Source organism: Kluyvera genomosp. 1 (genome assembly GCF_001266615.1).
GTDB classification, from domain to species: domain Bacteria; phylum Pseudomonadota; class Gammaproteobacteria; order Enterobacterales; family Enterobacteriaceae; genus Kluyvera; species Kluyvera cryocrescens_A.
Map to the genome: position 1 here is coordinate 1 of NZ_LGHZ01000029.1, position 57,124 is coordinate 57,124.

57 protein-coding genes and 1 tRNA gene (1 of these 58 cut by a window edge) are annotated in these 57,124 nt (G+C 51.0%); 24 read left to right on the plus strand and 34 right to left on the minus strand.

From position 1 onward, the window contains the following. From KP80_RS23445 to KP80_RS15925, 5 genes are all read right to left on the minus strand, one after another. The coding region (locus KP80_RS23445; RefSeq protein ID WP_156315677.1) for a retention module-containing protein at positions 1-944 on the minus strand (944 nt) is incomplete at its 3' end. 333 nt (positions 945-1,277) lie between these two features. Next, the gene (locus KP80_RS15910; protein WP_052284627.1) at positions 1,278-1,619 is read right to left on the minus strand and encodes a hypothetical protein; all 342 of its coding nucleotides are present in this window, start codon (positions 1,617-1,619) and stop codon (positions 1,278-1,280) included. A gap of 17 nt (positions 1,620-1,636) precedes the next feature. Then, positions 1,637-3,577, minus strand: a complete 1,941-nt coding sequence (lapD, locus tag KP80_RS15915) for a cyclic di-GMP receptor LapD (RefSeq protein ID WP_052284628.1) — start codon at positions 3,575-3,577, stop codon at positions 1,637-1,639. A 9-nt stretch (positions 3,578-3,586) separates the two neighbouring features. Next, a complete protein-coding gene (gene lapG / locus KP80_RS15920; RefSeq protein WP_082221755.1) occupies positions 3,587-4,273 on the minus strand; it encodes a cysteine protease LapG in 687 nt (228 codons plus the stop codon). Between the two features lie 25 nt (positions 4,274-4,298). Beyond that, positions 4,299-5,963 (minus strand): Mur ligase, encoded by a 1,665-nt coding sequence (locus tag KP80_RS15925; protein WP_052284629.1) that lies wholly within the window; start codon positions 5,961-5,963, stop codon positions 4,299-4,301. 74 nt (positions 5,964-6,037) lie between these two features. Between KP80_RS15925 and KP80_RS15930 the strand changes: the two genes are divergently transcribed. Both KP80_RS15930 and KP80_RS15935 read left to right on the plus strand, forming a co-directional pair. Next, positions 6,038-6,970 carry an alpha/beta hydrolase family protein gene (locus KP80_RS15930; RefSeq protein WP_231625935.1) on the plus strand — a complete coding sequence of 311 codons (933 nt, stop codon included), beginning with the start codon at positions 6,038-6,040 and terminating at the stop codon, positions 6,968-6,970. Positions 6,971-7,051: 81 nt separating this feature from the next. Continuing rightward, complete coding sequence (locus KP80_RS15935; protein WP_052284630.1) at positions 7,052-7,489, plus strand: hypothetical protein; 438 nt, start codon at positions 7,052-7,054, stop codon at positions 7,487-7,489. 5 nt (positions 7,490-7,494) lie between these two features. On the opposite strand, the gene KP80_RS15940 is transcribed toward KP80_RS15935, so the two are convergent. Next, entirely contained in the window at positions 7,495-8,424 is a 930-nt protein-coding gene (locus tag KP80_RS15940; RefSeq protein WP_052284631.1) for a LysR substrate-binding domain-containing protein, read from the minus strand. Between the two features lie 90 nt (positions 8,425-8,514). Beyond that, positions 8,515-9,009 carry a DUF1097 domain-containing protein gene (locus KP80_RS15945; protein WP_052284632.1) on the minus strand — a complete coding sequence of 165 codons (495 nt, stop codon included), beginning with the start codon at positions 9,007-9,009 and terminating at the stop codon, positions 8,515-8,517. 242 nt (positions 9,010-9,251) lie between these two features. Here KP80_RS15945 and KP80_RS15950 point away from each other — a divergent pair, with 242 nt between their 5' ends. From KP80_RS15950 to KP80_RS15975, 6 genes are all read left to right on the plus strand, one after another. Continuing rightward, complete coding sequence (locus KP80_RS15950; protein ID WP_052284633.1) at positions 9,252-9,857, plus strand: ankyrin repeat domain-containing protein; 606 nt, start codon at positions 9,252-9,254, stop codon at positions 9,855-9,857. Between the two features lie 27 nt (positions 9,858-9,884). Further along, positions 9,885-10,772, plus strand: coding sequence for a DUF2877 domain-containing protein (locus tag KP80_RS15955; RefSeq protein WP_052284634.1), 888 nt, complete (start codon positions 9,885-9,887; stop codon positions 10,770-10,772). Further along, on the plus strand, positions 10,750-12,297 hold the full coding sequence (gene fdrA / locus KP80_RS15960) for an acyl-CoA synthetase FdrA (RefSeq protein ID WP_052284635.1): 1,548 nt from the start codon (positions 10,750-10,752) through the stop codon (positions 12,295-12,297). The genes KP80_RS15955 and fdrA overlap by 23 nt, the downstream gene beginning before the upstream one ends. Then, positions 12,297-13,715, plus strand: a complete 1,419-nt coding sequence (locus KP80_RS15965; protein ID WP_052284636.1) for a DUF1116 domain-containing protein — start codon at positions 12,297-12,299, stop codon at positions 13,713-13,715. Before fdrA ends, KP80_RS15965 begins: the two co-directional genes overlap by 1 nt. Before the next feature lie 125 nt (positions 13,716-13,840). Then, positions 13,841-14,788, plus strand: a complete 948-nt coding sequence (locus KP80_RS15970; protein ID WP_052284637.1) for a carbamate kinase family protein — start codon at positions 13,841-13,843, stop codon at positions 14,786-14,788. Between the two features lie 15 nt (positions 14,789-14,803). Beyond that, complete coding sequence (locus KP80_RS15975; protein ID WP_052284638.1) at positions 14,804-16,186, plus strand: amidohydrolase family protein; 1,383 nt, start codon at positions 14,804-14,806, stop codon at positions 16,184-16,186. Positions 16,187-16,251: 65 nt separating this feature from the next. Here the strand turns inward: KP80_RS15975 and KP80_RS15980 are convergent, their stop codons facing one another. Genes KP80_RS15980 through KP80_RS15995 form a run of 4 tightly spaced genes read right to left on the minus strand, consistent with a single transcriptional unit; the run spans position 16,252 to position 20,355 of the window. Continuing rightward, on the minus strand, positions 16,252-17,568 hold the full coding sequence (locus KP80_RS15980; protein WP_052284639.1) for a PTS sugar transporter subunit IIC: 1,317 nt from the start codon (positions 17,566-17,568) through the stop codon (positions 16,252-16,254). A 6-nt stretch (positions 17,569-17,574) separates the two neighbouring features. Beyond that, entirely contained in the window at positions 17,575-18,264 is a 690-nt protein-coding gene (locus KP80_RS15985; protein WP_052284640.1) for a 6-phosphogluconolactonase, read from the minus strand. 16 nt (positions 18,265-18,280) lie between these two features. Then, positions 18,281-19,603: a 6-phospho-beta-glucosidase gene (locus tag KP80_RS15990; protein WP_052284641.1), complete on the minus strand. Its 1,323-nt coding sequence runs from the start codon at positions 19,601-19,603 to the stop codon at positions 18,281-18,283. After that, the gene (locus KP80_RS15995; protein WP_052284642.1) at positions 19,600-20,355 is read right to left on the minus strand and encodes a MurR/RpiR family transcriptional regulator; all 756 of its coding nucleotides are present in this window, start codon (positions 20,353-20,355) and stop codon (positions 19,600-19,602) included. The genes KP80_RS15990 and KP80_RS15995 overlap by 4 nt, the downstream gene beginning before the upstream one ends. Before the next feature lie 286 nt (positions 20,356-20,641). Between KP80_RS15995 and KP80_RS16000 the strand changes: the two genes are divergently transcribed. From KP80_RS16000 to KP80_RS16015, 4 genes are read left to right on the plus strand one after another with little or no spacing between them, the layout of a single operon-like run. Continuing rightward, positions 20,642-21,193 carry a peroxiredoxin gene (locus KP80_RS16000; RefSeq protein WP_052284643.1) on the plus strand — a complete coding sequence of 184 codons (552 nt, stop codon included), beginning with the start codon at positions 20,642-20,644 and terminating at the stop codon, positions 21,191-21,193. A 20-nt stretch (positions 21,194-21,213) separates the two neighbouring features. Then, positions 21,214-22,446, plus strand: a complete 1,233-nt coding sequence (locus KP80_RS16005; protein WP_052284644.1) for a protein-disulfide reductase DsbD family protein — start codon at positions 21,214-21,216, stop codon at positions 22,444-22,446. Between the two features lie 20 nt (positions 22,447-22,466). Continuing rightward, positions 22,467-23,021: a sigma-70 family RNA polymerase sigma factor gene (locus KP80_RS16010; protein ID WP_052284645.1), complete on the plus strand. Its 555-nt coding sequence runs from the start codon at positions 22,467-22,469 to the stop codon at positions 23,019-23,021. Further along, positions 23,008-23,637 (plus strand): NrsF family protein, encoded by a 630-nt coding sequence (locus tag KP80_RS16015; RefSeq protein WP_052284646.1) that lies wholly within the window; start codon positions 23,008-23,010, stop codon positions 23,635-23,637. The genes KP80_RS16010 and KP80_RS16015 overlap by 14 nt, the downstream gene beginning before the upstream one ends. Positions 23,638-23,685: 48 nt before the next feature. Here the strand turns inward: KP80_RS16015 and KP80_RS16020 are convergent, their stop codons facing one another. Next, positions 23,686-24,189, minus strand: a complete 504-nt coding sequence (locus KP80_RS16020) for a DUF523 domain-containing protein (RefSeq protein WP_052284647.1) — start codon at positions 24,187-24,189, stop codon at positions 23,686-23,688. Between the two features lie 239 nt (positions 24,190-24,428). On the opposite strand from KP80_RS16020, the gene KP80_RS16025 reads away from it, so the two are divergent. Continuing rightward, positions 24,429-24,653, plus strand: a complete 225-nt coding sequence (locus tag KP80_RS16025) for a hypothetical protein (protein WP_052284648.1) — start codon at positions 24,429-24,431, stop codon at positions 24,651-24,653. A 180-nt stretch (positions 24,654-24,833) separates the two neighbouring features. Here KP80_RS16025 and KP80_RS16030 read toward each other — a convergent pair whose 3' ends face one another. Together KP80_RS16030 and KP80_RS16035 are read right to left on the minus strand one after the other, a co-directional pair. Next, positions 24,834-25,073, minus strand: coding sequence for a hypothetical protein (locus tag KP80_RS16030; RefSeq protein ID WP_052284649.1), 240 nt, complete (start codon positions 25,071-25,073; stop codon positions 24,834-24,836). A gap of 513 nt (positions 25,074-25,586) precedes the next feature. Continuing rightward, positions 25,587-25,662: transfer RNA gene (locus KP80_RS16035), tRNA-Phe, on the minus strand. A 169-nt stretch (positions 25,663-25,831) separates the two neighbouring features. Between KP80_RS16035 and KP80_RS16040 the strand changes: the two genes are divergently transcribed. Both KP80_RS16040 and KP80_RS16045 read left to right on the plus strand, forming a co-directional pair. After that, complete coding sequence (locus KP80_RS16040) at positions 25,832-26,680, plus strand: AraC family transcriptional regulator (RefSeq protein ID WP_052284650.1); 849 nt, start codon at positions 25,832-25,834, stop codon at positions 26,678-26,680. Between the two features lie 36 nt (positions 26,681-26,716). Further along, positions 26,717-27,307 carry a LysE family translocator gene (locus KP80_RS16045; RefSeq protein WP_052284651.1) on the plus strand — a complete coding sequence of 197 codons (591 nt, stop codon included), beginning with the start codon at positions 26,717-26,719 and terminating at the stop codon, positions 27,305-27,307. On the opposite strand, the gene KP80_RS16050 is transcribed toward KP80_RS16045, so the two are convergent. From KP80_RS16050 to aspA, 5 genes are all read right to left on the minus strand, one after another. After that, positions 27,304-27,879: a transcriptional regulator gene (locus KP80_RS16050; protein WP_052284652.1), complete on the minus strand. Its 576-nt coding sequence runs from the start codon at positions 27,877-27,879 to the stop codon at positions 27,304-27,306. The genes KP80_RS16045 and KP80_RS16050 overlap by 4 nt on opposite strands. A gap of 45 nt (positions 27,880-27,924) precedes the next feature. Further along, a complete protein-coding gene (locus tag KP80_RS16055) occupies positions 27,925-29,706 on the minus strand; it encodes a protein-disulfide reductase DsbD (RefSeq protein ID WP_052284653.1) in 1,782 nt (593 codons plus the stop codon). Then, positions 29,682-30,005 (minus strand): divalent cation tolerance protein CutA, encoded by a 324-nt coding sequence (cutA, locus tag KP80_RS16060; protein WP_052284654.1) that lies wholly within the window; start codon positions 30,003-30,005, stop codon positions 29,682-29,684. The genes KP80_RS16055 and cutA overlap by 25 nt, the downstream gene beginning before the upstream one ends. A 110-nt stretch (positions 30,006-30,115) precedes the next feature. Next, on the minus strand, positions 30,116-31,417 hold the full coding sequence (locus KP80_RS16065) for an anaerobic C4-dicarboxylate transporter (RefSeq protein WP_052284655.1): 1,302 nt from the start codon (positions 31,415-31,417) through the stop codon (positions 30,116-30,118). Between the two features lie 110 nt (positions 31,418-31,527). Continuing rightward, on the minus strand, positions 31,528-32,964 hold the full coding sequence (gene aspA, locus KP80_RS16070; RefSeq protein WP_052284656.1) for an aspartate ammonia-lyase: 1,437 nt from the start codon (positions 32,962-32,964) through the stop codon (positions 31,528-31,530). A gap of 336 nt (positions 32,965-33,300) precedes the next feature. Here aspA and KP80_RS16075 point away from each other — a divergent pair, with 336 nt between their 5' ends. Then, positions 33,301-33,777, plus strand: coding sequence for an FxsA family protein (locus KP80_RS16075; RefSeq protein ID WP_052284657.1), 477 nt, complete (start codon positions 33,301-33,303; stop codon positions 33,775-33,777). Between the two features lie 50 nt (positions 33,778-33,827). On the opposite strand, the gene yjeH is transcribed toward KP80_RS16075, so the two are convergent. Beyond that, entirely contained in the window at positions 33,828-35,072 is a 1,245-nt protein-coding gene (yjeH, locus tag KP80_RS16080) for an L-methionine/branched-chain amino acid transporter (RefSeq protein ID WP_052284658.1), read from the minus strand. 252 nt (positions 35,073-35,324) lie between these two features. Between yjeH and KP80_RS16085 the strand changes: the two genes are divergently transcribed. From KP80_RS16085 to KP80_RS16095, 3 genes are all read left to right on the plus strand, one after another. After that, positions 35,325-35,618 (plus strand): co-chaperone GroES, encoded by a 294-nt coding sequence (locus tag KP80_RS16085; protein WP_003855929.1) that lies wholly within the window; start codon positions 35,325-35,327, stop codon positions 35,616-35,618. A gap of 41 nt (positions 35,619-35,659) precedes the next feature. After that, positions 35,660-37,306 carry a chaperonin GroEL gene (groL, locus tag KP80_RS16090; RefSeq protein WP_052284659.1) on the plus strand — a complete coding sequence of 549 codons (1,647 nt, stop codon included), beginning with the start codon at positions 35,660-35,662 and terminating at the stop codon, positions 37,304-37,306. Positions 37,307-37,439: 133 nt separating this feature from the next. Next, the gene (locus KP80_RS16095; protein WP_052284660.1) at positions 37,440-37,793 is read left to right on the plus strand and encodes a DUF4156 domain-containing protein; all 354 of its coding nucleotides are present in this window, start codon (positions 37,440-37,442) and stop codon (positions 37,791-37,793) included. 44 nt (positions 37,794-37,837) lie between these two features. Here KP80_RS16095 and yjeJ (KP80_RS16100) read toward each other — a convergent pair whose 3' ends face one another. From yjeJ (KP80_RS16100) to KP80_RS16135, 8 genes are all read right to left on the minus strand, one after another. Then, on the minus strand, positions 37,838-38,701 hold the full coding sequence (gene yjeJ / locus KP80_RS16100; protein WP_052284661.1) for a YjeJ family protein: 864 nt from the start codon (positions 38,699-38,701) through the stop codon (positions 37,838-37,840). A 31-nt stretch (positions 38,702-38,732) separates the two neighbouring features. Then, complete coding sequence (locus tag KP80_RS16105) at positions 38,733-40,847, minus strand: peptidase domain-containing ABC transporter (protein WP_052284662.1); 2,115 nt, start codon at positions 40,845-40,847, stop codon at positions 38,733-38,735. Then, entirely contained in the window at positions 40,840-42,126 is a 1,287-nt protein-coding gene (locus KP80_RS16110; RefSeq protein WP_052284663.1) for an HlyD family secretion protein, read from the minus strand. The genes KP80_RS16105 and KP80_RS16110 overlap by 8 nt, the downstream gene beginning before the upstream one ends. Positions 42,127-42,249: 123 nt before the next feature. After that, the gene (locus KP80_RS16115; protein ID WP_052284664.1) at positions 42,250-42,618 is read right to left on the minus strand and encodes a hypothetical protein; all 369 of its coding nucleotides are present in this window, start codon (positions 42,616-42,618) and stop codon (positions 42,250-42,252) included. A gap of 320 nt (positions 42,619-42,938) precedes the next feature. Then, entirely contained in the window at positions 42,939-43,961 is a 1,023-nt protein-coding gene (locus tag KP80_RS16120; RefSeq protein ID WP_052284665.1) for a fimbrial protein, read from the minus strand. Positions 43,962-43,984: 23 nt separating this feature from the next. Beyond that, the gene (locus tag KP80_RS16125) at positions 43,985-46,537 is read right to left on the minus strand and encodes a fimbria/pilus outer membrane usher protein (RefSeq protein ID WP_052284666.1); all 2,553 of its coding nucleotides are present in this window, start codon (positions 46,535-46,537) and stop codon (positions 43,985-43,987) included. A gap of 30 nt (positions 46,538-46,567) precedes the next feature. Continuing rightward, a complete protein-coding gene (locus tag KP80_RS16130) occupies positions 46,568-47,254 on the minus strand; it encodes a molecular chaperone (protein WP_052284667.1) in 687 nt (228 codons plus the stop codon). A gap of 55 nt (positions 47,255-47,309) precedes the next feature. Further along, positions 47,310-47,879, minus strand: a complete 570-nt coding sequence (locus KP80_RS16135; RefSeq protein WP_052284668.1) for a fimbrial protein — start codon at positions 47,877-47,879, stop codon at positions 47,310-47,312. Between the two features lie 512 nt (positions 47,880-48,391). On the opposite strand from KP80_RS16135, the gene KP80_RS16140 reads away from it, so the two are divergent. After that, positions 48,392-48,958 carry a winged helix-turn-helix domain-containing protein gene (locus KP80_RS16140; protein WP_052284669.1) on the plus strand — a complete coding sequence of 189 codons (567 nt, stop codon included), beginning with the start codon at positions 48,392-48,394 and terminating at the stop codon, positions 48,956-48,958. Between the two features lie 514 nt (positions 48,959-49,472). Here KP80_RS16140 and yjeJ (KP80_RS16145) read toward each other — a convergent pair. Together yjeJ (KP80_RS16145) and epmB are read right to left on the minus strand one after the other, a co-directional pair. Then, entirely contained in the window at positions 49,473-50,330 is an 858-nt protein-coding gene (yjeJ, locus tag KP80_RS16145; RefSeq protein ID WP_052284670.1) for a YjeJ family protein, read from the minus strand. Between the two features lie 149 nt (positions 50,331-50,479). Then, positions 50,480-51,508, minus strand: a complete 1,029-nt coding sequence (gene epmB / locus KP80_RS16150) for an EF-P beta-lysylation protein EpmB (RefSeq protein ID WP_052284671.1) — start codon at positions 51,506-51,508, stop codon at positions 50,480-50,482. 40 nt (positions 51,509-51,548) lie between these two features. On the opposite strand from epmB, the gene efp reads away from it, so the two are divergent. The 3 genes from efp (at position 51,549) to sugE (ending at position 52,893) form a co-directional block, all read left to right on the plus strand. Next, entirely contained in the window at positions 51,549-52,115 is a 567-nt protein-coding gene (gene efp / locus KP80_RS16155) for an elongation factor P (RefSeq protein ID WP_052284672.1), read from the plus strand. A 179-nt stretch (positions 52,116-52,294) separates the two neighbouring features. Beyond that, entirely contained in the window at positions 52,295-52,441 is a 147-nt protein-coding gene (gene ecnB, locus KP80_RS16160) for a lipoprotein toxin entericidin B (RefSeq protein WP_052284673.1), read from the plus strand. A 134-nt stretch (positions 52,442-52,575) separates the two neighbouring features. Continuing rightward, positions 52,576-52,893 carry a quaternary ammonium compound efflux SMR transporter SugE gene (gene sugE, locus KP80_RS16165; protein WP_052284674.1) on the plus strand — a complete coding sequence of 106 codons (318 nt, stop codon included), beginning with the start codon at positions 52,576-52,578 and terminating at the stop codon, positions 52,891-52,893. A 90-nt stretch (positions 52,894-52,983) separates the two neighbouring features. Here sugE and frdD read toward each other — a convergent pair whose 3' ends face one another. From frdD to frdA, 4 genes are read right to left on the minus strand one after another with little or no spacing between them, the layout of a single operon-like run. Then, positions 52,984-53,343: a fumarate reductase subunit FrdD gene (gene frdD, locus KP80_RS16170; RefSeq protein WP_052284675.1), complete on the minus strand. Its 360-nt coding sequence runs from the start codon at positions 53,341-53,343 to the stop codon at positions 52,984-52,986. A gap of 10 nt (positions 53,344-53,353) precedes the next feature. Further along, entirely contained in the window at positions 53,354-53,749 is a 396-nt protein-coding gene (frdC, locus tag KP80_RS16175; protein ID WP_052284676.1) for a fumarate reductase subunit FrdC, read from the minus strand. 10 nt (positions 53,750-53,759) lie between these two features. Next, entirely contained in the window at positions 53,760-54,494 is a 735-nt protein-coding gene (locus KP80_RS16180; protein ID WP_052284677.1) for a succinate dehydrogenase/fumarate reductase iron-sulfur subunit, read from the minus strand. Then, the gene (frdA, locus tag KP80_RS16185; RefSeq protein ID WP_052284678.1) at positions 54,487-56,277 is read right to left on the minus strand and encodes a fumarate reductase (quinol) flavoprotein subunit; all 1,791 of its coding nucleotides are present in this window, start codon (positions 56,275-56,277) and stop codon (positions 54,487-54,489) included. The genes KP80_RS16180 and frdA overlap by 8 nt, the downstream gene beginning before the upstream one ends. A 313-nt stretch (positions 56,278-56,590) precedes the next feature. Here frdA and epmA point away from each other — a divergent pair, with 313 nt between their 5' ends. Further along, positions 56,591-57,124, plus strand: partial view of an elongation factor P--(R)-beta-lysine ligase gene (epmA, locus tag KP80_RS16190; protein WP_052284679.1) — the 5' portion only. 444 nt of this gene lie beyond the right edge of the window; 534 of the gene's 978 nt are visible here — the first part of the coding sequence; it begins with the start codon at positions 56,591-56,593; its stop codon lies off the right edge, out of view.

Consider the following 57,124-nt stretch of genomic DNA (forward strand, 5'->3'; position numbering starts at 1 on the left):
GCATCGGCATCGGCATCAGCGTCGGCATCTGCGTCCGAATCGGCGTCGGCATCCGCATCTGCATCAGCGTCGGCATCGGCATCGGCGTCTGCATCCGCGTCGGCATCGGCATCCGCATCCGAGTCGGCATCGGCATCGGCATCTGCATCCGCGTCTGCATCGGCATCCGCATCGGAATCGGCGTCCGCATCGGCATCCGAGTCGGAATCTGCATCCGAGTCCGCATCGGCATCGGCATCGGCATCAGCATCCGCGTCTGCATCCGAGTCCGCATCGGCATCGGCATCAGCATCCGCGTCTGCATCAGCGTCGGAATCGGCATCCGCATCGGCGTCTGCATCTGCATCCGCATCAGCGTCGGCATCCGCGTCGGAATCGGCATCTGCATCGGCGTCAGAATCGGCATCAGCGTCCGCATCCGCGTCAGCATCCGAGTCGTCTCGAGCGATCTCGTTTTCGGATCTATCGAGAATGGTGAGTTCTTCTTCTATCGGCGTGTTGGGAAATTCGAGGCCTTCAGTGGGATATCCGGCTGTGGGATCAACGATTTCACCGGTCAGGTCGAGGATTACGTGGGTATGTGCACCGCCAGCGCCTGGCTCTCCGCTTCCCGTTGGGGTTTGCGGGCCTGCGGCAGTGGCTTCAAGAATTTGTGTCGGGTCCTGTCCCTCGGCAATGGCCTGCTGAATTGCGGCAATATCCGTTTGATCGGCTGCATTTGGGGTTGCTGCGATACTATGGGCACCATCCCAGTGGCTGTCGCGACCGAGATCCAGCGTTTTTCCATCTGGAAGAGTAAGAGTGACGGCGCCGTTTGCGCCAGTTTCGATTTGTTCTCCGGCCAGGATTTTATCGCCTTCCACCAATAAGCGTCTGCTGCCATCTGGTGAAATCGCGAATACCTGTCCGATAATCGCTTTAATAGTTCCGGCTACACCGTTCATCTGAGTTCTCCCCCTTCATTTTTCGCTGGCTTTTCCATTGCCGCTGGAACACTTATTAAGTGTTGGCTTATTACAAAGACTTTCTACGTATATCAGATAGATAGGTTAGTTTTTCTTATATTGGATTTTCATGATCCCTCATGAAAAGGCAATATCTTTGAGATTTAACCTAGGTTATTTCAGATATAAAAAATATTCTTTGATTTTAATGTCGTTTTAATCGCGATGTCTTGTAAAAAGTTAGTAGGGGGGGACAAAAAAATATTAACAATTAGTTTGCTAATCATATTCAGGTGCCAGGTAATGCACCTGAATATGACGCTTAATAGTCAGCTAGATAAGTCTTTCATCGTCATCGCCGATGAGGCCTTCCAGGCCGCTTAGAGTCTGACGAGCCTGGGCACGACTAAGTAATTTATTCTGTGCAGCAGGAGGGAGGTCGGTAATGCTGATGATCCCTTTACTCATCAATACCTCAATAAGGTCTTCCAATACGCGGACCATATTAAGATCGCTTTGCTGCAATTGTTGAATGGTCGCTGTGCGAATACTATTTACTTTTAGCCACTCGCTGATTTCAGGAGTTGATTCTTCGGTTTGTTCGGTCATTCCGTCGAATTCTACGATTTCGATCCGAACAATTCGTCCTTCTGCATCACGTTCGATATAGTGCATGGCTACTCTCCTGAGATTTATTGTAGTGTGCTGGCGTCGCTAAAATAACGCCCCATAGCGCCATACAGGCCGATTTTCTCCAGTACGGCCAGCTCACCTTCCGTTTCCACTCGTTCGGCAATGAGTGGCAAATTGATCTGTCGTGTTGCCCAATAGATGGCTTCGATGAAGAGCTTTTTGTCTTCTTCTTCGTTGATATGGTGAATGTAACCACCATCAACTTTAATCCAGGCCAGGCCCCATTGCGGCAGGTTACCGATGAGGTGGAAGCGTCCGCCAAAGTGTTGAATACCGAGACCGCAACCAAGCTCCTGCAGCTTTTTCACCAGCACGCTGACGCGTTCTGGATCGGGAAGTTCGTTCTCGTCCAGTTCCAGCGTTAATCGCGAAGTGAGATGACGCGCGGTTTTTAGCGGCTGAAGCAGCGCATTCAGGCTGTCATCATCGGCCACGCTCTCGCCACTGATGCTGAGGGCAAAGGCGTGGGTCGTACTTTCCATCGCGCGGAGCGTCTGTTTGAGCATTACCACGTCCATCCTGCGGCCAAGCGCCAGACGACGTACCCACGGAATAAAGCGGCCCGCAGGAATAATTTCGCCGTCTTCCGTTTTAATACGTGCCAGTATTTTGCGATGTAAAACAATATGCTTTGTATTGCACTCATAAACCGGCTGGGAATAAAGCTCAAACGCTTCTTTATCCAGAATGGCGTTCAGTCGCTGGTGCCATTGATGGTGATCTTCATCCGGCTGCTGTTGCTGGGCGACTTCAGGATCGGCAAAGGTGCGCATGTCCGCTTCGGCCGCGACCAGAATCTGATCCGCCTGGCGCAGCAGATTTTGCGGAGAGTCGCCAAAGTGGAAGGCAACCTCGGCAAAATGAGCAACCGGGTTAACGTCACTCAGGCCTGTTTCGTAAAGCGCCTTCAGCTGGGTGTTGAGTGAGTTGGCAAAGCTTTCCATCTCATTAGGCAAAACGGAAGAGGTGATGATAGCAAACTCGCCGCCGCGCACGCGGGCGACAAAGCCTTCGGCCGGGAAGAAGCGCTGCTGCAGATCGCCCAGAATATCCGCAATAGCGGTTAAGAGCTGATCCGTGTTCGCGCCGCCAAGACGCTGATTGAGGCCCATCAAATCCTGCACGCGGAGTAAAATCAGGTTGCCGTCCGCATGGTCTTCGTCGCTCAGGCGGGTCTGAAATTTTATATCGAATGCCCGGCGGTTATTGAGGCCGGTCAGGCTGTCATTGTAGGCTTCCTGGCGCAGTGTTTCAGTGCGCTGCGCCTGCTCGCTAAACAGTGCTTTAAGCTGAGTCACCATCATGTTGGTGGCTTCAACAACTCGACGTAGCTCCGGGGTTTTCGGCAGTGCGGGCAGGCTCAGGAATTCGCGACGGCTGATGGCCATGGCCTGTTCGACAATGTAGTTCAGCGGGCGCAGGCGATGACGTAGCATGACCATCGCGCCAAGGATGCACAGAGCGCTACAGCCGGTGAGCCACAGGAAGCTAGCCACCAGGCTGCTCCATAGGCGTGCTAGCGCGAACATCGGGTGGCTGATGACTTCAACGCGGGCCGCTTGCGTCCAGCCTCGCATGACCACGGCTTCCCCCTGGCCCGGATTCAAATGCACCATGCGTACAAACCAGCCAGGAACGTTGGCGCTTGGCGGAATATTTTGTCGCTCAATAATGGGTTTGCCGGTTTTAATATCCAGAACCTGAATTCGATAGAAATAGCCGCTATCGAATATTGAGTTCACCATCAGTTCTGTCATGACCGGATCGTCAATATGCGCGGTCAGCGAGAGACCGAGCGCCGTAGCTGCATCCTGAGCGTGTGCGCTCAATTGGTTATGGTACTGCTCGCGCGAGCTTTCCAGCGTCGCGAAAAAGTTGCCGCAGAAGATCGTCAGCGTAAACAGACAGATGCCAATCAGTAGCTGTTTATAAAGGGACATGACCGCTTCCTATTCATTAATTACAAATCCTTCTGCACGCATCCTGGTGAGAAGATCCTGCCAACGAGAGAGCCTTTTACTGTCGCCAACGCGTTTGCTGCCGCTGGCTTGTGGGATCCACAAGCCTTCACCGTTGAAAGAGTAAACGGGGAGCAGATCGCTGCGGGCGGTGGCGGGTAATATGGCGGGTTTGAGGTTATCGAGAACCAGCGGAATTGCGTCCGGAGTCGAATACCAGGTAACAACCATATGTGCCTGATTTAATTGTAATGCTTTAACGTAGGTAATTCGCAACTGGCTTGCAGGAACACCTAATTCACGTAGGGTGAAATATTTCGCTAGCGCGTAATCCTCGCAATCCCCGGCGCCTTTACGCAGCGCTTCCACCGGCGTGGCCCAGTAGTCTTCTTGCCCCCATACCGTCATATCATCCACAAAGCGGATGCGTGAATTGAAGAACTGGTTTACGCGGTTGAGGGTGGCCTGAATATTGCCGTCTGTCGGTTTTTTAAGCAACAACTCCCAGTCATTAATATTACGCTGTGCGGTTGGCGTTGCCGGTCCATAAAGGCGCTGGGTCCGCTCATTGATAGTATTAAAATCCCAGCCCGCGCCTAAATCTGGCGGGATAAATAGTAGCGCCAGAAACAAGGGTAGCCATCGTTTCCGGGCAAAAAAGCCAGGACGCTGATTCATTTACGCCACGCTCTCTGGCAAGGGATTATGCCGTGTAGCCATGCAGTCGACGCCATTGTTTGCGATATGCCACATAACCGGAGAGGTAGTGCTCCACATCATCAATACGCACGCGGAAGCTGTGATGACGAATAAAGAAGCTGCCCATGATACAGGGTGGATTTTTGAAAAACATCGCCAGTTCCGGCCAGAAAAAGCCGTTGGCGAGATAACGTGCGCGGGTCTCCAGCGCCAGATTGAATTGCGCCATATCGAATCCGTCCAGCAGATGCCGATGTTCAGAGTCGGCAAGGCGTTCCAGCATACGGGATGCTGCCATCATCAGCTCCAGCAGCGTAGGGTAGGTGGTTACCCTATGGGTCACAAAGTCGAGATGATCGCGGACGTTGTCCAACCCGAACTGGTAATAGCGCGCCAGCGGGCGGTACAAAGTCAGTTCGTTTACACAGTAGCTTAGCCAGTGGTCATGAGCCTGCCAGTGCTTCTGCGCGATAAAGTGATCCATAGCGCGCTCAACGATTGCCAGCCAGCGCGGATCTTTCGTTAATCCATATAGGCGCATCAAGGCAAAAGCCGCTTCCCCGTCATAATAGATAATGCGGTGTTCTGCCTTCAGCGACAGGTCGGCGGCATAAAGCACATGATTAAAGCCGCCGGTATCCGGTTTTTGCATAAAGCCAATGCCGTTGGCGAGGCGCTGCATTTGCGGCAGATACCGTTCATCGCCGGTCAGTTCACTATATTTGCTCATCGCCAGGATGCAGACCGCATTACCGCCAAGCTTAATTTCGCCACCGGTGTCGAGCAGAAAATCTGCCTCGCTGCCATCTGGCAGCCGTCGGGTGGCGATAAGTTCGGTAGAGAGATTGTGCAACGCACGTTCAATGGCCGCGAGCTGGGTCGGTTCTTGCGTCACTTCCCAACCTTCTAACAGCGCATAGGTCGAGCTAGCATGTCGCAACGTGTTATAGGTTGGAATGGGGCGATCGAAGCAGGGGAACCAGCCATAGTGGTAGCGGCCCGAATTTTTCACCTGCCGTGCCAGGTAGTCGGTTGCGGAGAAGATCATCGGATCGAGCGCTTCTTCCTGCCAGTGAGTTAACTGACGATAACCGGAGTTTCGGCCTTGAGATTCAATGGGATATACCTGTTTACCGTCGCTAAAGACGCTACGGGTGTTGAAGCGCCAGATAAGCTGCTGCGGTTCATCCGGCCAGCGTAACGCATGACCAAAACGCCAGCGGCCATAGTGGGCTAGATTGGCGGCATTGGGCGTAGCAACCCCTTCCGTGCCATGATACATCAGCGCGTTAGCATTGATTTCCTGCTCAAGGATCGGCTGTCGGAAGTCAGGCGTAAAACTTAAGCCAAAACGGAAATAGTTACGTTTAGTTTTGCCGAGCTTTTCCAGCAGAGCATCCCAGCGCAGGGTCTGAATTTTGTCGACCAGATCGACGCGCAGCCAAACGGGCTGGCGGCTCTGCTGGCTTGCCCAATGCTGTAAATCATCCTGCGCGCGCTGCCACGCTTCATCCAGCGTATCGCCGCAGGCATAGGCGGTATAAGCTCGGTCCTGAGCATTGCTGGCGCTCAGAAAAAGGATATAGCCCGGAAAGGGAGAGGGCTGTGTGGTTATATCAAGCTTTTCGACCTGAGGCCGAATATGCGCAAGTAAATGGTCAACTGACATTTATTCTCCTTGTTGCGCGAGTCAATCCCTGGACATAATTCTTTGGGCCAGAATAACATTATGTTTGGCGATTTGTGTATTCTGTCGAAAATGTTTATCCGATATTTAACCGGAGAAGAAAAGTGCGCGGAAGGATAGCCTGGATTGTATTATTTCTAAGTATCTCCTTATCCGCTTTGGCTTCGCCGCCTCTTCTCTGGAACCAGCCGGCAGATCAGGGGAATTGCCCTATCCATCAAGATGCCGTGTGGGTCAGCTACGAGGGTGGTGACGCCTGTATTCGCTATTTTGCTGCTGGAAATTTGCAGTCGGCAGCGAATGTCCTGGTGGTACTGTATGGCGATCGCAATGCCTTCATGCGTCGAGACCCGGCCGATATTCCAAATAATACGGAAGAAGCCCAGGATATGCGGGCACAGCGTCTGTCAAAACAAACAGGGCTACCGGTGATTATTCTTGCGCGGCCTGGTACCTATGGATCCAGCGGCAATCACGCCAACCGCCGCCAGCGCAGTGAGTTTATGGCCATCGATGCGGCGTTAACACAGCTGCGCGTGCAATACGGCATTAAGAAATTTGTGCTGTCGGGCCAGAGTGGTGGTGCGACGGCAGCGGCAGCGGTGATGACCTTCGGCCGGCGGGATGTGAGCTGTGCGATTCTGACTTCTGGAGCTTACGGGCTGCTGGAACGTGCCGAACGATTACGTGTTGCACGTGGTGAACGTAGCCAGCCGGATAGAGATATTACCGGCTTGGTAACTCCCTATGATCCCCCCGACTATATTGCCAATATGACGACGGATCCTAAACGCCATATATTAGTTATCGGTAATTTGCAGGACCGCATTACGCCATTTGATTTACAGGTAAAATTTGCCACAGCTTTACGTGAACACGGACACTGGGTGTCATTAATAGAATGGCCCGCCGCCTCACCACAATTTCATCATCTTAAATCAAATGCGTTATTAAAGAATTTACTGCACTGTGGATTGCCTGCTACCTAACCCGCTTTCTTAGCCTACGAGTCGTTTAAGTCAGCCTCCATTTCGGTCGCCTTTATCCGGTAGCGAAATGGAGTGTTGATCATGAAACGATTAGTTTTTCTTTTTTTCCTGCCTTTGTTCCTGACCGGTTGTGCGGCTATTGTCGGAAGTGAAGAAGAGGCGGTTTATATCAATAGTACGCCCACTAATATCGCCTTTGTGATTGCCGATAGTGCGGGAAATATTGTGGTTAAAGGACAGACGCCGCAGTCGGTTATCTTAAAGAAAGCGGACGGTAGCTACTTCGGTCAGCGGAGCTATACGCTGACGGTCAGCCATGAAGGGTACTATTCCACCCTCATGCCGCTCGAATATCGTCTTAGCCACTGGTACACCCTGGGTAATATCCCTTTGTTAGGTATTCCGGGTTGGCTGATGGTTGACCCCTATTTCGGTGGGATGTACACCTTTAAAACGCCGCGGATCAACGTGGTGTTGCGCCCATGCCAACCGGGGCCGTTTCGTTACATGTGCACGTAATCTGGCTATTCCCGATGCAGTAAATCCTGATAAATCCCGGTTAAAACACCCCGTGGACCAAACTCCCGCTTTATCCACTGCGTCACCTGTCCGGTGGCCGAGTGCTGAGTCGCCAGCAGCATACGGGAGTCCTGGCGCGGGTTGTGGATCTGCCGGGTGACCAACAGGGTATCGGCCATCGCTTCGCGCACCATATAATCGGGTAAAAAGCCGATCCCTTCGCCAAGGATTTGGCACTGACATTTGGTATTAAAATCCGGCACCAGAATCGACTCCTGGCCGTGCAGCAGCCAGCCGACCTTTTTGTTGATGGTGTGCGCGGTATCCTCAACCATGATGTTGGGATACAGCCGCAGCTGGCTTTCGGAAATCGGCTCCGGCATAAACGCCAACGGATGGGTGGGCGCGATGGCGAAGGCCCAGCGGATGGCGCCAATTTCGGTATAGTCGATACCGCCGCCGTCAAGTAGCGTATCCGGCGCACCGATAGCGATATTCGCTTGGTTATTAATGATCGAATCCCACACGCCGTTATAAACCTCGGTGGTGACCGTTATCTGGCAGGTGGGAAACTGTTTTTTTAGCACCTGCAGCAGTCTGGCGGTGTGTTTAGGCGTATAGAGCAATTGGTTGATACAGATGCGCACGCGGGTCTCGATCCCCTGGGCGATAGTATCGATACTGCGCTTGATGGCATGAAAATCATTCAGCAGATCGCTGGCTTTGCGAAAAAAATAGCGGCCGGATTCGGTCAGTTCAATACTTCGCGTGCTGCGAGTAAACAGCACGACGTCCAGCCCGGTCTCCATGCGCTTGATGGTATAGCTGATGGCGGAGGTGGTTAAACCCAGCTCCTCCGCCGCTTTGCTAAAGCTGCTAAACCGTGCGGCGGTGGTAAACGCCAGCAGGTTTTCTTCGGTAAAAATGGAATTCATCTGCCTACTCCTGCCGCCGGGATCCACAGATGAATGTATTGGCAGAACGTATGATTGGGCAATGATTTTTGAATAACTTTTAAAACCGCATCACGCTGTGTCTTTTGAGGTCGCTTCGCTCAGCTTTCGCCCGGTGTATTCCGAGAGGTAGCCCACGCAGTTTCCCGCGAGGAAACCCAGCAGCGTCACCCACCAGTTCAGGCCTGTGGCGAAAAATAGCGTCATGCCGAGAAAACCGCCGGGGATAAACGATGTGAGCCAGAATCGGCCCTGCCAGACGATAACCGCAGAGAAGGGCACCGTCATCACCACGCCGGCCCAAAATGTCGACAGGCTGCTCACCGTTGCCAGCCATCCCGAAGCCGCTGCGGCCAGAAATGCCCAAATGGCCCCGGAGTAATTCACCGCAAGGCTCTTCACAAAGCCTGTGTTGCCACCGCCCGCCGCGTAGAAACTACAAAAAGCAACAAAGCCTATCGTGCCGAGCAATTCCCAGCCAGCCGTCAGCCCAACCTGCGAAGACACCATCTGCCAAAGACCTGCACAAATCCCAACAGTAATGCCCGTTGCGGTGAGTCCGTTCATGGTGATTTCCTCTTGTGTAGTGGTTTCGTGTTGAAACTATATAGAAAGAAAACCTGATTGAGTTAAGGGGCATAGCGTGAAAGAAATAAACGGTGCACTGCCGCACAGTCTGTGCAGATTATTAAAATATTTTCAATAATCAGCCGGGTTATGGCGAATAAAATTTAAGCGGGTTCTTTTCTCCGATTTTCGTTGCTATTCTCAATTCATCAAAACAGCCACAAAAAATCAGGGGAATTATTATGACTCACAATGATCTGATTGCTGATTACCTATTGGCTGCACAACAAGGTGAACTAACAAAATTAAAATCCTGCCTGCGCCAGGTAGTCGATATTAATGTCTGTAACCGTCAGGGGCAAACCGCAATTACGCTCGCCAGCCTGCATAAGAAATATGATTGCGTTGCGGCATTGATTGATGCAGGTGCGGATATTAATAAACAAGATCAAACCTGCTTAAACCCTTTTCTCATTAGCTGCCTGAATAATGATTTAACGCTGTTACGATTAATTTTACCCGCGCGACCGGATTTAAATCGCTTAACGCGATTTGGTGGCGTAGGGCTCACTCCAGCCTGTGAAAAAGGCCATCTTGAAATCGTCAAAGAGTTAATAATTCGTACTCACATTAACGTCAATCACACCAACTTTGTTGGCTGGACGCCGCTGCTCGAAGCCATTGTGCTAAACGATGGCGGTGAAACCCAGCAGACGATTGTCGCCTTATTGCTGGAACACGGCGCCAGCCCGCACATGACCGACAAATACGGTAAAACACCTCTGGAACTGGCGCGGGAGAAGGGATTCGACGAAATTGCCCAGCTGCTGATTGCAGCCGGAGCCTGATAGGGGAGATGCGCTATCAACACCCCAATGCGGCGGTGTGAGCGAGCGCTAACTGCAGATGAGCGCTTTCTTTCTGAGCGCGGCATCGGGCGAGTTGAACAGGTTTTTTCCCGGGCGGTAAACCTGTATCTCCCCGCACAGCAGCAATTGATGACGCTGTTGTGCGAAGACTACGACAATGCGCCTAATAGTAGTCGGTTAGCACTCACTCACTTTGACGGTCTGTTCCGGGCAGGTGAGCCGGTTCAGTTTTACCCTACAGGCGTTAGCGTTGGCGAGGACAAATGGCTGGACACCGTATCCTGTCAGCGCTGGCAACCGGTCATACCGCAGATAGATGACCAACAGTTTCAGAACATCCCCTGGCAACAGTGGAGCGCGCTGATTTACCAGCAGCTACAGGAAAATGAGACGTTGTTTCTCTGGCATGACGATAACCCGTTTTATCAGGCTATTGCTTTCGCCTTACAGCAACGGCGTAAAACCTTATTTAACGCAGTATTGCAGGGCCAGGAAATTACGTCGGCCGTCGCCAATATGGTGGGGCTGGGTATTGGTCTGACGCCGTCGGCGGATGATTATTTAGTGGGCTTGAGTTCGATTTTATTTATTAACGGCCATCCGGCGCAGAAATATCGCGATGACTTTAATTCTGCATTGGCAGTGGCACGGGGAAATACCACTCAGCTCAGTGCTATTACGATGGAAGCTGCATTTTCGCAACGCTATCGTGAAAGTCTTTATGGGTTTATTAACGGCATGATTAATGACCCCGCTCATTTTTCTATCCAGGCTATCGCCAATATTAAAAATATTGGCTCAAGTTCCGGCTGCGACATGCTGTACGGCATGGCGGACGCCTGCGCCCTGAGCCAAACGTATGGAGGAAATTATGTCAGTCAAAATAGTTATTAAAAAGAACACGTATTTTGATTCGGTATCGCTTATGTCGATTTCCACCCGCGCCAACAAGCTCGACGGTGTCGATCAGGCATTTGTGGCGATGGCGACCGAGATGAACAAAGGGGTGCTGAAAAATTTGGGCCTGCTGACGCCGGAGCTTGATGAGGCGAAAAACGGCGATCTGATGATTGTTATCAACGGTAAAGCTGGCGCGGACAACGACCAGACGCTGGCGGCGATTGAAGAGCTATTCACGAAGAAGGCCGAGAGCGGCTCGCACGAAGCGCGCTACGCTACGCTTGCCAGCGCCAAAAAACACGTACCGGAGAGCAATCTGGCCGTCATTTCGGTCAACGGTCTGTTTGCCGCCCGTGAAGCGCGTCAGGCGCTGCAAAACGATCTTAACGTGATGCTGTTTTCCGATAACGTCACCATCGAAGATGAACGGGAGCTTAAGCAGCTGGCGCATGAAAAAGGGCTGTTGATGATGGGCCCAGACTGCGGCACTGCCATTATTAACGGCGCGGCACTGTGCTTTGGTAACGCGGTGCGTCGCGGCAATATCGGTATCGTCGGTGCCTCGGGTACCGGCAGCCAGGAACTGAGCGTACGCATCCACGATTTTGGCGGTGGCATTTCGCAGCTGATTGGTACCGGTGGTCGCGATTTGAGTGAGAAAATCGGTGGGCTGATGATGCTGGATGCAATCGGCATGCTGGAAAACGATCCGCAAACCGAAATTATCGTCCTGGTTTCTAAACCGCCAGCGCCAGCCGTGGCGCAGAAAGTACTGGAACGCGCTCGTGCCTGCCGTAAACCGGTGGTGGTCTGTTTCCTCGGTCGCGCTGAGCCGCCGGCTGATGAACAAGGTCTGCAATTTGCCCGTGGCACCAAAGACGCCGCGCTGAAAGCGGTGCTGCTGAGCGGCGTAAATAAAGCGTCGTTAGATCTGCATCCGTTAAATGGCGCATTGGTTCGCGATATGCGCGCTCTGTTAACCCCGCAACAAAAGTACATTCGCGGTCTGTTCTGCGGCGGTACGCTGTGCGATGAAACCCTGTTTGCGGTGATGGAGAAACACGGCGACGTTTACAGCAACATCCAGCCGGATCCTGCCTTCCGTCTGACGGATATCAACCACAGCATTAAACACACTTTCCTTGATTTCGGTGATGACGATTTCACCAACGGCAAGCCGCATCCGATGATCGATCCAACCAACCGTATTAGCCGATTGCTCCAGGAAGCGTGCGACCCAGAAGTGGGCGTGGTGGTGATGGACTTCGTGCTGGGATTCGGATCGCATGAAGATCCGGTAGGTTCGACCATCGAGGCGATCAAAGAGGCGAAAGCGATCGCCAAAGCCGACGGACGCGAGTTGGTGATCCTCGGCTATGTACTGGGCACCGATCTGGACACGCCGCCGCTGGAACAACAGCGTCAGATGCTGAGCGATGCAGGGGTGATCCTCGCCAGTAGCAGCACCAATACCGGATTGCTAGCCCGTGAAATTATCTGCAAAGGGGAGGAAGCCTGATGAGCCAGTCACTGTTTACCCAGCCGTTGAACGTGATTAACGTGGGTATCGAGATGTTTAGCGATGACCTAAAAAAGCAGCATGTCGCTGTCACCCAGCTCGACTGGACGCCGCCGGGCCAGGGCAACATGCAGATTGTGAACGCGCTAGACAGTATCGCGGACTCCCCGCTGGCGGACAAAATTGCCGCCGCTAACCAGCAGGCGCTGGAACGGATTATTCAGTCGCATCCGGTGCTGATCGGCTTTGACCAGGCGATCAACGTGGTGCCGGGTATGACGCCGAAAACCATTCTTCATGCCGGCCCGCCGGTGAAGTGGGAGAACATGTGCGGCGCGATGAAGGGCGCAGTGACCGGGGCGCTGGTGTTTGAAGGGTTGGCAAAAGATATCGACGAAGCCGCTGTCCTCGCGGCTTCCGGGGAGATCACCTTCTCACCGTGCCACGAACATGACTGCGTGGGATCGATGGCGGGCGTGACCTCGGCGTCGATGTTTATGCATATCGTGGAGAACAAAACCTACGGCAACATCGCTTATACCAACATGAGCGAGCAGATGGCCAAGATTCTGCGCATGGGGGCCAACGACCAAAGCGTTATTGACCGTCTGAACTGGATGCGCGATGTGCAGGGCCCGATGCTGCGCGAGGCGATGAAGATTATCGGTGAGATTGATCTGCGCTTAATGCTGGCTCAGGCGCTGCACATGGGCGATGAGTGCCACAACCGCAACAATGCGGGCACCACGCTGCTCATTCAGGCACTGACGCCGGGGATTATTCAGGCGGGTTATTCCGTTGAGCAGCAGCGTGAAGTGTTCGAATTTGTCGCCAGCAGCGATTACTTCTCCGGCCCAACGTGGATGGCGATGTGTAAAGCGGCGATGGACGCGGCGCACGGCATTGAGTACAGCACCGTGGTGACCACCATGGCGCGCAACGGCGTTGAGTTCGGTCTGCGGGTCAGCGGCCTGCCGGGGCAGTGGTTTACCGGCCCGGCACAGCAGGTTATCGGCCCGATGTTCGCAGGGTATAAACCGGAAGACTCGGGGCTGGATATCGGCGACAGCGCGATCACTGAAACCTACGGTATCGGCGGTTTTGCGATGGCGACGGCACCGGCCATCGTGGCGCTGGTGGGCGGCACGGTAGAAGAAGCTATCGACTTCTCGCGCCAGATGCGGGAAATCACGCTGGGCGAAAACCCGAACGTCACCATCCCTTTGCTGGGCTTTATGGGCGTGCCGACGGCTATCGATATCACCCGTGTAGGCAGCAGCGGCATTCTGCCGGTGATCAACACCGCCATTGCGCACAAAGATGCGGGGATCGGCATGATTGGTGCCGGGATTGTTCATCCGCCGTTTGCCTGCTTTGAGAAGGCCATTCTGAGCTGGTGCGAGCGCTACAGCGCGTAACAGCGCTGGGGTGAGGGTTGCCGCTCAGCGCACTAACCCTCACCCCAACCCTCTCCCTTAAAAAGGGAGAGGGTGCTAACCCAACAACAATAATCACATCACCTTCTGCACTGGAAACCTACACGATGAAAGAACTTGTGGTCGTTGCCATTGGTGGCAACAGCATTATCAAAGACAACGCCAGTCAGTCGATTGAACATCAGGCAGAGGCGGTGAAAGCGGTCGCCGACACGGTGCTGGAGATGCTGGCGTCGGATTACAACATTGTGCTGACGCACGGTAACGGCCCGCAGGTGGGGCTGGATCTGCGTCGCGCGGAGATCGCCCACGAGCGCGAAGGGCTGCCGTTAACGCCGCTCGCCAACTGCGTCGCCGATACGCAGGGCGGGATTGGCTATTTGATTCAGCAGGCGCTGAACAATCGACTGGCCAAACGCGGTGAGCAAAAAGCGGTGACGGTGGTGACGCAGGTGGAAGTGGATAAAAACGATCCGGGCTTTGCCAATCCGACCAAACCGATCGGCGCATTCTTCAGTGCCGAGCAGTGCGACGAGCTGCAAAAAGCGAACCCGACCTGGCGATTTGTCGACGATTCCGGGCGCGGCTACCGTCGCATTGTTGCTTCACCGGAACCCAAGCGCATCGTGGAATCCGAAGCCATTCAAGCGCTGGCGCAGAAAGGCTTTTTGGTCATTGGCGCAGGCGGCGGCGGTATTCCGGTTGTGCTGGGGGAAGAGGGGGATTATCACAGCGTGGACGCAGTGATCGATAAGGATCTCTCGACCGCGCTGCTGGCACGCGAGATCCACGCCGATATTCTGGTGATCACCACCGGCGTGGAAAAAGTGTGTATCCACTTTGGTAAACCTGAGCAGCAGTCGCTGGGGCAAGTGGATATCGCCACCATGACGCGCTACATGCATGAAGGCCACTTCCCGGCGGGCAGCATGCTACCAAAGATTGTCGCCAGCCTACAGTTCTTACAACACGGCGGGAAACGGGTGATTATCACCACGCCGGAATGTCTGCCCGCCGCACTGCGTGGTGAAACGGGCACCCATATCATCCATTAAAATTAAGGAACGACGATGCAAGAGAACAAAAGTCGCCGTGAGTTTCTCAGCAATAGCGGCAAAATAGTCACCGCTGCTGCGCTGTTTGGCGCGACTGCCCCCGTGGCGTATGCTGCCACTTCCGGCGCTGCCGTCTGCGAAACCAAAGGAACCATGAATATTACCGACAGCCACTATTATCTCGACAACGTGCTGCTCGAAACGGGCTTTGATTACGAAGGGGCGGTTGCTGTACATACCCGTACCGCGCTGCATACCGTGGAGATAAGCGAGGGCAAGATCGTCGCGCTACGCGACAACAAAAACCATCCGGACGCGACGCTGCCGCACTATGATGCCGGTGGTAAATTGATGCTTCCCGCGATGCGCGATATGCATATTCACCTGGATAAAACGTTCTACGGCGGTCCATGGCGTTCGCTCAATCGCCCGGCGGGTACCACCATTCAGGACATGATTAAGCTCGAGCAAAAACTGCTGCCCGAACTGCAGCCCTACACCCAGGAGCGCGCCGGGAAGCTGATTGATCTGCTGCAATCAAAAGGCACCACGATTGCCCGTAGCCACTGCAATATCGAACCGGTGTCGGGGCTGAAAAATCTCGAAAATCTCCAGGCGGTGCTGGCACGACGCAAAGCCGATTTCGACTGTGAAATTGTCGCGTTCCCGCAGCACGGCCTGCTGTTATCGAAATCAGAACCGCTGATGCGTGAAGCGATGCAGGCCGGGGCGCACTACGTTGGTGGGCTGGATCCGACGAACGTTGACGGTGCGATGGAAAAATCCCTCGATACTATGTTCCAGATAGCTATCGATTACCAAAAAGGGGTCGATATTCATCTGCATGAAACCAGCCCAGCGGGTATCGCGGCGGTGAAATATATGGTGGAAACCGTTGAGAAAACGCCGCAGCTCAAGGGAAAAGTGACCATCAGCCACGCTTTTGCGCTGGCTATGATGAATGAACAGCAGGTGGATGAGATTGCGACACGGATGGCGGCACAGCAGATTTCTATCGCCTCAACGGTGCCAATCGGTACGCTGCATATGCCGCTGAAACAGCTGCGGGATAAAGGTGTGACGGTCATGACCGGCACCGACAGTGCTATCGACCATTGGGCTCCGTATGGCCTTGGCGATATGTTGGAGAAAGCGAACCTTTATGCCCAGCTGTATATTCGCCCGAACGAGCAAAACCTGTCGCGCTCGTTGTTCCTCGCCACTGGTGACGTCATGCCGCTCAACGAGAAAGGTGAGCAGGTCTGGCCAAAGGTGCAGGATGACGCGAGCTTTGTGCTGGTGGATGCTTCGTGCTCGGCGGAGGCCGTCGCGAGGATCTCTCCGCGCACCGCCACGTTCCATAAGGGGCGGCTGGTCTGGGGGAGTGTGGCAAGTTAACGAGCCGCTTCTTTCAACATAATCCCGGCGTCAGCCGGGATTATGTGGGTATTACCGTCCCGCCTTTATGGCTGAGTTTGCAGCTCGTCGCTCGCGCTGGCCATCAGGTGCTCTTCATGAAGATATTGCTTGTCTAACACCTTCACGAAAGGCAAATAAATGGCCGTCGCGATAACCAAATTGACCGCTTGTAAGAGAACCCCAGAAATCCCGGTGGTCAGGAATCCGGAAACAAAAATTGGCGTGGTCCAGGGGATAGATACGCCGGAAGTCGGGGGCACCCAACCGAGCGCGATAACCACGTAGGTCACTGTACAAAGCACAATAGGTGTGAGCAGGAAAGGAATAAGCATCAGCGGGTTAAGCACAATCGGTAAACCAAAAATAATCGGTTCGTTGATATTAAATAACGCCGCAGGTGCCGCCAGTTTTGACAGTTGTTTCAGGCGGGTGCTTTTGGCAACCATAAAGATGCTGATGAGCAGTGCCCCGGTAAAGCCCGTGCCGCCAGCAATCAAATACACGTCCCTGAATTGCTGAGTAATGATATTGGTTGCCGCCAGGCCTTCCTGCGTTTGCGCCAGATTTTGTGCGCTGAGCGTTTGCCAAATTGGCCCCATCACGGAGGTAACAATTGAGTCGCCATGAATGCCAAAGAACCAGAACAGGCTAATCATCAGCTCGGCAATGAGCTGGGAGAAGATGGAGTTGCCTAGATAGAGCAGCGGCTCCTGTAGCATGACGCTGATAAATTTCCCCGGCGTGCCGAAATGCGTGTTCTCAAATAGAACTTTGACGATTATCCAGAACAGCAGAACCACTAAAATCGGCACCAGCGATTTAAAGGATTTGGCAATCTCCATTGGCACGCTGTCTGGCATCTTGATGGTAAACGTTCGGTTTTCCAGAAACTCGACCATCTTGATGGTGATAACAGTGACAATAATTCCTAAGAACATCGATTCAGAGCTAAAGTCGAGCAGTGCATAAGCCCCTGCCACAATATTTCCTGATTCTGTCGTGATGCTTCCCGGCAGCATTAAGAAGAATATAGAGACCGGTAAAATAGCGGTACTTTGACTGAGGTTGAGCTTTTCAACTAACTCCTTTGAGAACGTGATGATGACTAACAACGTCATCAGGCCATAGCTGGCGTTAATTCCGTAATTGAGCTTATCCAGCGTCCCTTTTCCCAGCAGTGAGGTCATAAATTCGTTATACCCGCTGATAGGGAAATTGGTTAAAAGCAGAAAAAATGAGCCAACAATTAAAAAAGGAATCAGGGCAATAAACGCGTTCTTGAGTGCGGTCAGGTAGATGTTTGACGAGATTTTCTCGGCCAACGGCAACATCTTTTGTTCGAGTAGAGAGGTTATGCTCATTTCCGCTTACCCTTTAAGGTTTTTGGTAATGTAGTAATTTACTTGCGGGAATTGCTTTATATAGATTGCCGGAATTGTGGTGTGATGAGCATCGCCATTGACGATCTCCTGGTAAATGCCTCTTTTAGCTTCGTGGTTAATGATGACTATCACTTTTTTGGCTTTGATGATTTTCTTCAGACCCACGGTAATTCCTTCAGTGAGCGTCACCTTACCCGAGAAATATTTATGACTGGCAACGTTGATAGTGACGTCATCCAGTTGGGTTTGTAGATAATCTTCATCGAAAGAAACGCCCGGCTCGTTTAAGCCAATATGCCCATTCATCCCCACGCCCAGAATCACATAATCGAATTCTTCGCCGTTTAGCGCACTCTCGTAATGAGTAATGTTTTGTTCCGTGGAAGCATAAGGATCAAAATGGATTAATTTCACCGGTTGAGTGCACTTGCGCACAAAGTCGTGGTTAATCATGCTCAGGCAGCTGCCGTCGGACTCACTGGGGACATTGACCCACTCATCCAGCGCAAAGAAGGTGAGATGCTGGGCAACATGGGTTGCCGCCAGCGCATCATAGACCCACTGCGGCGTGCTCCCTGAAGGGATCAATACGCGGGAATGTGGCTCAAGTAACGAGAGCTCGTTGACCACCTGCTCGGCCAGCGCGACATTGTTATTAAACGTTGTATATTTCATCTGTATCTTCCCGTCATTAAAGGGCTGCAATAGTTTTTGCGAATAAAGGCAGATACTTTTTATTGGCCAACAGCATTTCTTTCACCAATTCAACGCCAGCGTTATCGCTTGAACACAGTGGGTTGAAGATGAAACCGGCGATAAGTGCCTGATAATCGCCGGTTGCAGCGGCTTTCACGATTTGCGCTTCATAGTCTTTCATCATCGACACAATCCCTTTCGCAGGTGATGGGATTTCGCCGGTGCAAATTGGCATTGGGCCATTACGCGTCATCACGCAGTTCACTTCCACTACCGCGTCTGCCGGTAAATTGGTAATCGCGCCACCGTTGCGAACGTTGACGGTTTGAATGCTCTTATCATCGAGATAAATTGCACGAATAACGTTCAGCGCCGCGGTGGAATAGAGTGCGCCGCCACGGGCTTCCAGCTCTTTAGGCTTATCCTGAAGGGAGATATCGCTATATTTCTTGAACAGCTCCGCTTCGATATTTTTAACGATTTCACCGCGGGAAAGCTCTGCGGCATCCTGTTCGGCCAGCATTTCAGTGGTCTTGAGGTAGTACTTTAAATAAGAAGAGGGAATCAAGTTGGTGGCGGCCAGCAGCTCTTTATTAAACTGCTCGTTGCTGACGTTTTTAAAACTCAGGGCATCAACATCTGCAGCGTTGATTAAATCGATGGTTTCACGCGTGCGATCGACGCCGTGATGCAAGATTTTAGTAATAAAGTTCATGTGGTTGGAGCCCTTGAACTCTACGTATAAATCCTCGACCTTAGCGTTCAATAAACCGGCGACTTGATGAGTCATATTGATAGGGCCATTACACAGGCCAATGACACGGTTGTTATTGCTGTACTTGAGCACCGCTTCCGTCACCATGGAAGCCGGATTGGTGAAGTTAATAAGCCAGGCGTTGGGGCAAATCTCTTTCATTTCATTGGCGATTTCAATGATCACCGGAATGGTACGTAAGGCCTTGAACATCCCGCCTGCACCGTTGGTTTCCTGGCCGATAAAACCGTAGGATTTCGGCAGTTTTTCATCGATGATTCTGGCGTCAATACCGCCAACGCGCAGCTGCGTGACCACGAAGTCTGCATCCTGTAGCGCAGCCCCACGGTTAAGTGTTTGCGTCACTTCAATCGCTAAACCCGCTTTTGCCAGCATCCGTTGGGTGAGTTGAAAGATGATATCCATCTTCGTTTTGCCCATCTCTACGTCGACAAACGCAATATGGGAAACGGGTAACTGATGGTGATTTTTAATCACCCCTTCAATCAGTTCTGGCGTGTAGCTGCTTCCTGCACCAATCACAACGAGTTTAACGTTTTTCATGAGTCTTCTACCTTTGAATTAAATTTTAGCGATACTTTTCTGACATTGGATAAATGGAAAAGCATGATGTCGATGATGGCTATTTGTATTGGATAACTAATATTTTCGAATGCGGTGTTTTTAATAATGGCATTTTTATAAATCAACGCGGCATCGGCTTTAAGTGCCAGCGTCGAGTTGGCTCGACTGGTGATGGCGGCTACTTTGATACCGTTTTTTCTGGCATTAAAAATAATCTCTTCCAGCATTTCTGACTCACCGCTATTGGAGACGATAAGCATACAGTCATTGGCCGTCAGAAATCGGCTGCGGACATTACAGTTGGTATAATCGGTTTCATTGAGAATATTGAAACCCAGCACCATCAGGTTATAGCTGACATAGTTCGCCACGCTATCTGAGGTGCCGTATCCCCAGGTGATAATCGTGCTGCAACCGGATAAAAAATCACAAAAGGCTTTCACTTTGCTTTCTGATACCTTGGTTAAGGCATCCTGCATTTCCTGGAGATATTCATTAACAAACGAATTGTGATGCTGTAAGTTTTTCGACATTGAAAATACATCACGAACGTCAACTTTAAACTCCTGAAAATTACTAAAACCTAATTTTTTTACCAGCTTAGAAATAGACGGTGCGGTGGTATAAACACGTTCAGCCAACTCATGGATTTTCATTTTATAAACGTCAGCAGGATTCTCCTGGCAAAATTTATAAATCCGTAGCTCATTGCTGGTTAAATCTTTACGCATGGAGTGCACCTTTTAATATGCGGCGTCGGCGCCGCATTGGCTCTCGAAAAGGATCTTAACAAGGTCATACTGGAAATAGGTTTTATGATTTAGAAATTAATTTCCGTGATCTGGGTTATGAATTTCCAGTAGGGGACTTTCCCTGCCGGAGATTTGTGCCAAGGGGGAACGTTCAGGAGCGGTGATCACGCGAGCCCGAAAAATTTTTATCCTCGACCGAAACCTTCAGGCGTTAGCGTGCGAACTATTATGTAGACAGCATTTTTATCCCCTGATGGAGTCGACCATGAAACGTTTGCAAACCTTGTCAGCCGCCGCCGTACTCAGTTTTTCTCTCTTCGCCATGAATGCGAATGCCGCTCTTGAGCCCGGCGCAAAAGCGCCTGACTTCAGCCTGCAAGGCGCACTTGGCGGTAAGCCGCTGACTTTCTCCCTGCAGCAGGCTTTGCAGAAAGGGCCGGTGGTGCTCTATTTCTTCCCGGCAGCCTTTACCAAAGGCTGTACCCTGGAGGCGCACGCCTTTGCTGAAGCCACTGATGATTTCAAAAAACTCGGTGCAACCGTGGTGGGTGTGACCGCCGGGAACGTCGACCAGGTGGATGAGTTTTCGAAACTGGAGTGCCGGGATAAATTTGCCGTCGCGGCAGACCCAGGCGCGAAAGTGGCGGCAGAGTACCAAACGACGATGCAGATGAATGGCAAAACGCTGTCGGATCGCACCTCATTTGTTATCGCCCCGGATGGCAAAATCCTAATGAGTTATACGGACCGTAACCCTGATGAACACATTCAGAAAGCGATGGATGCGGTGAAGCTGTACGCGAAATCGCACTCGTAATTTAGCTCGTGGGGTTCGCTATGTTAACTGCCATTCTGGCCGCCTTTGTGGGCGGCATTATACTCAACCTGATGCCCTGCGTGTTCCCGGTTATTTCGCTTAAGGCGCTGGGTATTCTGCGCCATGAGGGTGATGTAAAAAGCGCGCGCACTGAAGGATTAGGCTTCTTGCTGGGTGTGATTTTTACCATGCTGGTGCTGGCTGGTATTTTGCTGGCGCTGCGCGCCGGGGGGACCGCCGTTGGCTGGGGATTTCAGCTTCAATCTCCGATGGTGATTGCCGTTCTGGCGTTGATCGTGCTTGGCGCGGCGCTAAACCTGCTGGGGGTGTTTGAAGTGGGATTATCGCTGCAGCGGGCCGGGGAGATCTCGGTGGGACGCGGAGCATTTGTGCGTTCAGCCCTCACCGGTGCGCTGGCGATTGTCGTGGCGACCCCCTGTTCGGCACCGTTTATGGCGGGTGCGGTAGGGTATGCGTTAGTACAGCCTCCACTGGTATCGCTGGTCATTTTCCTGGCGCTAGCGATAGGGTTTGCCGCGCCCTTTACGCTGATCTCGTTGTTCCCTGCTATCGCCAAACGCTTACCAAGACCGGGGGCATGGATGGATATCCTCAAACGTGGTCTGGCGTTCCCGATGCTGGGAGCGTTTGCCTGGCTGGTGTGGGTGCTGACGCAGCAGGCAGGGACAACGGCGCTGTTAGCGATACTCATTTGTGCTGTGGTGGTGAGCTTTGCTGCATGGCTGTACGGGATGGCCCAGCGCAGACGCTATATTGGTCAATCCTACAAAGCGCTGCTAGCGGTGACGGTGGTGCTGTTTATCGCCGCGGTGAGTCCACTGCCCGGCGTGATGCACGTTCAGCCGTCGCAGCCTGAACGACAGCGCGTTGAAAATATCACCCAGGTGAAGTGGTCACCGCAGACGGTGGCGGAGATGCGCGGCCATGGCAAAGCTATCTTTGTCGATTTTACCGCTTCCTGGTGCATTACCTGTCAGGTGAACGAGCGGACGTCACTCTCCACCGCGGCGGTGAAACAGGCGTTGGCGAGCACCGGCACGGTCTATATGGTGGCGGACTCCACCAAATTTAATGCCGATATTGATGACGCGATGACCGCGTTCGGGCAGGGTGGTTTGCCGCTCTACGTGGTCTATCCTGCAGACGGTAGCGCGCCGAAAGTGCTGCCGCAGGTGCTGACCCCGGCAATTGTGGTCGACGCCCTGAATCAGGCATCGGGTAAAAAAGTATGAGGTAACGGGCATGGCGGAATATGGATAACGGCTTAGCGCCGCGTGGAGCATGGCCCTCGCTGATGGCAAGCGCACAGGCGGGCGACAGCGATGCCTATACCCAACTGCTGCGGGCCATTGTGCCGGTAATTCGGGCGATGGTCCGCAAGCAGATTGCCGACAGCGTGCTGGTTGATGACGTTATCCAGGATGTCCTGCTGGCTGTTCACCGGGTACGCCATACCTACGATCCCGCCTGCCCGTTTCTACCGTGGTTGATGGCCATTACTCAGGCCCGTACCGTTGATGCATTACGCAAGCGTGGCCGTCACTGGCTGCGTGAAGCCGATGAGGAGCAGGCCGTTGAGCCTGCCGCCGAACACAGCCCGGACCATGATGAACAAGAAGAGCTGGCGTTAATACTTGACCAGCTCCCTTCACGCCAGCGTCAGATTGTGGAGCATATCCACCTGCAGGAGATGAGCCTTGCCGAGGCTGCTGCCCGCAATAATTTAAGCATTTCGGCAGTGAAATCGCTTTTACACAGAGCACTAACCAACCTTCGCCGGATGGGAGCCAACCATGACCGATCATGAACTTTTGATAGCACAGCTAAGCCGGGACGCCGGGCCGATACGCCGGCCCTGGGCAAGTCATTGGCGGGTCGTCGCCTGGCTGCTGATGGCGCTGCCGTGCGGTTGGTTAAGCAGCCTGGTGTTTCATCGTGTGGCGACGGACTGGACGCAATCCGGCGCGCTGCTGGCCGCGCTGCAATTGGTCGTGGCTTTTGTGATGGGAACACTGGCAATCCGCAATGCTTTTTTGCTGAGCATTGCCGGGCGAAAACCTCTTGGCTGGCGGTGGTTCGTACCGCTGGTGTCGCTCTGGCTGGGCGGCGTTATCTTCAGCCTCGGGACCACACACGCGCCGGAAAGCCATCCCGATGAGGTAAACTGCTACGCGTTTATGATGGCGGTGAGTGCGCCAATGATGGCCATTATGATTGGCTACCTTCGGCGCACTCGGGCTCTGTATCCACTGCGCACGCTGGCGGTCTCGGGAGCAGGAATTGCCTGTATGGCGTTGACGCTGCTGTCGTTTTGCCATCCGGTAGAAGTGCATCCTATGGATTTCCTGTTGCACATGGCGGCAGGCGTGACGATTGTACTGGTGATGATGGCGGCCGGGTGGCGGTGGGTGAGGATTGGGTGATGGACATCTGGTTGCAAGCAACCCGCCCCGACTGCGGAGCGGTACGGTCTATCTCCCTTCGGTCTCATCAAGCCGCTGTTTTAACGTATCTAACTGATATTCGCTGAACACCTCAATCCCGTGCTGGCGCAACAGCGCTGCTGCTAACCCTTGGCCCGGCACTTTCGCGCCGCTAAACGAACCGTCGTATACGTGCTGGCTACCGCAGGTGGGGCTACCGTCGGTCATAATCGCAAACCGGCAGCCCTGATTCAGCGCGGTTTCTAACGCTAGCCAGGCCGCCAGTACGTAAGGCTGCGTGATATCGCGCCCGTCGCTTTCCACTACCTGCGCCCGCCCGCTTAATACATCGATACCTTGACCGCTAACCATCTCCGCCGACAACCGCGGCGTTTCAAGCCCTGCCGCCAGCTCCGGACAATGGGTGACCAGACGACCTTCATTTTGCCATTGCCGCAATAACGCTGAATCACAGGATTTGTGGGTACAGTTGTAGCGTACGTGATGCCCAGCCAGGCAAGCACTAAGGAGGATCTTTTCTTTGACGGCCATGGAGAACCTTGAGGATGCGTGGCACGGCGGTTGTCGCGATGCCTGCGGCTACAGGGTAGCAGATTAAAGGTGCGGTGTGTTTGGCGATCGAAAACGGGCTGAATTCCGAAAACACGCTGTAGAAACACCTGGTTATGCGAAGTTACAGTTGGAATAAGGGAGTGCTGCTACTTTTGATGCGGTTATTTACCTCCCCTGAGAAAGGAACTAAGTAGATGAGTAAGAAAGGAACTCGGCAGATGAAAACGATGGTAACAGGCGTGATTTTGGCGGCTACGGCGCTGGTGTCTTTCCAAACCATGGCGCTGCCGAATCGTGCGCAGATGCGTCAGAACTTTGAGACAAAAATGGTGCAGCCTTGCCAGGGCAAAAAAGCCGGTGATGAAGTGACTATCACCACCCGCAGTGGCGATAAGATGCAGGCGGTCTGCACGCTGACAGCGATCCCAAAATCGCCATCCTGAGTGTTTTTTAATGCATAAATTGTTTAGCCCGTCGGGGAACCGGCGGGCTTTTTTATTGTGATTATCTGCGCGGTAGGTTGCCAGTAAGGGGCTTAGTTGACGGGCTTGAGTATAGGCCTGATAGGGGCGGAGCGATAAACAAAAACGCGGCAGGGGGAATCTGCCGCGGAGTAGGCGATTTTATTTCTTCACTGCGTTTTTAGCTTTGGCTTTCGCGTCATCACAGGCGCTCTGGTTTTTTTCGCAGGCGTCTTTGGCTGCCTGGGCTTCTTTTTTGGCATCTGATTTTGCCTGGGAGCACTGGGTCGGGTTGTTTTGACAGGCCGATTTGGCTTTTGCTACTGCCTGGCCATTGGCGGCATTTGCCGATCCCCATACCAGTAATAGGCATGCGCCGAGCATCATTGCTATTTTTTTCATCGTAATCTTCTTTCCCATAATTGAATCGTTATGTTTACAGCGGCTACAAAGGCGAGCACGTCCTTGCGTGGGCAATAATACGTGAGGCGGAGTGGGGTTTATCGGGCTAACTGGTTTCAATTGGTAACTAATGTGATTCTATATTTTTCACACGTTACTTTTTCATTGAAATGCAGGTTATCTTAATGATGTACAAGGTATTTTATAGCTGAAGATTATCTGAAGATGAAATAGTGGTTATAAGCAATGTTCGGAATGGGAGAGGCGCGATAAGTTATTGATCGCAGTTTGATGAAGAGTTCGTATACCAGAAAGCAAAAAAACCGCCATAGGCGGGTTTTTCTAAATAGTGGTGCCCGGACTTGGACTAACGCCGTAGGCGTTGAACAACGCGCTTGTCGCGTTGGCCCCGAAGGGGTGAGCCGCTGCGCGGTGAATAATCGAACGAAGTTCGATGAAGAGTCCAGATGCCAGAAAGCAAAAACCCAGCCATAGGCTGGGTTCTTTAAATAGTGGTGCCCGGACTCGGAATCGAACCAAGGACACGGGGATTTTCAATCCCCTGCTCTACCGACTGAGCTATCCGGGCAACGGAGCGCATTAAACCGTAGTCGCTCCCTCACGTCAACCAAATTCATGGAAAAGCTGTTCAACTGCTTACTATTGCGGCAATCTACGCGTTTGCGCCACATGTTTGCACAAATCTTCCAGACAGCGGTGAGGATATCGGTCAATGCTGGCGGCGAGAGGAGAGCTGAATGGCGACGAAAGACTGGCTTGAACTGCGACAGCATGCCGATACGGGCATTGAGACGATTAAAGCGCACTTTGAAGGCCATGCCTTCGACCCGCACTGGCATGACAGCTATCTGGTGGGGATCACACTGAACGGTACGCAGCAGTTCCATTGCCGCCGTGAGCGCCACCGTAGCTGTCCCGGCGATGCCTTTTTGCTGGAGCCGGGTGAGATTCATGACGGAGAGGCGCCGATTGCTGGTGGTTTCACCTATCTCACTTTTTATCTTGACGAACGCTGGCTGACTCACACGGTGCGCGGGCTGTATGACACCACGCCGGACAGCTATTCGCTGCATTTTAACCAGACGCTGACACGGGAACCGCAGCTGGTACGGGCAATTAACGAGACATTCAATACCCTACACACCGATGAGATGCGTATTGTGCAGCAGAGCAGTATGGATAACCTGCTGGCACAGCTGACCTCGCACTGCCATTGGCGGAAACGGCTGCCTTCTGCCGTCCAGTGCGCGGCGATTGCCCATCGTGCTCGGGACTATTTGCATGCGCATATGGGCGATAACATCGGACTGTCTGACTTGGCGCGGGAGACCGGTACCGACCGCTTTACGCTTACCCGCAGTTTTAAGCGCGAGTTCCATCTGGCACCGCATGCGTGGTTAATCCAGCTGCGGTTGGCGAAGGCGCGCCAGCTGCTGTCTCTGGGCGAGCAGCCGGTGGACGTGGCGGCAACCCTGGGTTTTGCTGACCAGAGCCATCTTGGCCGCTGGTTCCAGCGAGCGTATCGTATCTCGCCAGCGCATTACCGTAGGTTGTGCACAAACCTTCCAGACGTTTCCAGAAAATAGCGGCACAGTCAGGACTCCAATAATAAGGAGTTACCTGTGAATATCATGCCGTTCCTGCTGTTTGCCTTCGTTGCGTCGATTACGCCGGGGCCGACCAATATCCTCATTCTCAACAACAGTCAGCACTGCGGCATACGGGCGACCATTCCAGCGCTGGTCAGCGGCTGCGTGGCGGCGAGCGCGATTGTCCTGGTCTCCGGTGCGGGGGCGGGGGAAATGCTGCGACAATATCCGCTGGTGCGTCAGGCGATGAGCTGGGCGGGCGTGCTGTGGCTTAGCTGGATGAGCTGGCAGCTGTTCTGTGCGCCAGCGGCGAATATTGCTGGCCAGTCCCATCGCCGTTTCACTGTGAAAGCGGCAGCAATGTTGCAGGTGATAAACCCAAAAACGTGGATGATGGCGTTGGCGGTGGTGAGTTTGTTTGCGCCGAGTGGATCGCATGCGCTGCGCGAAATCGTGCTGATGGCACTGTGGTTTTTACTGATTTCGATCGCGTGTTTGATGTGTTGGGCACTATTAGGAAAGGCGGTGAACCGCGTCTTCCGCACCACCGTAGCGATGGTGCGGTTTCAGCGGCTGATGGCTCTATGCCTGCTGGTTTCCGCGTGGGCGGGAATGTTGGCTTAGGTTAACGCACCGCCCTGACGGCATTTTGCAAAGCGCAGAATGTCTTCGGCGAGGCGATGTGCGGTGTCGACATCGACCTGGCTGCGATTAACCAGCATGCGGCTCAGGCAGCCTTCCAGCACCAGTTCCATTTGCTTGGCGACCATCGCGGGATCGTCAACTTCAAGCTGGGTGAGCAGTTCGTGGCTGAAGTGGAATGCGGCCTGCTTCTGCTGGTTGGCGAGCTGGTGAATGGGGTGCTCGGCATCCGGATAGAAGGTACAGGCGGCGATAAACAGACAGCCAGGATAGCGGTTTTTAGTCACGCAGTCGGTCAGCGCAGGATAGCGGGCCAGCAGCTTCTCTTCGGCGGTCATTTCCTCGTTTAGCATCAGCTTGCGGCGCCATGTCTCAACCTGTTGGCTCAAGAAGCGCAGGGCGTCATACAGCAACGCTTCGCTGTCCGGCCAGAAACGGCGCAGTTCATCCAGCGGGCGATCCACGCGTTCGGCAACCATTTCAAGCGTGGTGCTCGCAATCCCCTCTTGCTCCAGGAGCTGTAGGGCTTCTCCCAATACGTCTTCGCGTTGCACGGTATTCTCCTCCGTTCCCGACGGCTTTCCGTCTAAAAGTGTTGTCTACGGTTGGCTTTCGCGCAAATGTGCGCGAAACGCGGCGGCATCCATAAAACCGGTCACCCGTAATACAGGCTGCTCGTTGCCATTCTCGTCAAAGAAGAGAATGGTCGGCAGGCCCAGAACTTGTAAATGCTTTAGCAGCGTAACATCCTGCGCGCTGTTGGCGGTCACGTCTGCCTGTAGCAGCACGGTATTTTGCAGCGCCTGCTGCACTTGCGGATCGCTGAAGGTGTACTTCTCAAACTCTTTACAGGCCACGCACCAGTCGGCGTAGAGGTCGAGCATCACCGGTTTACCACGAGCGTTGGCCAACGCGGCGTCCAGCGTCTCTACGTTGCTGATACGGGTGAAATTCAGGTGCGCCTGAGCCTGCGTGGCGGTAGTGCCAAATGCCCAGTCCTGCAGCGGACGTACGCTAATCAGCGCCGCCGCCAGCAGCAGGATCTGCCCGATGCGCTGCCACGGTTTTCTTAAGCCGAGGCTGGTGATAAATGCCCAGCTGAAGAACGCGACGCCAAGCATGGACCACAGTCGTAATCCCCATATGTCGCCAATAATCCGTTCCAGAAGGAACACCGGTAGCGCGAGGATCACAAAGCCAAACGTCGTTTTGACATGAGCCATCCACGGCCCGCTTTTCGGCAACAGGCGGTTGCCAAAAACGGTGACGATGATCAGCGGTAGCCCCATGCCCAACGCGTAAAGATAGAGCGTTCCGCCGCCGAACCACAGGTTACCGCTTTGGGCGATATACAGCAAAATTGCGCTCAGCGGGGCGGTGGTGCACGGCGAGCAAATAAGCCCGGCAATCGCCCCCATGGCAAATACGCCGCCCGCTGAGCCGCCCTGCTGGCGATTGCTCATGAGGGCGAGTCGGGTTTGAAGTGATGACGGCAGCTGAAGCGAGAAAACGCCAAACATCGATAATGCCAGCAGGATGAAGACCGCAGATAGGCCAATCAGCACATACGGATGCTGGAGCGCGGCCTGGAACTGCATTCCCGCAGCCGCCACTACCATCCCCAGCGCGGTGTAGGTGAGTGCCATACCCTGGACGTAAATAAAGGCCAACAGCAGCGCCCGGGCGGTAGAGAGTCGCTGTTTACCGCCGAGGACGATACCGGAGATCAGCGGATACATTGGCAAAACGCAGGGAGTGAAAGCGATGCCGATACCGATAATCAGGGCCCAGAGGGCACTGAATGGCAGGTCAGCGCTGGGATTCCCCTTCTTCCCAGAGGGGCGGGGGGGTGACGTCTGTTCGGCTTCCGCTTTGGAGATTTCCTCGTCAGGAGAAATAGCCTGTGTGGGCTTCAGCCCGATATTTTCCCCGGAGGACGGTGTTTGTACCTGTGCCACAACGGCACTGAGCGGCACGGTTTTGGTTTCCGGCGGATAGCAGAACCCAGCGTCGGCGCAGCCCTGGTAGGTTACGGTCAGCGTTGCGCCTTGCGAGGCTTCTGTGAGCTCGACCGGGACAGTCAGGCGCTGGCGATAAATTTCACTCTTGCCGTAAAACTCGTCGTTATGCCATTCGCCGTTCGGCAACTGCAGTGGCGTGATGTCGGCGTTGGCTGGAGTCACCTGAATCTGCTTACGATACAGGTAGTAGCCGTCCTTCATCTGCCAGGTTAGGCTGACATCGTGCTGATTCTGCTGAAAATCAAAGACAAATGCCTGGTCGGCAGGCACAAAATTAGAGCGGCCGGGCGCGTCAAACAGCCCGGCTGAGGCTGATGCGCTGCACAGCAGCAGGATCAGCGTAAGGAAGCGTTGAGCCATGAGAGGTAATCGGTATCTGCGTGAGTTACGGGTAAAACAAGGAGTTCGGGCGTTTGATACGGGTGGTGAGCCTTCAGGCAGTCGAGCAGCGCCTGCTGGTGGGCGAGATCGGTTTTCAGCAGCATTTGTACTTCATACTCCTGTTCCAGTTTCCCTTCCCAGTAGTACAGCGATGTTGCGCCGGGCAGCAGGGTGGCGCATGCCGCGAGTTTTTCAGCCAATACTTTCGCCGCCAGGTCCTGGGCGGTCGCTTCATCAGGAGCAGTACAGAGAACCACAACAGCGTCGGGAGTACTCATTGTCACCTCGTATCGATGAAAAGAAGCACTATAGCACGGTGAGTTAGCGGGGTTGAATGCGTCGGGCCGCAGAGCGGCCCGACTTTAACGATTTTTACAGGCTAAGGCGGTTAGAGGATCAGGCCGCCGAAGATAAAACCGAGGATCACGCATAGGGTAATAGCGATCACGCCGGGGATCAGAAACGCGTGGTTAAACACGTACTTGCCGATACGGGTAGAGCCGGTATCATCCATTTCCACCGCCGCCAGCAGCGTTGGATAGGTCGGAAGAACGAACAGCGCGGAGACCGCCGCGAAAGAGGCGATGGCGGTCAGTGGTGCCACGCCCAGCATCAGCGCGGCAGGCATCAGCGCTTTGGTGGTCGCCGCCTGGGAATAGAGCAGCGTTGCGGCAAAGAACAGGACCACCGCGAGCAGCCATGGATAGTTGTGCAGCAGGTCGCCCGCTACCGCCTGGATGTCGGCGATGTGCGCTTTCACGAAGGTATCACCCAGCCATGCGACACCCAGCACGCACACGCAGGCGCTCATACCGGATTTGAAGGTGCTGGCATTGAGAATTTCGCCGGTATCGATTTTACAGGTGATACAAATCAGCGTTGCGATAGTCAGCATGAATACCACGATGGCTTCGTTACGCGGCAGTACCGGGTTCTGAATGAGACCGACGGTGTCGCTGATTGCGGTGGCGTAGAACATCACCGCCACGATACCGATGAGGAACAACAGTACGGAGCGTTTTGCGTGTGGCTTCAGCTCGAAGACCTGGCTACCGCGCAGGCGGACTTCGCCTTTTGCCAGACGTTCCTGATACACCGGGTCGTCTTTCAACTCGCAGCCAAGGAAGTTACACACCACGGCCGTGAGCAGTACGGCAATTAATGTGACGGGAATACAGATGGCCAGTAGCGTCAGGTAGCTGACGCCCATGGGTTCGAGGATCCCGGCGAAGAACACCACTGCCGCAGAGATTGGCGAAGCGGTAATCGCAATTTGTGAGGCCACGACGGCGATAGAGAGTGGACGGGAAGGGCGAATACCCTGCTCTTTTGCCACTTCGGTAATGACGGGCAGCGTGGAGAACGCCGTATGACCGGTACCTGCCAGAATGGTCATAAACCAGGTGACCAAGGGTGCCAGGAAGGTGATATATTTCGGGTGACGGCGGAGCATGCGCTCTGCCAGGCTGACCAGGTAATCCATTCCGCCAGCGACCTGCATCGCGGCAATGGCAGCGATAACCGCCATGATGATTTCGATAACATCAAAGGGGATCGCGCCGGGTTGTATCTGGAAGATAAGCGTTAATACCAAAACGCCTAAGCCACCGGCAAAACCGATGCCTATTCCTCCGAGCCTTGCCCCCAAATAGATGGCAAGAAGCACAATGACCAGTTCTGCTCCAAACATATTAGCCTTCCTTGTTTACCAGATTGATATGTAATTGTTGTGTTTTCGTGAATTATAGAAACAAAAAAGGCATGTCATCATGACATGCCTCGTTGATTTAGCCTGAAATACTACTGTTCGCTTTCATCAGTGTATCGCTTAGCTTTGTAAGCCGGATGCATCAGGTTTTGTGGGGAGAAGATATCGTCCAGCTCCGCTTCCGTCAGCAGCCCGCGTTCCAGTACCACTTCACGTACACTTTTCCCTGTTTCGGCACAGATTTTACCGACGATATCGCCGTTGTGGTGGCCGATGAACGGGTTCAGGTAGGTGACGATACCAATGGAGTTATACACGTAGCTTTCACACACTGCTTTGTTAGCGGTGATGCCGTCAACGCATTTTTCTAACAGGTTGTAGCACGCGTTTGTCAGGATGTGGACCGACTCAAACAGCGCCTGGCCGATAACCGGTTCCATGACGTTCAGCTGCAGCTGTCCCGCTTCGGAAGCCATGGTGACCGTCGTGTCGTTGCCGATAACTTTGAAGCACACCTGGTTTACCACTTCTGGAACAACCGGGTTCACTTTCGCCGGCATGATAGACGAGCCAGCCTGCAGTTCTGGCAGGTTGATCTCGTTCAGACCCGCGCGTGGTCCGGAGGAGAGCAGGCGAAGGTCATTACAGATCTTCGACATTTTCACCGCCAGGCGCTTCAGCGAGCTGTGCACCATTACGTAGGCGCCGCAGTCAGACGTCGCTTCGATCAGGTCTTCCGCTGGAACAACGGCCAGGTTACTGACTTCAGCCAGTTTCTGCACCGCCAACTGCTGGTAGCCATCCGGAGTGTTCAGACGCGTGCCGATTGCTGTTGCGCCGAGGTTAACCTCCAGCAGCAGTTCTGCAGTGCGCAGCAGGTTTTTAGTTTCTTCATTAAGTAGAACGCTGAAAGCGTGGAATTCCTGACCGAGGGTCATCGGTACAGCGTCCTGAAGCTGGGTGCGGCCCATTTTCAGCACATCCTGGAATTCGACGGCTTTACGCTGGAAACCTTCGCCCAATTGATGGATAGCATCAATCAGTTTCAGAATAGAGGTGTAGACCGCGATGCGGAAACCGGTTGGGTAAGCATCGTTGGTGGACTGGCACTTGTTGACGTGGTCGTTCGGATTAAGGAACTGGTACTCACCTTTCTGGTGGCCCATTAGTTCCAGACCAATGTTGGCCAGTACTTCGTTGGTGTTCATGTTCACGGAGGTACCCGCGCCGCCCTGGTAGACGTCGACTGGGAACTGATCCATGCATTTGCCGTTATTCAGGACTTCATCACATGCAGCAATAATGGCGTTGGCAACGCCTTTCGGAATGGTTTGCAGCTCTTTGTTCGCCATTGCCGCGGCTTTCTTCACCATGACCATCCCACGAACAAACTCAGGGATATCGCTGATTTTACTGTTGCTGATGTAAAAGTTTTCAATCGCTCTCAGAGTATGAACGCCGTAGTAAGCGTCAGCAGGAACTTCCCTGGTACCCAACAGATCTTCTTCGATACGAATGTTGTTTAGCATGTGAACCTTCTTTTTGCGAGCTGCCAATGATTTCACCAAGTACGCAGGATTTTTGAATTCATGCGCTTTTCTTACCGCAGATTATTTCCTTAATCGGCCCGGTGTCCATGATCATATGCTGATGATAGCGGATTGCAGTTATCTGGATCACTTATTATCTGGTGAACCCGATAAGAATTATTGATTTGTGAAATGAATCACCGCTTGACGATTGTTGACAAAATTATCCATCTGAGTTGATTGAAAAGCAGCGATCCACCACCATTTAAATCTAGTGCAGAATCATGAATCGCTGCAGGCGCGTTTTACGCGTTGTTTACCTCACAGGAGATGCCAGTGCGCTGGATACCGTTAATCGCAATATTTCTCTATGTTTACATCGAGATATCTATTTTTATCCAGGTCGCCCATGTGTTTGGCGTCCTGATGACATTGATTTTGGTTATTTTTACTTCGGTTATCGGCATGTCGCTGGTGCGTAACCAGGGCTTCAAAAACCTGATGCTGATGCAGGAAAAAATGCAGGCGGGTGAAAGCCCGGCGGCGGAGATGATCAAAAGCGTATCGCTGATCCTTGCCGGTTTGCTGCTGCTGCTGCCAGGGTTCTTTACCGATTTCCTCGGTTTGATACTGTTGCTGCCCCCGGTTCAGAAGCATCTGACCGTCAAGCTGATGCCTTATCTGCATTTTAATCGTATGCCGGGTGGCGGTTTCGCGGGCGGGACGACGAGTGGGCAGACCTTTGACGGGGAATATCAGCGCAAGGACGAGCGTCCTGACCAAATTGACCACAAAGACGATAATCGCCCGTAATCGTTTTATCACGATGAAAAAGCCGGATAGCTATCCGGCTTTTTTTGTTTTTACGCTGTGACAATGCGCCGCTTGGGCAGCAGCCACCACAGCATAAACAGCATCACGATGGCATACAGACTCTTCCAGCCCACCATCGCCAGCAGCATGACACACAGCGCTACGCCAATGACCGACAGCATCCGGAAACGCCCGGTGAGCAGTTTGCAGCCCGCCAGCATGCACAACAGATAAATCATAATGAAGATGCCGTTGGCATAGATGATCAGCGCATCAAGATTGATATTGAGCCAATAGCTCGCCAGCGTGCTGACCATACAACTACCAATCACTACGTTCAGCGCATTGCGCGGTACGTGATTAGGCGATAGACGCGCCAGATAGCTGCTGGGTGTATATTGCGCCTGCGACCAAACCAGCCGGGCAAAGCTTTGGATATAAATATTGGTGCTGGCAAAGCAGGCGAGAAAACCGATGACGCTTGCTACCCACAGAGCTTTGACGCCGAATAGCTGCACGACGATAGTGGGCAGCGACGCCGCTGCGGTATTCGCCGCGCCATAGGCATGAAAACGCAGCACCAAAACGGTACAGGCCCAGTAAACTGCGCCAGCCAGCAGCAGACCGATAATGAGAGCCCGTGGGAAATCGCGTTCAGGGTTGCGGAACTCTGAGGCCATATGAGCGAAGGCCTCAAGGCCAACAAAGCACCAGAACATCACCGATAACGCGGCAAACAGCTGTGAATGGTCGATGTCAGTGAGCGTCGGGAAAGGAATTTCTTTCAGCGAGATATCGCCGTAAACCCAAATGGTGGCCAACAGCGCGACAATCATAATGGCAACCAGCGTCTGAATATTGGCGCTGGAGCTAGCGCCACGTGAGCCCAGCCACCAGATGATGCCTAATGTGGCGACTTCTACCATCAGCAGTTGCCAGCCATGCCAGCCGAATAGCGACTGAGTGAAACCGGAGGCAATATGCAAGGCGGCGGGTAGGCCAACGGGGATGACGGAGAGAAAGAGCCAGCCGGTGACGCGCGCCAATCGCGGGCCAAACGCCATTTCAACAAAGTGGGCGACGCCGCCAGCACTGGGGAAATGTCGGCCGAGCAGGGCGAACACAATCGCAACTGGAAACACCAATACAATCAATGCAGGCCATGCCCACAGGCTGTTGTTTCCAGACACTAGCGCGCCCAGTGCCGGTACGGCAAAAACGCCGGTGCCCAGCAGCGACGTCGATAGTAATCCGATTCCCTGAGCTAAGCTCAGCTCCTGTTTGAGTTCCGCCATACCCTTCGTCCACACCCTTGAAAAAGAGCGTAATTTTACCACATCAGTGAGGGAGATAGCCCCGCGCCATTGTGCTGTAGTCAGTCCGTATTTCAGTGATTTATCGTGATTGCGCAGGTGTAGAAAATTTTTTTTAGGTTTCCCCCTTGAAGGGCTAGAGAACACCCCCATCTCTCTGGCACTAGCCGGAAAACCGTGTACGGCCCGGCGTCATCCATAACTGATAATGACTTTCTCAAAGGAGAGCTATCAATGAGTATTCGTCCGCTACATGATCGTGTGATCGTCAAACGTAAAGAAGTTGAAACCAAATCTGCTGGCGGCATCGTCCTGACCGGTTCTGCGGCAGCTAAATCAACTCGTGGCGAAATCATCGCTGTCGGTAAAGGCCGCATTCTGGAAAACGGAACTGTGCAGCCGCTGGACGTTAAAGTTGGTGACATCGTGATTTTCAACGACGGCTACGGCGTGAAATCTGAGAAGATCGACAATGAAGAAGTGTTGATCATGTCTGAAAGCGACATCCTGGCAATTGTTGAAGCGTAATTTTTACGCACGAAACTGTACGAATTTGAGGAATTAAGAACATGGCAGCTAAAGACGTAAAATTCGGTAACGACGCTCGTGTGAAAATGCTGCGCGGCGTTAACGTACTGGCAGACGCAGTTAAAGTAACCCTGGGCCCTAAAGGCCGTAACGTGGTTCTGGATAAATCTTTCGGCGCACCAACCATCACTAAAGATGGTGTTTCCGTAGCACGTGAAATCGAACTGGAAGACAAGTTCGAAAACATGGGCGCGCAGATGGTGAAAGAAGTTGCTTCTAAAGCGAACGATGCTGCAGGCGACGGTACCACCACCGCAACCGTGCTGGCTCAGGCGATCATCACTGAAGGTCTGAAAGCCGTTGCTGCGGGCATGAACCCAATGGATCTGAAACGTGGTATCGACAAAGCTGTCGCTTCCGCCGTTGAAGAACTGAAAGCGCTGTCCGTACCTTGCTCTGACTCTAAAGCTATCGCTCAGGTTGGTACCATCTCTGCTAACTCCGACGAAACCGTGGGTAAATTGATCGCTGAAGCGATGGATAAAGTTGGTAAAGAAGGCGTTATCACCGTTGAAGACGGCACTGGCCTGGAAGACGAACTGGATGTGGTTGAAGGTATGCAGTTCGACCGTGGCTACCTGTCCCCATACTTCATCAACAAACCAGAAACCGGTGCTGTTGAGCTGGAAAGCCCATTCATCCTGCTGGCTGACAAGAAAATCTCCAACATCCGCGAAATGCTGCCAGTTTTGGAAGCCGTTGCGAAAGCAGGCAAACCACTGCTGATCATCGCGGAAGATGTTGAAGGCGAAGCGCTGGCTACCCTGGTGGTTAACACCATGCGTGGCATCGTGAAAGTGGCTGCGGTTAAAGCACCTGGCTTCGGCGACCGTCGTAAAGCTATGCTGCAGGACATCGCAACTCTGACCGGCGGTACTGTTATCTCTGAAGAGATCGGTATGGAGCTGGAAAAAGCGACCCTGGAAGATATGGGCCAGGCAAAACGCGTTGTGATCAACAAAGACACCACCACCATCATCGATGGCGTGGGTGAAGAAACTGCGATTCAGGGCCGCGTTGCTCAGATCCGTAAGCAGATTGAAGAAGCAACGTCTGACTACGACCGTGAAAAACTGCAGGAACGCGTAGCGAAACTGGCTGGCGGCGTTGCAGTTATCAAAGTTGGTGCAGCGACCGAAGTTGAAATGAAAGAGAAAAAAGCACGCGTTGACGATGCTCTGCACGCGACCCGTGCTGCGGTTGAAGAAGGCGTGGTTGCCGGTGGTGGTGTTGCGCTGATTCGCGTAGCGTCCAAACTGGGTGACCTGCGTGGTCAGAATGAAGACCAGAACGTGGGTATCAAAGTTGCGCTGCGCGCAATGGAAGCTCCACTGCGTCAGATCGTTCTGAACTGCGGCGAAGAGCCTTCAGTAGTGGCTAACACCGTGAAAGCGGGCGACGGCAACTACGGTTACAACGCAGCAACCGAAGAATACGGCAACATGATCGACATGGGTATCCTGGACCCAACTAAAGTGACCCGTTCTGCTCTGCAGTACGCCGCTTCCGTTGCTGGCCTGATGATCACCACCGAATGCATGGTGACCGACCTGCCTAAAGGCGACGCTCCTGATTTAGGCGCAGCTGGTGGCATGGGTGGCATGGGCGGTATGGGCGGCATGATGTAATCGTGCGCTATACCCCATAGCATCAAGAAACCCCCGAACAGAAATGTTCGGGGGTTTTTCTTTTGGTCATCTTTTTAGTATAAGGTTTACACACGGACGACATGCGTCCAGCTCATTGATTATGGGGAATAACATGCAGGTAAAATTTTTAGCAGGGATTGTCGGCGCAACGTTGTTATTGGCTGGCTGTAGCTCTACGACGGAGCTAACCGCGGGTGGCCAGAATGTCCGCTTTGTGGAAGATAAACCCGGTGCTGAATGCCAGTTGATGGGGACTGCAACGGGGACTCAGGGTAACTGGCTTTCTGGCCAGCAAGGCGCGGAAGGTGGCTCCATGCGTGGGGCTGCGAACGCGCTGCGTAATCATGCGGCTGAGCTGGGTGGTAACGTGATTTATGGTGTAAGCAGCCCGACCCAAGGCGTGCTGTCTAGCTTCGTTCCTACCGATAGCGAAATGAACGGCCAGGTTTATAAGTGCCCGAACTGATATACCGAGCCTCCCTCTGTGAAAATGGAGAGAGGCTTAACGGCTCAGGCATTCAAAGAGGCCTGCGTATCGAGATAAAAGGCATGTAATGACCTCAGACATTCTTCCCGCGTGAGAATTTTTTCAGGTTGGGGGGATATGACGCGGCTAAAAATTTGGCAAGCCCGTTTATCATCTCGTGTAGCCTGAAGCATTGGATACTTCTCCAGAGTATGCATCACAATATTATTCTCCTCCTCCGAAGGATGCTCTGCGCTCGTTCTGATTATCGCGCCAGAAAGTATTTTTTCCCCTTCTGCTGTGCTAAAGCAAAATAAGATTGCAAGATGATGGGTAAATAGCCGTTGTTTCCAATCATCCTGTGGATACTGCTGATAATTCATGGGGGCGCTATTACTCAGACTAGAGGTATAAAGCATCAGGTGGTTCACCGTTGAAGCACAATATTGAATAAGCTCTGTTTCGCCGCCATGAATTAATGCCTGCTGGATGGCCACGATCAGCGGTCCTGCCAACATATCGTCAATATACAAAAGTGCAATCATGTCATTCTGCAACGTTGCGATAAGGGTTGAGATGGATTCGCCTGGCTTTAGCATAAGTGACATTACCCGTCTTTCAGGGTTGGGCTGTTGCAGTTCCTCTGTCTCTATTTTAGGTGTATGACTAACCAATGCTTCAGAGTAGGCGCGGAGGTTTTTCCCATATATCTCCCCTTCAAAAATGAGACGTTTTGCGACAATGGCCATACGATTACGCAAAATCATCAGTAGTGAGGTTAATTCAGGAACCTGAAGATAGTAATGCTGATATCGACCGTCTGATTGCTGAGTTTTTATGAGTAAAGCTAAGAAGCGGTTCTCATATTTAATAACTGCTGTATTGATACCTTTAATCGTATTTTGCATAGGATTTTCCTTTCCAGATTTGATGTTCAGTCTACATCGAGTGGTTTTGTGATAGGTCGATGATGCGATCGGCCGAAGCAATGGTTGATGGCCTATGCGCAACGATAATTCGGGTGATACTTAGGCTCGAAATTGAGCGATTGATAGCCGATTCATTATTCAGGTCTAAATGGCTGGTGGCCTCATCCATAAAAATAATGCTGGGTTTACGGTAAAGAGCACGGGCAATTAAAATTCGTTGCTTCTGCCCTCCAGAAATACCAAGGCCAAGTTCACCCACGATGGTTTCATATCCCATCGGCATTTTTATAATCTCATCATGGATATTACAATGTTTGGCGCATTCAATGACCCATTCCATTTTTACGTTATCATCAAAACCGCTAATGTTTTCAATCAACGACCCTGAGAACAGGCGATCTTCCTGAAGTACGCACGATATTCCCTGCCGGTAATTGTTTAAGCCTATTTTTTGAATGTCGAGATTATCCGCAAGTACATCTCCTTGTGTCGGTGACAATAGGCCACACATAATTTTTAGAAGCGTTGTTTTTCCCACGCCAGATGGCCCGATTAACGCAACCGATTCACCAGGCGCTATGTTGAGGTTCAAGTTTGAAATAATGGGTTGTGAAAAAGGATCGTATTGGTAGCTAAGATTTTTGATCTCAAGCCGAGCGCCTGTGTCTTCAGAAAATACGCGGCGTGGGGGCAGTGATTTTTCCGGTTCGCTGAACACTATTTCTGAAAGACGTTCATTATGTAACGACAGCATTCTCAGCTGCATACAAAGATCGATAAGGCTGGACGCTCGCTGAGAAAACTGACCGCGATAGGCATTAAATGCCATAAACATACCCAGCGTCATATTGTTATCGATGACCATAATTGCGCCAAGCCACAGTATGACTACTTGATCGATTGACGTAATGAGGGTGTTTATACCGCCAAACAGCATATCAAATCGTGTTTGTTTAATACCGGCATTACAGGCGTCAATATTGAGATTTAGCCAGTGCTGAGAGCGACGTTCTTGAAGATTGAGCGCTTTGATTGTTGCAATACCATACAGTGACTCCATAAAGTGAGAACCGGAACGCGCTCCTTTCACGACCTGCTCTTCAGCAACGCGGCGGTAAAAACGATAAGTCAGCAATCGCATTAGTGCATAGCAAAAGGTAAAGCCAACCACGACCCATACTAACCAGCCGCCGTACAGTGTGAGCATGATAAGCAGCCCGACAGTCATGATTGAGTCCATAATCCCGGTTACGATGCTGCTTGTGAAAGTCGAGCGAATCGTATCTAGTGATGAAAAACGGGATTGAATATCGCCGAGGTGCCTTTTTTCAAAGAATGACAAGGGCAGGTTGGTTAGGTGGTCAAATAATGATGTTTTCCATTGAATATTGGTCAGCGTATTTAGCGTCAATGAAGTCCATGATCGTAACATGCTGATAAATGTTCGGAATAATGTAAAAAAAACGAGCCCTATACAAATAATCGATAATAAATTTTGATCGTGAGCCATGATGACGTGGTCGGTAACCAATTGAGTCCCCACTGGCAGTAGCAAACCGATTGCCTCGATCACGATGGAATAAGCAAAAATTTTAAGCAGTACAGACTTTAAACCGACAATATTGTTCATCAGGTCTAATAGGCGTAGCCGAGATTTGACCTTTTTTTGTTGAAAGTTTTGATCTGGCCAGAGCTCTAAAGCGATGCCGGTAAAATGGTTAGACATCTCCTGTAGGCCAATGATGCGTTTGCCTAATGATGGATCATGAATGATAAAGCTGGATTTACCGATCTTAGTCAGCACGACATAGTGGTTCATTTCCCAATGGATAATACAGGGAAGCTTCAACTGCTTGATTTCATCCAGATCTAAAGTTAGCGCACGGCTCTTTAAACCTACCTGCCCGGCTGTCTGGCTTAGCGATAGTAGGCTTGAACCTTGCGAAGGGCTACCGTAATGGTGGCGGAAATTAAATAGATCGATATGCTGACCATAAAAACTGCAGATCATTGCCAGACAGGCAATGCCACATTCTGTTGCTTCGGATTGCAATATTACAGGGGTCTTTTTCCGCAGCGAAAAATCAATCTTAGATAAGATATTAGAATATAAATGGTTAGTCATCGAGAGGCCCGCTTATACTTTGGGTTATTTTATAAAAAGGAGTGAATATCCACATATAAAGAGGTCGTTTTTCAAGAAATATAATGGCCTGAGCTTTGAGTCCATCGGAGAGACTGAGTTTTTTGCCGTTATATTCAAACTCCTTATTTTTTATTTTTATTATTGCTTTATAAAGGGCTAACTCTTGCTGAGTCGTTCCATTGTTAACGTTAGTGTATTCAGACAGCTCCTGGCGTGATGCAGGCATGGATGAAATTGACATTACCTGACCTGGAAATTGACCAAATTTATCTGCTGGAAATGCATCATAGCGAATGTTGATTGTGTCACCTGATTTTACATAAGGAATGGCATTGTTTGGTAACCAAATAATCAGGTAATACTCGATATTTCCAGATGGCTTTATTTGTGCAAGACTACTCCCATTATCAACCATTTGCCCCTTGGTTACCGACAACGAATCGATACGACCCTCGGTCATTGCTTTTATTATCAAATTGCCGCTTGCATTTGATTCAACGAGTTGATTTCTGTAATCATTAGTCTGGTTGTTTTGGTTTAATATTTGATTATCGAAGTCAGCGGCTTTAGTAATTTTGTCACTATTGAGCTGAGTTAGCTGAGATTCAAGTTGCATTTTTTGACTCACCAACGACTGATAAGCGCTTTGTTGCTGGAAGTAAAGTGAGTGCTGGTAGTTATATTGATCTTTGGTGATATAACCCTTTTTTAGGTAACCATCATAGCTTGACAGGTTGTCATGCATTTTTTTCAAACCGAGCAGAGTGTTGTTCAGCATTCGGTTGGTTTCTTTCAATGATTCAGCAGCGGTTTTCAGTTGAGCCTCGATGGCACTAACGGTTTCATTTTTATTTCGGGTCAGCTTTTCAATGATTCCCTGTGAGTTGGTTATTTTTTCGTTGATGACGCCGATTTGTGTGACACTGACGTTACCGCTGGAAGTACTTCTCGATACATCAATTTCATACAGCGGTGAGTCTTTTTTGACTAAGTCGCCAATTTTTACAAATTGATTAACAACTGAGCCCTGTTGAGGGGCGAAAACGTTGATGGAGTGCGGCAGCGTAATAACCTCGCCACGGACATCAATTCGTTGGGTGAAAGTACAGAAAGTCATTGTTGTTATCAGTATGATTAAAAACAACATTGAGAGTAACAGTATTATCCACGCGGGAAGGCCAGCCAAAAGCAGTGCTTTTCCCTTCCAGTGGTTATTTTTGTATTCAACCGCTTCCTTGCGATAAATATTATTCAACATTATGTGTTACTTTTGGTTTCGTTTAGAAAGATAGTGAGTTATTAATTTTAGTGTCATCTGGTATTATTGGCATTATAAAAGGTCCGCATTGCGGACCTTTATATTTAAAACCAAATTATAGTATTAGGCCCAAGGAGTGAAGGTGCCGTCTATTGCCCCTTCGATGAAGTCTGTCGCATAATTATATACGTCATCAAAGCCCGCCAACCCGCCAGCGACTCCACCAATTACGGCGCCCGCTGCGAGACCATAAAGCATACCAACCCCTTGACCGATTGACCCCACGCCAAGAATACCACCGCCATCGCCGCCATGAGCACCGCCAATAACAGTGCCAATAGCTGCACCAGCTGCTGCACCACCTACAATACCTGCAACTGCGGAAATACCGTTAGTTACCACGGAGGTAACTGCATTGCTGACAGAAGAGAAATTCCAGGTATAGCGGCCACCGGAGATTGCATCCATTTCCATTACAGATAATTCTTTCATGTTTATTCCTTTAATTAATAACTCTGATTTTAAATTACCGTTACTACGATTAGTCGTAACCGGCGAAGGAAAGGTATCGGTGGTTAGGATTGCTATCAACTGAATTAACGTGAATTATTGATGAATTCATTATCCATTATAGCGACTGACGATATTTATGATTGAATCCAATGAGTGTTATTTTAGGAGGTATATAAAAACGATTTATATCCTGGATACAGGTTTTAGTTTTAGGGAATATGGAATTTTATGGATGATGATAAAAATAATGCAGGTAGTATTAAACTACCTGCATCGGATTCATTACTGCCATATTGATGTTATTGTTCCTGTATTACAACCTGCAATGCAGCCTTAACATTGCCTAAGGTTACTTCTGCTGCATTGTCACTGGAACGATAGTAATCAGCTGTGAAGTCAAACGACTGTGAAGATTTAACGTTAGCAATTTGATATTCATCTGCATTGTAGAATTCAACCGGACTGTTAGCGCGCTTGATAATGATGCCGACTTTTTGAGCTGCCCCCGTTCCTGTAAGCTGGTTGTCCATGATGCCATTGCCGGATGCGCTTGCGCCACTTACAGGGTTAAACCAGTAGTTTACCGTTGTGCCAAGTGATTCTTGCGGACAGTTAAGGTTCATGGTGATGGTTTTTTGTGATGGCGTGATCCCGCCACGAGAAACTGACATCAAATTATCTTTACTGATGCTTTTCAACTTTATTTGACTGGAACCAGCAACTGATACATCGCAAGACGTATTCTTATAATTCAAATTAGATAACTTTATGGTGGCTTGGTATAGCAATCGATCGTTAGGTTTAGGGTTCGTTTGTAGATTACCTGCGGAGAAGCTGATTACGGGATTGATGCTCGTACCATTGGTATCAATGGTTGGTTTGGTTTTGATCAGCCACACGGTGATGAATTCATAGTTCTTTCCTCCCATGGTGCTTTCAACGGGCACAACCGTAGAGCCGACGACTGCTGGCACCAATGAACCATTCTTGCTAAGCAGAAGATCCGAAACCTGATAACCAATGCCATCAATACCGGTCTCGTATACCGGCTTACCCTGAAGCCCGGTAACTCCGGCAACGGCTGCCGATGTTGAATCAATAATATACTGGTCATTCATCGTCTTACTGCAGGTAAAGGTTTTGTAGGTTCCGGTACCCAATTTCTTGGAATAGAGCACAGCCCCCACAGGAATAGAGGGATCTAATGCAATACGTGGCGAAATAGTTAATACCTGACGCTGGATGCTACCAGAGTATGTACATTCTGCCATTGCTTCGCCTGCGCAGAATAGCATCATTATCAGGATAAATAGTTTGTTCATTAATTATCGTCCTTGTCTAAATATCAACGACATATGGCTGACGTCTGGCTAATTCTGACCTGCTGGCCATTCCGCTCAGGGAGAGTGAAGTTGGCATTGCAACGTTGATTAGGCCCATCCCCCCATTGCACATTCAGCACTCCGGTTTGTTGTAGCCCTGCCAGGTAGACCATTCCCGCATCGCTGACGATTCCCGTCTGCGCCTGAACGTTGTTTTTCAAGGAGACCATGGCGCCATAAGGAATATCTTTTCCATCTGCTGTTTTGAGGTAAATGAAAGCACGCTGCCCAATATTGCCGCTGTAGCTGGCACGAACAATTGCGCCGTGAGTGGGTACAACTGACTGGGTTGTCTGAGGCAATTCCATATCATCACCCAGACTGGTGCTGTCCAGCGTAATGTCGGTAGCTCGGTACGGAGTAACGTAAGGCACGATGGCATAACCGCGATAGTCTGTTGCAATCGTCGCATCGCTAGTTAACTTAACGTCATCCAGACCTGGTGCCTGAATGAGCACTGCGGCATCGGTGATTTGTTGCCCAAATGTGAGGCCGTTGGCGTGGGCAACGATACTTCCATCGACGCCATAGTCGATGCGTTGGCTGTCGTGGTTATAGCTGTATCCGGCGTTAGCGCTACCATGAGAAGTGGTATACGTTGCTCGAAGATCTCCACTGTTGTAAGACCTGTTGCTATAACCCTCCTGTACGCTCCAGTCGAGACTGTCATTTTCCCCGCCGACGCCACCAACGGTGACATATTGATCGGTTGCCCCTGGACTGCTGTTAGTGATCTGGTAACTTGCATAGGAGCCTGGAAGCCAGTTGCTGAATGGAATAGTAACGGTCAGCGTTACCCTCTGATCGTCCTGTGCATCTTTATCTGAGCTGTTGGCATTCCATGTATAGCGGTTATAGCTATAGCCAATGTAATAGTTGATGCCTTTCCAGCCGCCGTTGTAGCCGACGTTGATAGAGCGGTTGGTCCGCTGATCGTCCCAATAATCTTCGATTAATCCGCTAATTGAGATACTACCCAAAGATTTTCCGAGGCTTTGGTTTACAGTTAGGTTCGTGCGATTACGCAGGGAGTGAGGTGATGAGTAATTGGCATCCGAGGTGTATGTATCCAGCACTTCGGATAGGGTATGGAAGCCGCTGGTTGAATAACGATAACCGGCAATGGTGACGTTGGTTCCCGTTTCCAGAATGTTTTTACCATATCGGATACGCCAGGATTGCCCAGATGTTTTATCTTTATCCTGTTCTTTCGACCAAGCCTGAGTTAGGTCGGCAGAAGCGGCGCCGTAGTCGCCTAAGCTGTATCCCAAGCCTCCAGTCAGAGCCTGGTATTTGGACGCGGCCTGAATCCCCCCGTATGCAGTGGTATTAGTCGACAAGCCATAGGTTAATGTGGCCTGCGTAAATGGCGTATTGTCGATATCATTGTCATAAGGCCGGTATTTACCTGAGGTAATTTCATACTGGAATTGACCTTCTCTGACCATCACAGGAAGTGTGGCAAACGGTACGACAAAACTCTGTGTTGAACCATCTGACTCTTCAACTGTTACATACAGGTCCCCACTTCCGCCGCTAGGGTACATATCGGTAATTTCAAAGGCTCCGGGTGCTACGTAGGTCTGATAAACCTGATAGCCGTTTTGTTTGATCACGACTCGAGCGTTGGTTTTGGCTATCCCACGGATAATTGGTGCATAACCGCGCATGCTTTCTGGCAACATTGTGGTGTCGGTTGCAACCTGTAGGCCAGTAAATGGAACACTGTCAAATATCGATGATAATGATGAGCTTTCACCGACGACGATGTTGCTATTTATCTCCATCAAGCTGCGCTGCATATAGAGATAGACTGAGTCCCAGTCGCCTGCGTCGCTATTGCTTTTATTCCAGGTGCTTAGATTTCTTATACGCCATGGGCCAAGATTGAGACCTGACTGTAAGTTAAGACTGTAATATTCTTCGTCACTTTGATAATCCTCAGAACCACTGAACTGATAGTTGAGGATCATGGCATTAATACCATCATCGTATTTATCCGGAGGAATATAACCCTGAGCAGTCGTAAACATTGCGGCTTGCGGAATGGAAATATCCAGCCGTTGTGATGAAAAATCAAAGAGTGTACTGGCCTCTGGAATCACTGTCAGATTAGAACAGCCACGTTTATCTTCGATCAGGTTCGGAAATGCTTTAACTTTGACACCGTATTCAGATAATGCGCTGAGGCTAAAGCAAGGCGTGAGTTTTACCGTATTGGTATTTTCAGTGGTAACATTGCTATCATTAGTGACAAAACGGACATTTTTGGTTTCAAGATAGCGACCATTAAAAACGATATCTACACGATAGTCGCCAGGCGCCTGGGTGTTTGTACCCTGGTAAACGGATAAGTCAGGGATGTTAGTTGCATCACCGCCATTTGAGGCGTTGATGAATGAAGGGTCGAAAAAATCGCGGGCCTGCGCTTTGTTATTTAAACCAAATAGCAATGCTGGAAGCATTGCCATAAATAACTTGGGTGATCTGCAAAGGCTCTTATTTTTATTGTGCATAAACACATCCCTTTATAATGCATTGTTTTATTACAGTGATGATGAATATAGTGACCCAGCACCGCCGAAATCATTCATTATCTTCCATGAGACACTGGAACCAGTGACGTTTGTTTTTAGTTTTACGTCTTTTGAGGTCAGTGGAGGAATGGAATTGATTTCATTTTTTATCTCCTTACCACCGATGGTTACCGAATTAAAGTAGTAGAAAAATGGTGTTGGATTATTGATGGTTAGCTTACTGCCATTTTTACGCCAGCTGATTTTTTTAGATTCATTATTGATGGATAGGCTCGATAATGATTTAGGTCTATAGATCAAACGCATCCGATGACGTACTGCGAGCTGTATAGTATTGTTTTCAGCATAGGTATCATCTGCTGGAGGAATTGCCATTATGTTAAAGTAATAGGTCGACTCACGATCTGTTGGTGCACTTATATTTCCGGTTGAAAATATACGCACAGTGTTTTTTTGCTTACCTTCTAATCTGAATAAAGGTGGTGTGGCCATGAATGCAGGAGTGGTTCCTTTAGGTGTTTCAATCCATGACTTAATCAGGTAGGGGATTTCATCTTTATTCTCTATTTGTGCGGAAATTTCTCGGTCACCTTCTTTATAGAGATAACGAGTCGATTCAATAACAATACCTGCGCGCACAGTAGCACTTAGGAATAGAGATAAAATAATAGCGCTATAGAGTAATTTTCTGAGCATATCCATTTCTCAAAAGATAATAAGGGCCTGTTATCATAACCAGGCCCTCAGTAAATTAGACGGTGTAATCAATGGTGAAAGTAGCTACACCTTTGACCTGACCTTCGGTGATTGGATCAACGGCGTTAAGCTTCACATAGCCAGCCATATAGTTCAGGTGGGTGACCTCACCAGGGGTATAGGACTCGCTCATAGGGGTGGAACCATCGAATACAACGCGAGTTGCATCAGAAGCCTTCTGGATACCAATACCGATGCCGCTAGCTGGATCATCTGCGGTGTTATCAAGAATATCGGAGCTTGCGCTGGTCGTACCGGTTACGTTAACGGTCAGACCGCTTACGTTGCTTTCATCGGGGCTGCCGACGGCACAGTCTTTAACATCAAAACCGAATTTTGCAGTTTTAAACAGCGTGTTTACTGCTTTGCCGTTTGCTTCTGCAGTCGTGACGGTCGTTAAACGCACGATGCCGTTGTTCAGCGTACCTGTTGGGGTGATCACGCAGGAGGTTTTTGAGTCAGTAACTTCACCCAGGATAGTTACTTCAGACGTATTTGTTGCCATTGCCTGTGCACTGACGATTGCAGAAGCCGCGACCATTACAGCTACAATTGTTTTTTTCATTTACTTAATCCATTTGTAAATACTCAAGTCCTGAATCGATACCTGGTTCGATGGTTAATTAGTTGTGTTAATTAATAATTAGCACATCGATTTTCTAACTATCCGGGCACCGCCATTTTTCTCCTGCCTCAAGCTGACTGTATAACCGTTTTGGGGGCTACATTGGCTCAATGACCTGGAGCGATGACAATCTTAGTTGGCGAGGAAAAAAATGCATGTGAATTGTTTCTGAATTTAAAAATGGGTCGGTGAGATTTGAGAATTCACTACTATCTAAGTAATCGTTTAATTTTTGATAAGGCGAAGGGTAGCGAGAAAATCTGACTTTCACTTGCGGGAAATATCATGTTAACCTTGCCTTTGCTACGGCGATGTCGCCATGTATTTATGCCTTAAACAATCTATGAATTATCCAGTCTTATAGGGTTGTAAGACTGCTTTATGATTTATGAAGTTAAACTTGAATTTAATTCATCGTTATTTCATGAAACTAATGAGGACGGGGAAGGATTATGGTATTCAATCAATATATTATTAATGATGAAGTTATTTTTGATGCAAATATGAATATGTTGCAGCCTCTTGGGAAAAGCGGTGAGGGCGTGAGTTTAAATGCACCAACCGCGCGTTGCCTGCAGCTGCTGCTGGAAAGTAGCGATCGGGTTATATCTCGTGAGGAATTTTTAGATTCAGTTTGGAAAACAAGAGGCATTGTTGTTTCTCAAAACACATTTTACCAAAACATATCGTTGCTTAGAAAGTCTCTGGTTAAAGCCGGTTTATCGCAGGATATTATTATTACGGTTAGGCAACGTGGATTTGTGATTTCCTCCGGCGCACATATTTCTTTGTTTTTTAGAAATGATGAAGTAGAACCTGATGGTGAAGTTAATAATAAGGTGATGAATTCATCTTCACCAGTAGAGTATCCAGAGAAACAGAAGCGTGATTTACCTGCAGAGAAGAATGTAAGTGAAAATATCAACGACAGAAAAATAGTGACATTTATGCTGCCGAAATGGATATTGCCACTTTTTCTGGCTATGCTGGTTGCAAACATCCTTTCATTATTTCTATAAATAATAAATAGCGGCTTTTCTATATTTTATATTTATAGGATATCATTATACAATGACATGGGCATATTGGCTGTATTTTGCTTGTTCGTTACTGCCTTTTGATACTCCAAATCCATAAAAGACAACTGCTGTCTGCCTGGTCTGTGCCCGGCAGACGAATGATTAGTTGCATGCCGGAATTTGATATTTTTCTTGAGCTAAAAAAGAGGCTTATGCTCTCGTTATTCTCTGTGGTTCACCCTCTTAAGATCTATCAGGTGTCAGCATTATCCATATTGAGGTGTAAGAGTGATTGTCTGAACTCATTTGTACTGGCTGGGGTAAAGGCTAAGTGTAGGCATGGTGAATATCATATGGAGGTTTAAGGGCAATGAACGTAAGGCAATTGATAATATGATTGGTTGGAATGGGCTAGCTGAACTACGGCTAAACCCATTTATGCAGCATGACAAATGACTCAATTTCTACATCTTTTGGTCGATTTAAGCACTGGAACCAGACTGCTGGCTCGTATTCAATCCTGTGCTTTCGCTGCGCTCTGCTGTAGCTGATAAAGTGCCTGCATACAGGCATCAGGAGTGAAGGTTTTGTTTTTCTCTGACGACAGCGCTCTGACAAATACCTGGCACGGCGCACCGGAAAGTTTTTTTAGTCGTGGGCTGATATCCAGAAGACGACGGGAGGTCTCCTCAACCTCTTTTGAACCCGGTTTACTCCGCGTTTTAATCAACGTTCCGCAAAACTGTTCTTTCCCTTCGACATCGGTATAGCGGTAGAGCACAGCCAGATGGTGGACAAACAGATTACGCTTCCACGCTGGATGGTCATAAGCATCGTATTCCAGATTGCCGCCGTCGCGGTAATCCACATCGTAAAGCGGCAGGAAGTCCATTACTGATGCTAGACGTGAAGTCAGTTCGCGCAATTCAGCAGTGTTCACCGCGTGGATCATCACGGTAACCAGTAATTCCATCTGCAGCAGGTCAACCGCTAATTCAACCGTTTTCCCTGACTGTAATTTTAGAGAGAAGGTCATGGAGTCAGCATCGTGTTGCGTGAGAGACAGAACATTGACGCGCTGGTTGATATCCGCCTGCTCCAGCTCCTGTTGTTGAATCGCCGGGATATTCTGATGCATTTTCTGCACCGCTTTGTCGCGCAGTTTTTCATACTGGCGACGTTTTTCAGCATTCAGCTGCGGAAGTTGAGACAGTCGAGATTCCAACGCGATCAGCAGATCTTTTAGAGCGAGAACTGGTAGGAAGAATAGTGACTCTTGATTACGTGGTGACTTCACTTTCAGCGCTAGCGCAATAAAGTTTTTATCCTGGCGGATAACGCCGGCATTAATACCTATCATTATGATCGACAAACGGTTCTCCTTAACCATTTCCCAGTTAATGTATAGATTAACTTGTTGATATGGTTTGTTTTTTATGTTGTTTAGATACCTAAAATAACATAGTCAATCATGATGTCCAGAGAATATAGACAGGCTTACACCTATCTATATTCATGGTATTAGCGTTGGCGTAGTTGAAGATCCAGCGGCGTTTTACTTGGCTCACCACCAATCTCACGTGCCAGTTTCGGCACCATATAACCTGATACTAGCGTGAGTAGTTCGCGCACAATTTCACGCGCTTCCTCATCGCTGATGAGGAAATGAGCGGCGCCTTGCACTTTATCCAGCACATGTAGGTAATAAGGCATCACGCCGGCATCAAATAGCGCGTTGCTGAGATCGGCCAGCGTTTGTGCGTTGTCGTTAACACCACGTAGTAAAACGCTTTGATTAAGCAACGTTACGCCTGCCCGGCGTAGATTTGCCATGGCAGTTCGGAACTCAACGCCGATTTCGTTGGCGTGGTTAATATGGTTCACCAACAGGATCTGCAGTGACGAACGCTCAAAGCGGGTGACCAGGGTATCGGTAATGCGTACAGGGATAACGATTGGCAAGCGGCTGTGGATACGCAGGCGTTTGATATGCGGAATAGACTCAAGCTGGGTGAGCAGCCAGTCTAGCTCGTGATCTTTTGCCATCAGGGGATCGCCGCCGGAGAAAATAATTTCATCCAGCTCTGGGTGTGCACTCACATAGTCGAGAGCGGCCTGCCAGTTGCGCTTATTGCCCTGATTATCGGCATACGGGAAGTGGCGACGGAAGCAATAACGGCAATTTACCGCACAGCCGCCTTTTACCAGCAATAATGCTCGATTACGGTATTTGTGCAGTAGCCCCGGAACCACGCTGTGCTGTTCTTCCAGTGGGTCGGTAGAAAATCCTGGCGCGGCTATGAACTCTTCTTGCGAGGTAAGTACCTGACGTAAAAGTGGATCGTTAGGATTGCCTTTTTCCATTCGTGCCACGAACGCGCGTGGAACGCGCAGGGCAAAAAGGCGCTTAGCCTCACGGCCAGCGAGCAAATTTTCATCAGCGTCTATATTCAGAAGACGTAATAGTTCATCCGGATCGGTGAGAACATCGGCAAGTTGCATCAACCAATCTTCTCTGGATGGGGTATTTAGGGTTACAATATGCGCCATTTTGTGGCTTAGCTACCATTTAACAATTTCAGAGGGCCTTATGGCGACTTACTATAGCAACGATTTTCGTGCTGGTCTTAAAATCATGATGGACGGCGAACCGTACGCGGTTGAAGCCAGTGAATTCGTTAAACCGGGTAAAGGTCAGGCATTCGCGCGCGTTAAACTGCGTCGCCTGCTGACTGGTACTCGCGTAGAGAAAACCTTCAAGTCTACCGACTCCGCTGAAGGCGCCGATGTTGCCGATATGAACCTGACCTTCCTGTATACCGACGGTGAGTTCTGGCACTTCATGAACAACGAAACCTTCGAGCAGCTGGCTGCCGATGAGAAAGCCGTTGGCGATAACGCGAAATGGCTGCTGGACCAGGCTGAATGCATCGTGACCCTGTGGAACGGTCAGCCTATTTCCGTTACTCCACCGAACTTCGTAGAACTGGAAATCGTTGAAACCGATCCAGGCCTGAAAGGTGATACCGCAGGTACCGGCGGTAAGCCAGCGACTCTGTCTACTGGCGCAGTCGTTAAAGTTCCTCTGTTCGTACAGATTGGCGAAGTCATCAAAGTTGATACTCGCTCTGGCGAATACGTCTCTCGCGTGAAGTAATTCATGTATTGAGCCGTGGCGCAGCAGCAGTGCTGCGCCTGCTTTCTGCAGTCCCTGCCTATTTATCTTCGTTTGACCCGTTCTTTACTCCGAAAAAAATCACTGAGATCCAACATGCTGGGTGAAGTTGTCTATGCTTATCAAGCAAGATAACTAAAACTGACACAAAGGATGACATTATGGTGAAAAAAGCGATCGCAGCAATTTTTACGGTTCTGGTTCTCTCCTCAGCGTTGACAGCCTGTAACACCACGCGTGGTGTTGGTCAGGATATTTCAGATGGCGGTAATGCAATTTCTGGAGCCGCAACCAAAGCACAGCAGTAAATCCATACTGACGGTACGACATGCTGTTGTGCCGTCGTTTTACCTTGCCTATACTGCCTTTCTTCAAAACACCTTACGGGACGACCCGTAAGCGTATCGCACTTGGGGACGGCCCCATCATAATGGAGCCTGATATGTCCTGGATAATTCTCTTTGTTGCTGGTCTTCTTGAAGTGGTGTGGGCTGTTGGCCTGAAATATACCCATGGCTTTAGCCGACTGGTGCCCAGCGTCATTACGATTGCGGCGATGGTGGTCAGCATGGCCATGCTGTCGTGGGCGATGAAAAGTCTGCCGGTTGGGACCGCCTATGCGGTTTGGACAGGCATTGGTGCGGTTGGCGCAGCCATCACCGGTATTCTGCTATTAGGCGAGTCAGCAAGCCCGATGCGTATTGCTAGCCTGGCGCTGATCGTGATGGGGATTATTGGCCTGAAGTTGAGCGCCCATTAATTCATCAGGCGTCGCTGGATGTGATATTTGCTTAACTGGGCTACGAACTGTAGCCCAGTTAAGCACACGCTGCCGGGAAACAGCGCTCAATTAGATAAACAGCACTCCGACCAGCGTAACGACCGTCAGAATGGCTGCCAGGCCGTAGAACACCCATTTCCCGTTCGGGACGTGGATCTTCAGGTCATGCATCGCATGGTGAATACGGTGCAGACCGCACCACAGCGGCAGGACAATCATCAGGAAGATAAATGCGCGGCCAATCAGGCTATGGGCAAAACCCAGTACACGTTCGTAGCTAAAAGCGTCAGCCGGTGCCAGGCCCAGAGGCAGCATAATGCCAACCAGCAGCACAATCACCGGGGCGATAATCGCGCCCCACATGCCGCCTGCGCCGAATAGGCCCCAGAATACCGGCTCGTCGGAACGTTTTGGATTAGGGTTAATCATGCCAGTCTCCTTACCAGAACAGGGCGATAAACAGAATCACCACGCTGACCACCGCGGTCACTACCCAAAGCCCTTTGATAATTGGCTCTGGACCCATTTTTTCGCCTTTCACGATAATGTTGGCGGCTTTCGGCGCCAGCTCGAACCAGGTTTTGGTGTGCAGCAGCGCAGCACCAAGGGTAATCAGGTTCAGCACCACTACGATTGGGTTTTGTAAAAAGCCCACGTAGCCCGCCCAGCTTTCAGCACCGTGTTTTAGCGCAAACAGGCCGTAAATCAGCACAATACTGAACCAGACGGTGGGTACCGCCGTGCCTTCACGCAGCATATAGAAGCGATAAAACGGCAGCTTTCTCCACCAGGTGGACGGCATCGGCCGTACATAGGGTTTGCGTTTAGTCGTCATAATGCACTCCTTAGCGTGGTTTCAGGGTAGCAATAAGAAAGTCTTTCGAGCTTTCCACTTTACCCTGCTGAATGGCAGCGGCTGGATCGACGTGTTTCGGACACACTTCGGAGCAGTAGCCGACAAAGGTACAGGTCCAGACGCCATTCTGGCCGTTCAGCTGCGCCATACGGTCCTTCTTCCCGTGGTCACGGCTATCTTCGTTGTAACGGTGGGCAAGGGTTATCGCAGCCGGGCCGATGAACTCAGGATTCAGACCAAACTGCGGGCAGGCTGCATAGCATAAGCCGCAGTTGATACAGCCGGAGAACTGATGGTATTTCGCCATCTGCGCCGGAGTCTGGGTATTTGGCCCCTGATCAGGCGTGCGCGGGTTGCCGATAATATACGGTTTAATCGCCTCCAGGCTCTCGATGAAGTGGGTCATGTCGACCACCAGATCGCGCTCGATTGGGAAGTTCGCCAGCGCTTCGACTTTGATCCCTTTAGTGTATTCACGCAGGAAAGTTTTACAGGCCAGTTTTGGCACTTTGTTAACCATCATGCCGCAGGAACCGCAGATTGCCATACGGCATGACCAGCGATAGCTCAGGTCCGGCGCCAGGTTATCTTTGATGTAGCCCAGTGCGTCGAGTAGAGAGGTTTGCTCGTCGTAAGGCACTTCATAGAAGGCGCTATGAGGTGCGCTATCCACTTCTGGGTTGTAGCGCACGATCTCAACTTTGATATTTTGCATCTCAGCCATTCGCCGTCTCCTTCTTCTCAGCCGCTTCTGCTTCTGCGCCGTACACGCGTTTAGCCGGTGGCAGGGTCGTGATTTTCACATCGCTGTAGTCGAGGCGGGTTGTGCCATCGGCATCGCGGAAGGCGAGGGTATGCTTGAGGAAGTTAACATCATCACGCTCGGTACAGCCTTCATCCAGACGCTGATGCGCGCCGCGCGACTCTTTACGTGCCATCGCGGAATGAGCCATACATTCAGCGACGTTCAGACCGTGGCCCAGTTCAATCGTATAGAGCAGGTCGGTATTGAACACGCTGGAGGTATCGGTAACGCGCACACGTTTGAAACGTTCTTGCAGCTCAGCAAGCTTATCGATAGTTTTTTGCATGAGCTCTGGTGTACGGTAGATACCGCAACCTTCTTCCATCGACAGACCCATTTCGTCGCGGATCTTCGACCAGTTTTCGTTGCCTTCCTGATTGACCAGCGCTTTTAGGCGATTTTCGATATCGCTAACCTGCGCATCCAGCGCGCTGCCGTTTGCTTCACCTGCGGTCGCCGCACGGGCCATCGCTTGTTCACCGGCCATACGACCGAAGACCACCAGTTCTGCCAGCGAGTTGGAGCCGAGGCGGTTGGCGCCGTGCAGGCCCACGGAAGAACATTCACCGACGGCAAACAGCCCTTTAATACGGGTCTCACACTGTTGATCGGTTTCGATGCCACCCATGGTGTAGTGCGCGGTTGGGCGTACAGGGATAGGCTCTTTTACCGGATCGACGCCGACATAGGCTTTCGCCAGTTCACAAATGAACGGCAGACGTTCCAGTAGTTTCTTCTCACCGAGATGACGCAGATCGAGGTAGACCACGTCACCGCGCGGCGTTGGCACGGTGTTGCCTTTGCGCCATTCATGCCAGAAGGCCTGAGAAACTTTGTCACGTGGACCCAGTTCCATATATTTGTTTTTCGGCTCGCCCAGCGGGGTTTCCGGGCCCATGCCGTAGTCTTGCAGATAACGGTAGCCGTTTTTGTTGACCAGAATACCGCCTTCGCCGCGGCAGCCTTCGGTCATCAGGATGCCGGAGCCTGGCAGGCCGGTTGGGTGATATTGCACGAACTCCATATCGCGCAGCGGAACGCCGTGGCTCAGCGCCATGCCCATGCCGTCGCCGGTCACAATCCCGCCGTTGGTGTTATAACGGTAAACGCGGCCTGCGCCGCCGGTCGCCATCACCACCGCGTTTGCGCGAATCTGCACCAGCGAACCTTCCATCATGTTCATCGCCACCAGGCCACGGGCCTGACCGTCATCGACCAGAATGTCGAGAACGAAATGCTCATCAAAGCGTTGGATTTGTGGAAATTGCAGGGAGGTCTGGAACAGGGTATGCAGCATGTGGAAGCCGGTTTTATCGGCGGCAAACCACGTGCGTTCGATTTTCATGCCACCAAAACGTCTAACGTTGACGCTGCCGTCCGGGCGACGGCTCCACGGGCAACCCCATTGTTCAAGTTGGGTCATCTCCGTTGGGCAATGATGGACGAAGTAATCGACGACATCCTGTTCGCAAAGCCAGTCGCCACCGGCGACGGTGTCGTGAAAATGGTATTCGAAGCTATCATGGTCCTGTGCGACGGCGGCGGAGCCACCCTCGGCGGCAACCGTATGGCTGCGCATAGGATAAACTTTTGAGATCAAAGCGATTTTGGCTTTCGGATTGGCCTGGGCGGCTGCGATAGCAGCGCGTAATCCAGCTCCGCCTGCGCCTATAATGGCAAGATCGGCTTGAAAGGTTTGCACGACATTCCTCCAGATTATTGTTATTTCACAACGAGCTACGCGGGGGGATATCACGTGGCCTGTCGCAAAAGCGTTTTCCACTGCTCCTTTATGGGTAAAGCAGTATACCCGCGGGGTTAAGAGGGAAATTTGATGTGTTCGATTTTTTTATCGATATGTGCGCTTTATTTATCAATGTAGCTGATGAATTACGTTATGGAATTTCTTAGGAAAATGTTGTTCTCCACACGTTTCGCAATCGTTGGGCAAAATTTGTGTCATGTGCCGCTTGCGGGTAGACTTCGTGCCCTTGTCTGTAATCGGAGAAAAAAACATGAGCGAGACGGCAACCTGGCAGCCGAGCGCATCCATCCCTAACCTGCTAAAACGTGCGGCGCTGATGGCGGAAATCCGTCGTTTCTTTGCCGATCGCGGTGTACTTGAGGTGGAAACGCCCTGTATGAGCCAGGCAACGGTCACTGATATCCATATGGTGCCGTTTGAAACTCGCTTTGTTGGCCCGGGACACTCCCAGGGCATTAACCTGTATCTGATGACCAGCCCGGAATACCACATGAAGCGTCTGCTGGCAGCGGGTTGCGGCCCGGTGTTCCAGTTATGTAGAAGTTTCCGTAACGAAGAGATGGGACGTCACCACAATCCAGAATTCACCATGCTGGAGTGGTATCGCCCGCACTTTGACATGTATCGCCTGATCAACGAAGTTGACGATCTACTGCAACAGGTACTGGAAACGCAGCCTGCAGAAAGCCTCTCTTACCAGCAGGCATTCCAGCGTCATCTGGAAATTGACCCGTTGTCTGCCGACAAAAACCAGCTGCGTGAAGCGGCGGCGAAGCTTGATTTG

What these genes read in the sequence shown, in the direction of transcription:
- KP80_RS15910 (WP_052284627.1), bottom strand. Translation starts at nt 1,619, where the DNA reads ATGCACTATATCGAACGTGATGCAGAAGGACGAATTGTTCGGATCGAA.
- lapD (WP_052284628.1), bottom strand. Translation starts at nt 3,577, where the DNA reads ATGTCCCTTTATAAACAGCTACTGATTGGCATCTGTCTGTTTACGCTG.
- lapG (WP_082221755.1), bottom strand. Translation starts at nt 4,273, where the DNA reads ATGAATCAGCGTCCTGGCTTTTTTGCCCGGAAACGATGGCTACCCTTG.
- KP80_RS15925 (WP_052284629.1), bottom strand. Translation starts at nt 5,963, where the DNA reads ATGTCAGTTGACCATTTACTTGCGCATATTCGGCCTCAGGTCGAAAAG.
- KP80_RS15935 (WP_052284630.1), top strand. Translation starts at nt 7,052, where the DNA reads ATGAAACGATTAGTTTTTCTTTTTTTCCTGCCTTTGTTCCTGACCGGT.
- KP80_RS15940 (WP_052284631.1), bottom strand. Translation starts at nt 8,424, where the DNA reads ATGAATTCCATTTTTACCGAAGAAAACCTGCTGGCGTTTACCACCGCC.
- KP80_RS15945 (WP_052284632.1), bottom strand. Translation starts at nt 9,009, where the DNA reads ATGAACGGACTCACCGCAACGGGCATTACTGTTGGGATTTGTGCAGGT.
- KP80_RS15950 (WP_052284633.1), top strand. Translation starts at nt 9,252, where the DNA reads ATGACTCACAATGATCTGATTGCTGATTACCTATTGGCTGCACAACAA.
- KP80_RS15955 (WP_052284634.1), top strand. Translation starts at nt 9,885, where the DNA reads ATGCGGCGGTGTGAGCGAGCGCTAACTGCAGATGAGCGCTTTCTTTCT.
- fdrA (WP_052284635.1), top strand. Translation starts at nt 10,750, where the DNA reads ATGTCAGTCAAAATAGTTATTAAAAAGAACACGTATTTTGATTCGGTA.
- KP80_RS15965 (WP_052284636.1), top strand. Translation starts at nt 12,297, where the DNA reads ATGAGCCAGTCACTGTTTACCCAGCCGTTGAACGTGATTAACGTGGGT.
- KP80_RS15970 (WP_052284637.1), top strand. Translation starts at nt 13,841, where the DNA reads ATGAAAGAACTTGTGGTCGTTGCCATTGGTGGCAACAGCATTATCAAA.
- KP80_RS15975 (WP_052284638.1), top strand. Translation starts at nt 14,804, where the DNA reads ATGCAAGAGAACAAAAGTCGCCGTGAGTTTCTCAGCAATAGCGGCAAA.
- KP80_RS15980 (WP_052284639.1), bottom strand. Translation starts at nt 17,568, where the DNA reads ATGAGCATAACCTCTCTACTCGAACAAAAGATGTTGCCGTTGGCCGAG.
- KP80_RS15985 (WP_052284640.1), bottom strand. Translation starts at nt 18,264, where the DNA reads ATGAAATATACAACGTTTAATAACAATGTCGCGCTGGCCGAGCAGGTG.
- KP80_RS15990 (WP_052284641.1), bottom strand. Translation starts at nt 19,603, where the DNA reads ATGAAAAACGTTAAACTCGTTGTGATTGGTGCAGGAAGCAGCTACACG.
- KP80_RS15995 (WP_052284642.1), bottom strand. Translation starts at nt 20,355, where the DNA reads ATGCGTAAAGATTTAACCAGCAATGAGCTACGGATTTATAAATTTTGC.
- KP80_RS16000 (WP_052284643.1), top strand. Translation starts at nt 20,642, where the DNA reads ATGAAACGTTTGCAAACCTTGTCAGCCGCCGCCGTACTCAGTTTTTCT.
- KP80_RS16005 (WP_052284644.1), top strand. Translation starts at nt 21,214, where the DNA reads ATGTTAACTGCCATTCTGGCCGCCTTTGTGGGCGGCATTATACTCAAC.
- KP80_RS16010 (WP_052284645.1), top strand. Translation starts at nt 22,467, where the DNA reads ATGGATAACGGCTTAGCGCCGCGTGGAGCATGGCCCTCGCTGATGGCA.
- KP80_RS16015 (WP_052284646.1), top strand. Translation starts at nt 23,008, where the DNA reads ATGACCGATCATGAACTTTTGATAGCACAGCTAAGCCGGGACGCCGGG.
- KP80_RS16020 (WP_052284647.1), bottom strand. Translation starts at nt 24,189, where the DNA reads ATGGCCGTCAAAGAAAAGATCCTCCTTAGTGCTTGCCTGGCTGGGCAT.
- KP80_RS16025 (WP_052284648.1), top strand. Translation starts at nt 24,429, where the DNA reads ATGAAAACGATGGTAACAGGCGTGATTTTGGCGGCTACGGCGCTGGTG.
- KP80_RS16030 (WP_052284649.1), bottom strand. Translation starts at nt 25,073, where the DNA reads ATGAAAAAAATAGCAATGATGCTCGGCGCATGCCTATTACTGGTATGG.
- KP80_RS16040 (WP_052284650.1), top strand. Translation starts at nt 25,832, where the DNA reads ATGGCGACGAAAGACTGGCTTGAACTGCGACAGCATGCCGATACGGGC.
- KP80_RS16055 (WP_052284653.1), bottom strand. Translation starts at nt 29,706, where the DNA reads ATGGCTCAACGCTTCCTTACGCTGATCCTGCTGCTGTGCAGCGCATCA.
- cutA (WP_052284654.1), bottom strand. Translation starts at nt 30,005, where the DNA reads ATGAGTACTCCCGACGCTGTTGTGGTTCTCTGTACTGCTCCTGATGAA.
- KP80_RS16065 (WP_052284655.1), bottom strand. Translation starts at nt 31,417, where the DNA reads ATGTTTGGAGCAGAACTGGTCATTGTGCTTCTTGCCATCTATTTGGGG.
- aspA (WP_052284656.1), bottom strand. Translation starts at nt 32,964, where the DNA reads ATGCTAAACAACATTCGTATCGAAGAAGATCTGTTGGGTACCAGGGAA.
- yjeH (WP_052284658.1), bottom strand. Translation starts at nt 35,072, where the DNA reads ATGGCGGAACTCAAACAGGAGCTGAGCTTAGCTCAGGGAATCGGATTA.
- KP80_RS16085 (WP_003855929.1), top strand. Translation starts at nt 35,325, where the DNA reads ATGAGTATTCGTCCGCTACATGATCGTGTGATCGTCAAACGTAAAGAA.
- groL (WP_052284659.1), top strand. Translation starts at nt 35,660, where the DNA reads ATGGCAGCTAAAGACGTAAAATTCGGTAACGACGCTCGTGTGAAAATG.
- KP80_RS16095 (WP_052284660.1), top strand. Translation starts at nt 37,440, where the DNA reads ATGCAGGTAAAATTTTTAGCAGGGATTGTCGGCGCAACGTTGTTATTG.
- yjeJ (WP_052284661.1), bottom strand. Translation starts at nt 38,701, where the DNA reads ATGCAAAATACGATTAAAGGTATCAATACAGCAGTTATTAAATATGAG.
- KP80_RS16105 (WP_052284662.1), bottom strand. Translation starts at nt 40,847, where the DNA reads ATGACTAACCATTTATATTCTAATATCTTATCTAAGATTGATTTTTCG.
- KP80_RS16110 (WP_052284663.1), bottom strand. Translation starts at nt 42,126, where the DNA reads ATGTTGAATAATATTTATCGCAAGGAAGCGGTTGAATACAAAAATAAC.
- KP80_RS16115 (WP_052284664.1), bottom strand. Translation starts at nt 42,618, where the DNA reads ATGAAAGAATTATCTGTAATGGAAATGGATGCAATCTCCGGTGGCCGC.
- KP80_RS16120 (WP_052284665.1), bottom strand. Translation starts at nt 43,961, where the DNA reads ATGAACAAACTATTTATCCTGATAATGATGCTATTCTGCGCAGGCGAA.
- KP80_RS16125 (WP_052284666.1), bottom strand. Translation starts at nt 46,537, where the DNA reads ATGCACAATAAAAATAAGAGCCTTTGCAGATCACCCAAGTTATTTATG.
- KP80_RS16130 (WP_052284667.1), bottom strand. Translation starts at nt 47,254, where the DNA reads ATGCTCAGAAAATTACTCTATAGCGCTATTATTTTATCTCTATTCCTA.
- KP80_RS16135 (WP_052284668.1), bottom strand. Translation starts at nt 47,879, where the DNA reads ATGAAAAAAACAATTGTAGCTGTAATGGTCGCGGCTTCTGCAATCGTC.
- KP80_RS16140 (WP_052284669.1), top strand. Translation starts at nt 48,392, where the DNA reads ATGGTATTCAATCAATATATTATTAATGATGAAGTTATTTTTGATGCA.
- epmB (WP_052284671.1), bottom strand. Translation starts at nt 51,508, where the DNA reads ATGGCGCATATTGTAACCCTAAATACCCCATCCAGAGAAGATTGGTTG.
- efp (WP_052284672.1), top strand. Translation starts at nt 51,549, where the DNA reads ATGGCGACTTACTATAGCAACGATTTTCGTGCTGGTCTTAAAATCATG.
- ecnB (WP_052284673.1), top strand. Translation starts at nt 52,295, where the DNA reads ATGGTGAAAAAAGCGATCGCAGCAATTTTTACGGTTCTGGTTCTCTCC.
- sugE (WP_052284674.1), top strand. Translation starts at nt 52,576, where the DNA reads ATGTCCTGGATAATTCTCTTTGTTGCTGGTCTTCTTGAAGTGGTGTGG.
- frdD (WP_052284675.1), bottom strand. Translation starts at nt 53,343, where the DNA reads ATGATTAACCCTAATCCAAAACGTTCCGACGAGCCGGTATTCTGGGGC.
- frdC (WP_052284676.1), bottom strand. Translation starts at nt 53,749, where the DNA reads ATGACGACTAAACGCAAACCCTATGTACGGCCGATGCCGTCCACCTGG.
- KP80_RS16180 (WP_052284677.1), bottom strand. Translation starts at nt 54,494, where the DNA reads ATGGCTGAGATGCAAAATATCAAAGTTGAGATCGTGCGCTACAACCCA.